Source organism: Bacteroidota bacterium (assembly GCA_018698135.1).
Taxonomy (GTDB): Bacteria; Bacteroidota; Bacteroidia; order CAILMK01; family JAAYUY01; genus JABINZ01.
Genome location: JABINZ010000274.1, coordinates 1 through 57,671, shown reverse-complemented (window position 1 = coordinate 57,671; position 57,671 = coordinate 1). Strand labels below are relative to the sequence as shown.

Here is a 57,671-nt window from a genome sequence, read left to right as displayed (position 1 = left end):
ATGCTCCTTTAATTTCAGGAATGCTAAGTTGTTCCTTGTATATTCCATCGAAAACCCTGTATTTAACAGCACCACAAACTCCCCTTTCAATTAATTCGTTTATTGCAGAAGAAAAATCAGGATAATCGGCTAAACTATCACCAATAGTGAATTCACCTGATAATGCTGTCCTTATGCCATGAACACAAAAAGTATCATTAGAAGGATTGTCATCAACATGTCCATTTGGGGAGGATGTCCATATTTTTAGAGTATAATAATTTCCATCAGAAAATGCAAAATTTCCAATAGTAACAGTTGTTTCAGCATACTTATTAAGAGACAAAGATGAAAAGGAAGCCGTTGTTTGAGAAACATCATTCACTTCCCAATTAATTGATAAACTATTCAGTGTAGAATCTCCGAAATTTTTAATTTTCACAACAATTGGATTTGATCCTGGTGCAAGAGCAGTTGGTTTAACTAGTTCGACAATCGTTACATCATATTGTGCTGGAAAAAATTCATCAGCACCAATATCAGGAGTAGAGGATCTGATTTCCCCATCAATATCTTTGTTAACTGCTGCTAATGCAATCCCCTTATTATTCAGGCCCACAGTATTAATATGTAAATCAGTGTTAGACAAAAAATGAGGATCAAGTGATACAGAGTGTAAATCTCTTCCACTATTATTCTGCCAATGAGTAAGATTAGTAAATGAAGTATTCCAATAAACCAGATTAGAGCCATTGGAGTATAAGTTGTTATAATCAGAAAACAATGAATCAGCAAAATTTGAATAATCCCTGATATACATACTATATCCACCGGCATAATTGGCAAATATGTTATTTTTTACATAGATTCCTAGATATGTAGAATTTCTTAAATATATGGCATAACTACTATATGTCGAATTTGATCGTATGCTTACTGAATTATTAGCAATTATGCAATTTGAAGAATACGTAAAATTTAATCCATATAAAGTAGCTGAACCATAACCTTGAATACTAATAAAATTATTGGCTATTAAAGTACTTTGATTACCTGAATGATAGATTCCTGTGCAAGATGAGGTTGAACTGAGATTGATTTTGTTTTGACATACTTTTCCTTCGTTTAATGTACTATAAAGGTAAATCCCAATAATATGTGAGGATTGATTTAAACTGGTAATCGTATTGTTCTCTAAAAGAAAAGAATCCTGATACCTCAAATTAATGCCGACATAATAAAAATCTTTAATAGTATTTCCAATTACGTTATTACCCGTTTCATGGTAACCATAAAATGTCAAACCATAATATCCTCCAACTATCAAGTTGTTTGTAATTGTATTGTAACAATCGATAGAACTAGAATAGGCATAAATTCCGGCTGAATAGGAAGAATTTCCATTCTCTGCATTAATTTTACAATTACTGATGATATTGTAATTAGCATTATTTGTAAGTTCTATAACTCTACCAAAAAATTTTCCGCTTGCAATAACTGTGAGTTGACGGAAAGTTAAGTAGTCACCACCGTTTAATTGAATAACATAATTAGTATTGGAATTTGAATTATTGAACTTAATATGTACGGAACTGCTATCTCCATTTGCCGATTGAAAAACTATTCGACTTGTAGCAGAAGCACCCGTAATTGAAGGAATGGATATCTGTTCATTATAACTGCCTGAATCAATATTAAAAGTAACTTGTCCACTTATTCCATAATTCTTTAAAGCAGATACTGCATTATTTAAGGAGGTGTAATTTTTGCCAGAAATGCCATTAGGATTTCCTGAAAAGTTTGACAAAGAAGGTTTAATCGTATAACTTCCATTCAATTGTGCTAAACCAAGCAGGCTACTAAATAAGAGAAAACAGAACAAGAAGGCACCTTTTATACGCATAATTCCTATTTGTATTATTCTAATTCAAGGGTTTAGTATACTTAACATGAGAATAGTAACCATGTATTTTGATATTTTATGAATGACGTATGCTGGCACTATAAAGTTGTTTCTACTTGATGAAAAATCAACATATCATTGCATATTTAATAATTTAATTTGAATATCAATTGTACCTATGATGTGAAAATTGCCACAGATTCCATTGATTTGTTTTCAGGAGAAAAATGAAGTTTATGCAAATCAGTGGCCTTAATATGAATGGTATTACAGTAAATATGTTTGTGGTATAATAAAGAATATCCGTATAATTTGATATCAAAATGTCCATTCAGGAGTTAAATTCTATAATTTGGCCCCATTGGCATTAATAATATGATTAGTGAAATATTAAAAAAATGAATGTTAGAGGGATCTATTTTTTTATAAAGAAGAAAGTTCCATTTTCATCTTCAAGACCGGCAATTTTACCAAACTTTGGGTTTTGGCCATTTGCTTCTTCGTAGGCTTTATTTACTTTAATCACTATATCATCAATTGAAATACAGTAGTCGGGATTATACAAGAGAGCGTTAGCAAATGTTTGTGTGAACTTTGAATTATCAACAGCAGGTTCGTTTCCAGCAGATGTAAGCACCTGGGCAGACTTATGTCGAGTATCAGTCCAATCGCTGCAATCGCGCTGCTGTGGACTTGCTCGTAATGCCATATAAAATGAAGGACCTGCTTCACAGGCATCGGTCACAACCAATATGTGTTTTAAATATTTAGAGTAAGGCTGTATGGCAGCTTTTAAACTATTGATTGGAAAATAGGTGAATTCATCTGCAAAACTTGCATTTACAGGCAACCAATAACCTGTTTCGTTGGTATATTTTCCATGTCCGGCATACCAAAGCACAATGGAGTTTACATTATTATCAATAACCAAATCCCTTAACTCAATGCTGAAAAACCTTTGCATTTCAGATTTTGTCAGGTTTTGCTTGTAAATGAAATTCGAAATATTATAATCTTTCAGTGATTCCTTTACCAAGTTGATATCTTTTGCAGGGGATGTTAGGTCTTGTAATTGATTGTAATCGGAGTTTTCAATAAATACAACCCAAGTTTTTCCCATGGGATTTTCAGCATCTGATTTGGCTAATTCCCTATTGAAATGATAATTAATACTTGTTTCATTATCGTAAATATCGATGACTGAAATGGTAATTTCATTTTTCCCACTGATATTTAAATAAGCAGAGAAAGTTGGATTTTGTTCTGTGCTGAGGAAACTGGCATAGGTATTATCAATCATAATTGATTTGATAACACTTTGATCTGTTACTTTACCCTCTACGAACAGTATTGGATTTGTTGATTGCAATACGATTTCGCCATTATCAGACGCAAAAGGACTATACAAGTGTATAACGGGTGGATCTGTTTCTGTTCGTTTGATTGTATAAGTAATACTTTGATAATTATTATAAATATCCTCTGCTTCAAAAACAACCTTTTCTAAGTTCGCTATTGTTAATGAATAAGTAAAAGAAAGTGTAATTGAATCGATGGGATACTCGCTATTATTGATCTTAAAATATTTCAACGCACTTTGATCTCTTACTATTCCTTTCAGGGATATTTTGTCAATATTCAGGGGTATTTCAAAAAGGTAATCCCTTTTTGTCACGGGCCATGTTAAATCGATTATAGGTTTATTTTGTTCTCGATTTAGCTCAAAAACATGCGTTTTAGCATAATAAATATCAACTCTGTTCTCTTCTTTATTGTGGTCAATCCTACTCAAATAATCCTCAAAATCCTGGACAGCTTTTTCTTTGTTATCAATTATTTCGTAGGCCTTGGCACGTTTGAAAACTGCATCAAAACGCAATGGTGCCAGTATGAGTACCTGAGAATAGTCGCTAACTGCATTATATGATTTATTGTTTTCCATATAATAATCACCTCTCAACAGATATATGTCTGCATTTTCAGGATTAATATTTATTAGGATGTAGGTTAAATCATTAATTGCTTTGACATAATTTTTTCGGTGATAATAAATTTCACTTCTCAATTTATAAACATCAAAACTTTTAGGACTCAATGTTGCTGCTGTATTAATGGCAGTTAATGCTTCTGTTGATTTTTCTAATTTGAAAAATAATTTGGCCAAAGTAAAATGGGCTTCCTTCATTTTATTATCCAATTTCACTGCCTTGGATAAATTGGTGTAGGCTGTTTCTAAATCGTTTAAATGAAATGCTACATTTCCCAAATTGTAATGGCTTATGGCTGTTTTCTTTATTTTTATCGCTTTTTCAGCTTCAAATAAGGCTGCATCGTAATTTTCAAGAGCCATTAAAGCCCTTACTTTATAATCATAGCCGTCTAAATGCTTTTTATCAATTTCGGTACAAAGGTTCAAGTAATCGACTGCTTTAAAATAGCTGCCTAAATTATAATACATTTTTCCAGCATTGAAGGCAAATTCAGGATTCTTCTTCTCATAACTGGCAGCACTTGCATAGTCGTTAGCAGATTTTTCTATTTCACCTAATTCAAAATATGCTTTTGCTCGGAAGACGTAGGCATCTTTGTATTCCTGATCCATTCGAAGTGCTTGAGTAAACTTGGTTACTGCAAGCATATATTTTCTTTCTTCCAGATATTTTTCACCCTCTTTGAAATATTTCTTTGGACTTTGTCCAAATCCGGAAATGGATAAGGCCAAAAATAGAAAAATAACGCTAATATTTCGGGTGCTTAGGAACATTAATAAATTATAAAAATGTAATTCTAATTAACAGATAATCATTTTATTTACCTGCAAATTTGCAAACAATAATTATTATATCAATTGTTTTTTTTATTATTTATGCAAAATTGCTGCCTGTTTTAAAGTTCCTTTTCTGACTCTTAAGTTTTTACTGTCTAATTGTTGGTTAATCATTGAAATGAGCTCGCTGTATAAATCTTTTTTGATCAGTTCTATTCTGAACCGACTTACCGTTGAGCTGGATGGGACCTCATCATCTAAACTTAGTCCGATAAAATGGGTAAAACTAATGGAGTCATTAACATAGAAGTCTATTTTATTATGAAATATATTAAACCATTCTTCGAGTAAACACATTTTAAAGAGGAGTAATCCGGGGTAAGCAGGGCGGCCATCAACGCGATCACCTCTCGTGTATTTTTCATTGATCTTCTCGTCAATCAATTTCCAATTGACACTTTTGTTGATTTTGTCTAGGAATTGATTTTTAATTTTTCGCTTGGCAACCGCTACATCAGCGAGGTTTATGCTGCTTTTACGCTTGATCATAATAGACTTTTAATTATAAGCAATATACATATAAATATGGTTAAAATCAAAATAAGATATTAATGATGGCTGATAGTGTATCTATTTATTAATGCTGAATTTATTGATTTACATGACTAATAAGTGATAATCCTGATATACTAGTTGTATCTTGTTATCAGCCGTATGAATGCCTAAATTTATAAATGAATTCAGCTCCGAATTATGCGTAAAAAGATATTTTTCATAGCACTCATACTATTGTCATTTCAATTTGAATTGTATGCCCAAAATAGAAAGGATGTAGAAATCACAGTAAGTGATAGTGAAACATTGGAAAGCTTAGCAAATGTTCATGTTAAAACTATTGGTTTTAATTCTTTCACAATTACTTCGCAGAATGGGAAAGTCAGTTTTGCTTTGAATTCATTGCCATTGCAATTAGAATTCACTCATGTTGCATACAAGAAAAAAACTGTTTGGGTTGAAGAAGCTATGAATATGGATGTTTTCATGGAAAAAGAAAGCTTAAAACTTCCTGAATTTACTTTTTCAGCTATACGTCAAGTGGTGAATGATGGGAACATTTACATACTGGACTTTGAATTCTATCGGAAAAATCTAGCTGTTTTAGGTTATTATGAACGCTATAATCGTTCATCTATTTTTATGATCGATGTTTTTGGCGATACTCTTTCAGAAACAAAATTAGCTGGTAAAGCAAGTTATTTGCAAAAAGATTGTGATCGGGAGATCCAATTGGTACAGGACGATCAGGTTTTTTCAATGGAGTATGTCAACAATGAGTTTAAATTTAAGTATCTGTATACAAATAACAATGAGGGAATCCGTTTAGCTTGTTTGTGTAATTATAACAAGGGATTTTTATCCGGCTTTTACGTCACTAACCAACTTTATACCTATGTCAGCATAGATGCAGATTCGACCCTCAATTATTTTCGCATACTTGATAATAGAGATTATCTGAATCAGGCAGCTAACTGGGGAGTCAGCGTTCAGAATGATAAAGAATATGATTTCAATTATTTGAATAATCTGGCTGGCCGCAATTTGTCCTATAAAAAGCACATGACAGTTATTGAAGAAGCCGGTATGTATAAAGATGAAGATGATTTTTATGCTGGATTGAACATGAATCCGAATGTAGATAATCGTTATTTATTGAACCTGCATTATTATAATCACGTGATTAATAAAGCTGTTTATGTGCCTATTTTTAAACTAAATGGATATTTGTATCTTTTTAATCATGTAGATGGACAAATAGAAAAATACACCTCCAATCTGGAATTAGTATCACAAGTTAAAATTGATTACTTCGAACACAGGAATTGGAAACGAGAAATACTTCTGGATGAAATAACACACAAGGTATATGGGCTGTTTGAAAAATCAGGAAGTAGTTATTTAAAAGAAATTGACCTTAAAACAGGTAAGCTTATATCAGAAAAGAAACTCCCATTTTCCTTTGTATCCAATATACAGCTGCATGATGGCTCAGCCTATTTTCTGTATAAGGAAAATGATTACTTGAGTTCTGAACGAAAAGTGGTGAAACTGTACAGTATAAATCTTTAGGAATTGATTTGTATCTATCCTATATGTAAATTAATTCTTGAGATAAAGCACCAAATAACAAAGCATAAATGACAAACAAACTCCAAATAGCAATAAACAACTATTTAAACTTGAGTCCAATCTTCAAAGTGTGTAATACTTGGAATAGAAAATCAGGTTTTGCTACAATGCTCTAAATGCTGATTTTCAGAGACTTCTCCCTTCAGGGTAGGGCGGAAAGGTGCTGAGAACTATTTCGTGCACTTTTCAGAGTGGATTCAAACTTTGATAAAATTTTTAATCATTGTGGTTTTAAACATTGTAACTTATTTGAAATTTGAAGATTGTTATTTGTGATTTTATATACTATTGGGATTTCTGGAAATTAGCGAAAGAAACTAATTTGTCGATATAATATCCTGATTCATCGATAATATTTGCATCATCCCCTCAATTAGCTGAATATTGAATTAGTTTTCAATTAAGCTATCAATAAATTGTAGTTTTGAGACAGCAGAAAAATGATTCAGGAAAAGCAAAATAATCTCATTCGTGTATTTGCATTTATAGCCATTTGCATCATTCTTTTTACAATTCCTCTAATGGATGCAGAGGGCAAGCGAATGATGTGGGATCATCGCACCTTCAATGCATGGATCAGAACAGCTATTTTCATTATCCTGTTTCTTGTAAATTCCTATGTGTTTGTTCCCAAACTCTTTTTCCGAAAAGAAAGAGTGCTGTATATCATTGTCGTTATTGTAAGTGTTTCTCTACTTGCATTAGCCTGGGAATTATTCATGCCTCTTTTTGAAGGAGTAAAAGCAAGGCCTCAAGGTTTACCACCTCATCCACAACCTGGATTTGGGCCTCCAGATCATAACTTCAGACCTCCTCCACAAGATCATCCTCCGAAACGCTCTATAATGTTGATCAATAATGTATTGATTTCTTTTTTAGTTGTTGGACTCTCAACTGCTTTGCGTGTAACCCAGAAATGGCTTGCTGATGAAAAAAGCCTGAGAGAAATGGAAAAGGAAAACTTGCGATCAGAATTAGCGTTTTTGAAAAACCAAATAAGTCCTCATTTCTTTTTAAATACACTGAATAATATTCATGCCCTGATTGATATTGATAAAAAGGATTCGCAGAAAGCAATTATAGAACTATCTGGTATGATGCGCTATTTGCTATATGAATCAGAAAAAGGGGAGAGCAGCCTGAAAAAAGAAATAGCATTTATTCAAAACTTTATCGATTTAATGAAACTTCGTATTGATGAGAAAGTTGGATTAAGCATTGAATTACCCGATGAATTACCCGATGTGAGTATTCCTCCATTGCTTTTCATCTCCTTTATTGAAAATGCTTTCAAACATGGAGTCAGTTATAGTCATCCTTCTTTTATTAAAATATCACTTACTCAGTCTGATGAATTCATTGAGTTTTTATGCATCAATAGCAATCATAATCAAAAAGGACAGATTGAAGAGGATTCGGGTATTGGATTAAGCAATGTGAAGAAAAGATTGGAATTACTATATGAAAACAAGCATGATCTAACGATCACTGATTCAAAAGATACCTATTCTATTTATCTTAAAATCCCCGTATCATGATTATTCGATGCATTGCAATGGACGATGAACCTTTAGCCTTAAAACAGCTAAGCACTTTTATTGAGAAAACACCATTTCTTGAACTTACGGCTTCTTGCAACAGTGCATTTAATGCCATGGAAGTTCTCAATGATCATCAGGTTGATTTAATATTTGCTGATATTCAAATGCCTGATTTAAACGGATTAGAGTTCTCTATAACTCTAGATAAAAGCATTAAAGTCATCTTTACCACAGCTTATGCCGAATATGCACTCGAAGGCTTTAAAGTAGACGCTTTAGATTATTTACTTAAGCCTTATGGTTATGAAGAATTTCTGAAATCAGCTAATAAGGCCAAAGCTTTTTTTGATTTAAAAGAGAAAGCGGAAACCACTATAGAACAAAAAGATGATTTCCTTTTTGTAAAATCTGAATATAAATTGGTTAAAATCAAATTGTCTGACATCCGCTATATTGAAGGATTGAAAGACTATGTGAAAATATATGTACAAGAGGTCAAACCAATTCTCTCTCTACTCACTATGAAATCCCTTGAAGAAAAACTTCCCACAGAACAATTTATGCGTGTGCATCGTTCCTTTATTGTAAATCTCAATAGTATTACAACCATTGAAAGAGGTAACATTATTTTTGGAGATTTACGAATATCAGTTTCGGTTAAGTATAAAGAAGGTTTTGATGAGTTTATAAAATCCAGATTTATTTAATTGCAATTCGTCTTCAAAATCCATCAATTCATCTATTATATTTTAATCCAATTTGAAATGCACGTAGTTTTGAATAACATTACTTCATCTATATAAATTGAATGCCATGAAAAATATCTTGAAAAGAGTCTCAATTATTTTTTCTTTTATCCTAGTACTGATTATACAACTGAATACTGTCTTTGCTCAAATCACTTTTTCTATTGTAGATACTGATCAGAAACTGTATTACGATTCGATGTCAATAATTACGGCTCCAACTGCTGGTCAGGCTTTCTATGGCCAAGATGCTCATTATACAAGATATGCAACTGATTATACAGACAATGGAGATGGAACAGTTACAGATAATGTGACAGGTTTAATGTGGCAAAAAAGCCCTGATTTAGATTGGGATGGGGTCATTGATTATGATGATAAATTATCATATGATGAGGCTATGGCTGCAGCCGATACATTTGGTTTGGCAGGTTATTCCGATTGGAGACTGCCATCCATAAAAGAAATGTATTCACTTATTGTGTTTAGTGGTAAAGACCCCAGTGGATATTCAGGAACATCAACTGCTGGCTTGGTTCCTTATATCGATACTAATTATTTTGATTTTGGCTATGGTGATTTAAGCGCAAACGAACGCCTTATTGATGCGCAAATGGCTTCATCGAATATTTATGTCGGTACTACTATGATGGGAGCAGAAACCATGTTTGGGGTAAACTTTGCCGATGGTCGTATTAAAGGCTATCCTACTGGACCAATGCCTGGGCAGTCTGTTGACAAACAGTTTTACATTATGTATGTCCGTGGAAATACTGACTATGGTAAAAATAATTTTAAAGACAATGGAGACAAAACTATAACTGATAATGCAACTGGTTTAATGTGGACACAAGATGATGACGGAAGTGGAATGACATGGGAAGCTGCATTAAGCTATGCTGAAAATGCAACAATAGCAAGTCATTCAGATTGGAGACTTCCAAATGTTAAAGAACTTCAAAGTATTGTTGACTACACAAGATCGCCTTCTACAAGCAGTTCCTCTGCAATTGATCCTCTATTTAGTTGCACAAAAATTAAGGATGAAGGTGGAAATGATAATTATGCGCAGTATTGGAGTGGAACAACACATGCTACAATGCAAACCCAAAAATCAGGTGGATTTGCATCATATGTTTGTTTTGGAGAAGGACTTGGTTTTATGGAACAACCACCAAACTCTGGTAATTATACCTTAATGGATGTTCATGGTGCTGGTTGTCAAAGAAGCGACCCGAAAGTAGGTGATCCTGCTGATTATCCAAATGGTCATGGTCCACAAGGAGATGTAATCAGAATTTATAATTATGTACGTCTTGTCCGAGATGCAGGAACATCTTCAATCAATACAAACGAAAATGACAAAGGCTTAAAGCTTTATCCAAATCCAGCAAAAGACAAGCTTAATATTAATTTTTATGAAAGTGAAGGTGAAAAGTTTTCTGTTTCTGTTATTAATGCATTTGGTGAAGTAGTTTATCGTTCATCCGATATAAAAACTATAAATATTGAAGGATATGATGCAGGTATTTATATAGTTAGATTAGAAAGTGATAGTAGAATTTTTGCTGAGCGATTTATAAAAGAGTAATGAACAATTAACTCAAAACAACATTTTTTATGAAGTATTTTTCACTGTTTGCTGTCATACTACTATTTAGCTATATTGTTAAAGGTCAGACAGTTGGACTTATTCAACATGAGAATAATTCATTAGATGATGGTTATGTGCTTTTTGCTCCAAATACAAGTACAACCACTTATTTGATTGACAAATGTGGTAAAAAAGTAAAAAGCTGGCAAAGTGCATATAAACCTGGTCAGTCAGTTTACCTCTTATCCGATGGGACATTACTGAGAACAGGGAATACAAATAATACAACTTTTAAAGTTGGGGGATCAGGTGGAATTGTTGAGAAAATTGATTGGGATGGAAATGTAGTATGGAGCTATATCGTTTCTGATGCTACGAAATGTCAGCATCACGATGTAAAAGCAATGCCCAATGGAAATGTATTAATAATTGCCTGGGAATCAAAAACCAAGACAGAAGCAATTGCAGCAGGTTTAAATCCATCTTTAGCTCCGACAACTGTTTGGAGTGAATATATAATTGAAGTGCAACCCAAAGGAATAAATGGAGGAACAATCGTTTGGGAGTGGCATTTATGGGATCATTTAGTTCAGGATTATGACAACAATAAACCTAATTTTGGAGCAATTGCGTCAAATCATCAACTAATTAATATTAATTATAAGAGCACTACTACAAACGAAGATTGGATACATTTGAATTCGATTGATTACAATCCTGTATTAGATCAGATTGTATTGAGTTCGCATAATTTCAATGAAATCTGGATAATTGATCATAGTACATCAACCGCAGAAGCGGCATCCCATACTGGAGGAAATTCAGGAGCTGGTGGTGATTTATTGTACCGATGGGGAAATCCAGCAGCTTATGACAAAGGTACTAGTGCAACTCAAAAATTATATGGACAGCATAATGCGTATTGGATTCCGACTGGCTATCCTTTCGAAGACCAAATTATGATTTTTAATAATGGAGTAAGAAGACCAGATGGAAATTATTCTACTGTAGAAATAATAAATCCTCCAGTAAATGGCTATACATATGATATTTCACTACCTTTTTTGCCAAGTTCTACTTCATGGAATTACAATTACGGAGATCCAAATGGTTTATACTCTCAAAACATTTCAGGAGCACAACAATTACCAAATGGGAATGTTCTAATATGTATTGGTGGGTCTGGTAGTTTTATTGAGACTACAACGTCTGGAATGCAAGTATGGGAATACATTAATCCGGTAAAAAATACTGGAGTAATTAGTCAAGGAACAACCCCATCAATGAATAGTGTTTTTAGATGCACATATTATCCAAGTTCATATACTGGTTTTGCTAGCCATACCTTAATACCTGGAAAAACAATAGAAAATTCAAATACTATTTCTGACTCATGTCATTTAGTTCTTGGTATCGAAAGTAACTCAGACAGTAATAAGCTTAAAATTTATCCTAATCCAGCAAAAGAAAAAATCAATATTAGTTTTATTGACATAGAAAGTAAAAATGTTTCAGTTCAAATCTTTAATACAATTGGTGAGATTGTTTATGTAACAGATGAAGAAGTAAAAGGAGTTTTAGTGATTGATATACAAAGCTTTGAAACAGGTATGTATGTTGTTAAAGTGGATTCTGAAAGAGGTAGCTTTTCTGAGCGGTTTATAAAAAAGTGATTTAATGATTTGGTTAATTTAAACCTCACTGGTTTCGATGAAGAGAAGCTTGTGAGGTTTTTTCTTTTTTAACCTATTTCATTTTTTACAGCTAATTGAACATCAATTAATGAATATTGAATTTTACTAGTGAAGTAGGAAATAGTACAACGTTTTTGTAAATTACACTACATCCTTTGTTTTACATTATTGATAATTAGTGTTTTAGAAAACAATTAACACTCTACAGCTATTATTAATGAATGTTTGAAGTATTTTAGCGTCTCGAAATTGAATTTACTGGTTGTTATTTTGAATCCAAAGTGTTGATTTAAGTCAAAGAAGAAATGTCAAAATTATTTAAGACAGCAGGAAAGGTTATTCATCATGTAGATGAGTTTATAAATGCAATTGAAGAGGGCGTCATGCTTTTTAATGAAGCAATAAATAATTATCTGGATGATGATAAAGATCGCTTTAAGGAAAATTTGAAACGACTTGATAAAATTGAAGCAAGAGCAGATTCAATTCAACGAAAAATTGAAAACTATTTTTTTATACACTCACTTATCCCACAGCATTCTGCAGATGTAATATTGCTTATTGACAAATTAGATGATATAATTGATACAGCTAAAACAGATGTAGGTGAATTTGAGGTTGAAGTTCCTGAAATACCAGCTGCTTTGGTGAAAGATTATTCCCGCTTAACCGAAATCTCAACAGCAGCTGCCAATGCAGCTATTTCTGCAGCAAGGTTATTTTTTACTGAGCCCATGCGAATTAAAGATTATATTCACAAAATTTACCTTTATGAACGTGAAGCAGACAAATTTGCAAATGATATTAAACTCAAACTATTTCAGGAATTGGATGAATTAGAACTTGCCCAGAAGATCCACTTGCGATATTTTGCATTACACATTGAGCAGGTCTCAGACTGTGCTGAAGAAGTAGCAGATATTCTTTCACAGCTTTCTATCAAAGTTATGATGTAATGGTATTACTCTTTCTTTCCAGTGGGTTGTTTTTAGGTTGGTCATTAGGTGCTAACGATGCCGCTAACGTATTTGGTTCAGCGGTTGGTTCACGTATGGTCAGATTTAAAAAAGCAGCCATTATTGCTGGAATTTTTGTAATACTTGGTGCTGTTTTTCAGGGAGCAGGTGCTTCTCATACACTTGGGAAATTAGGAGCTGTAGATGCTATAGCAGGCTCATTTACAGTGGCTTTAGCAGCAGCTTTGACAGTCTTTTGGATGACTCGCCTTAAAGTACCAGTTTCCACTTCTCAAGCAATTGTTGGAGCTATTATTGGCTGGAATTTGTATACTGGGAATGTAACAGATACAACATCATTAATTAAAATTATTTCAACCTGGATAAGTGGCCCAATAATGGGTGCCGTTTTCGCAATTATACTATACTTAATTCTAAATTTTGTCTTAAAAAAAGTAAATCTTCATTTATTAAAAAGAGATGCCTATTTACGTACAGGTTTATTAGCAGTAGGTGCTTTTGGATCATTTAGTTTAGGAGCAAATAATATTGCAAACGTAATGGGTGTTTTTGTTCCAGCAATTCCTTTAGAAACTTTGGATTTTGGTATAATCTCATTTTCTGGTGCTCAACAGCTGTTTTTTATTGGAGGTTTGGCAATTGCTATTGGAATTTTTACTTATTCACGTAAGGTCATGGAAACTGTTGGTAGCAATTTAATGCCACTTTCAGGAGAAACAGCTATGATTGTTGTTTTAGCTCATTCATTGGTATTATTCGTTTTCTCTTCACAAGGTTTGTCAAATGCATTTCAAAGTATTGGGCTCCCAGCAATTCCCTTGGTACCAGTATCAAGTTCACAAGCTATTGTAGGTGCCATTATTGGTATAGGATTAATTAAAGGTGGGCGTAATATTAAGCTTCGTGTTTTGGGAGGAATTACAGCAGGCTGGGTTACAACTCCAATAATTGCTGGTGTCGTATCATTATTCTTATTGTTTTTTGTTAATAATGTATTTATGTTGCCTGTGCAAACAAAGACAGAAGTTGTTGTTAACCAGCAAATAGAAGAACCTAAAGTGATTGAAAATATTATAACAATTGATAGTGTTGGTTCTGAAGTAAAAGGATCGACTGATTCTATTAAAATTGTCCAAACAAAAGGCGATAAGGATGAATCTGCTGAGAATGCAAATAAGGAAATTTCTAGGAACTTACTAATAGAAATTGGTATAGCTATATTGATTATTATAGGTTTCCTTATCTATCACAGGTATCGGAAAATAAAGTATAAATCGCTACAAAAACAGTTAACAAAAAAAGAAAAGAAGGTCAATTCGTTAAAAGAAAAATTAAGGATACAGGAACGAAATAATGATCTTGAGAAAAATTTAAGTAAAAACAAAATACAGAGCAAAGAGTTTACAGATATGGCACTTAGTATTATTCAGAAAAATGATTTTTTGAAAAATATTAAAATGCAAATTATGCACTTCAAAGTGCGCCTTCAGGAAGGGAATAACATCGGTGAAAAGGAGTACAATCAATTAATGCTCCAGATTAATCAAAACCTTAATGTTGATAAAGAACGTGATACATTTTACCAATATGCGGAGAAACTTAATTCAGAGTTCAAAAAAAGGCTATTGCATAACTATCCTAACCTAACTACTAATGAGATAAGATTGTGTACACTCATTCGAATTAACTTAACTACAAAGGAAATAGCATCCCTTTTAAATATTTCACCTAAAAGCGTTGAAATGAGTAGGTATAGATTAAGGAAAAAACTAAAAGTAAATAAAGATGAAAATCTTTCAATTATTATTGGAAAAGTATAAATGATATAAACAAAAATTAAAAGTATGAGAGGAACTTACAGATTTATGATTTTTCTGTTATTGATGGCAATAACAGGGACCACAATCGCTCAGGAATCAATCACAGGTAAAATTGTTGATTCAGAAACTGGAAAAGCAATTGAAGGTGCGAGCATCCGATTTCAGGGCTCAAAAATGGAAGTTTTGTCAAAAAATGATGGAACTTTTTCTATTCAAAATACTGGATCAACTAAAATTCTAATTTTTAATCATGCTGACTACGATGAATTTCGTGTAAACACAGATGATTATAAAGGGCAAATTGATGTTATTTTAACGACTAATGTTAGATTCAATCAATATGGCCAAAAAGTATCAAGACAAGAATTGATTGTAGAGTCACGCGGAGGGTTTATTGCGTTTGAATCCAAAGATAAAAATTACAAACTTTGGTTAGACAATCGAGTATACTTAGATGGTGCGACATATTTTGATAACTATGATCACAATCTAACTCCAGATGAAAACAAATTAGCTGGCCAAATAGATGTACCATCTCAATTATTAAAGTTAAGAAGAATGAGGTTTGCCGTTAAAGCCAATGTTGGTGATAACTGGTACGCTGAAATCGATTTTGATTTTGATGGAAATATGGTTGACATCAAAGATGTTTATTTACGGAAATATTTTGGAGAAGCTGGTAAACCATGGGCACAATTACGAATTGGTCAGTTTCGTATGCCACAAGGTATGCAACAAACCACAACTTCACGTTATTTAAAAATAATTGAAAGGGCGAGTGTTGCAGAATTCAACCCTAATCGTAGGATTGGTATAGGCTGGGCATCTTGGAATACAAGTTATATGTTTTCAGCTGCAGTTCATACCGAAGAAACAAGAAATCAACACGATCAGTTAGAAGGTGATGCAAATTATTTCAAAGGTAGTTTCGATGAAGATATTCCTTCGAATGAAGGTATTATGCAAGGAGCTCAGCCGATGAAAGGCTTTTCATCTAGAGCCGCTTATTACATAATAAATGATCCTGGAAAACTTATTTCATTAAGCGGTGGGTATTCAATTCGCACTCCTGGCCTATATAAGCATCCAGATAGCCGAATTAAATACGATCCAAAAGATGAAACCAAAGTTTCAGAATTAGAATTTACTGTAGCAAAAGTTGGTGGTGTTAAAACGGCTACCAATATTAATTTTGACGCTGCAATTTCATTTGGTCCTTGGAGAATGACGGGTGAGTATCACTTTAATAGATTGGCTATGAAAGCCGGTTCAGATCCAATTAATTTCAGTGGATTTTATGTGCAATCAGCCTATTTACTAACAGGTGAAAATCATCCTTGGAATTATCGTGAAGGGGAATTTACTCAGGTTAAAGCTGAAAATAAAGGAGGCGCTTGGGAAGTAGCAGCGCGTTATTCTTATATTAATTTAAACGATTTTGACCATGGCATTCGTGGAGGACAAAAAGGTCAGTTTTCTTTGGGTCTCAATTATTATGCTTCCCGCAATGTTAAATTCATGCTTAACTATTCTTATGTTGACCATGATAGGTATTCAAATGGAGCTGGCGATTATGCCGATTACATTTTGGAATCAGGTACGGGATTTGATTACAGCATGCTTATTTGGAGATGTGAAATCGACTTCTAAAAAATTTAATTATTAAAGATTATTTAACAAATATTTTATTAAAACTTAAACCATTTAGTATGAAAAATTTATTATTATTAACAATTGTAGCTATAACAACGCTGTTGTCAAGCTGTGTAAAGGATGATCCATATGAACCTCCTACTCCCGAAGATTCGGATATTGTCTTAAATGAGATTTTTTCAAAGCATCCGGATCCTACCGTTGAAGGTGATTGGGTAGAGCTTTATAACAAGGGTACAGTTGAAGCAGATATCTCAGGATATTTAATCAATGACGCAGCTGATCCAAAAGGTGGTTTTGTTATTCCTCAGGGAACTAAAATTGCTGCTAAAGGATATTATACTGTGACTCAACCAGAATTAACTGTATCTATTAGTTCTGGTGGCGAGGATGTTTCTTTTGGAAAACCTGATGGGACTTTACTTGATTTAGTAACTTGCCCACCTTCTCAAGCGGACGGTACATCTTTCAGTAGAATACCTGATGGAGGAGATGTATGGTTAAATGGAACTGAAGCTACACCAGGTGCTGCAAACAAGGGTGATGCAAGTATTCCTAGCGTAACAACAACATTTAATGCTGCTCCGGCTGCTGGCAATACTATAGAAGTAACTGTGAAATATGCTACTACTGAAACAGTTACAGATGTTTCTGTGTTTTATGCAAAAGGAAATACTCCAGTTTATAATGTGAGTAACAAATTAACAGGTGTAATTGGTACTGACGAAGCTGTTGTTACCATGACAGATTTAAATGTTGAAAACGAAAAAGTTTCATTCTTCGTTGCTGTTACTCTTGATAATGCAAATGTGTATTATTATGATAAAGATAATAAAGTTTCGGATTTAACAACGTTAGAAGCTGATGCTGCACTTTGGTATTCATATACTCCAATTTCAGGTGGTGTTTCTGCTCCAACTTTGGACTTAGTATATAGCGAAACACCAACTGCAGGATACGAAACAGTTGAGCTAGCTTATACAAGTACAGTCACTGTTGATGAAGCGCGTATCTATTTTGCAGCAGGTAGTACACCCGCATATGTAAAAGCAAATAAAGTAAAAGGAGAGGATGACGCTTCGTTTACTCAAACAGGAGTAACCATTAGCATGGCAAATCTTGATGTTGAAGATGCTGGTGGTTCCGTAGTAGGAAACTCAAGTGATGTTGGTGTTAAAATCTCATTCTATATTCGATTAACATTATCAAACGGAACAGCGTTTTATTATGACAAAGATGGAAATGTTATTGTTGATGATGAAGCAAATGGTGGAGATCCTACCAATGCAGATAATTTTAAAGCTGATCCAACTTTGTGGAATACATACACTAATAAAGCCCCAGTTACACTTTCAAAATTCGAATTTCCAGCAACACCAGATGCTACTAACGATATTAATGTTGTTCTTGAGTATGTTTCTTCTGAAACAATTGTTGAAGCTAGAATTTATTTTGCTGGTACTGAAGCCAAATATGTAAAAGCAAATAAAGTAAAAGGTGAAGATGATGCTTCATTTACCCAAACAGGTGTAACCATAAATATGAAAGGCCATGATGTTGAAAAAACTGATGGTACTTTGGATGGAACTACCAGTACCTCAGGTGCTACCATTAAATTTTATGCCAGAATAGCAACAGCTACATCAGAATATTATTTTGGTATGAATGGTGACCTATTAGCAGTTGATGATTCTCCTGCAGATGGTGCTTTTGATAGCTCTGATGATTTCAAAGACGATTCAAGTAAATGGCAAAGTTATATAGTGCAATAATAAAATATAATATGAAGCTCGTATTAAACGGGCTTCATATTTATTAACATGCTATGTAACTTAAAGAATAGTTAAGTGAAAAATAGATTTCTTTTGTTTTCAATACTAGGGCTCTTATTCATGTTTTCATGCCGTCCTGAATCTTTTGATATTGATATGTCAATTATTAAAGACTCGTATGAAATTCAAATAGAAGAACCATCTGGACTTGCATATTCTAAAGATAAGCTATCGTTATACACGGTTAGCGATCAAGGTAAAATATATCAAATATCATTAACTGGAGATGTGTTGAGGGAGTTGCCATTTAAAGGTGATGATTTTGAAGGTATTACAGTTGACTCTGAAACTTCAGAAATTTGTATTTGTGAAGAGAGGGAAGGTAATTTAATAAAGTTAGATAGTATAGGTGTTTTTCAATCAACATATGATATTCTTCAAACGCCCGGTAATTCAGGTTTGGAAGGTCTTACATACAATCATTCTGACGAAGTATATTACATGCTGAAAGAGAAAATGCAGGGAACTCTGATTAAGTATGATGTGAAAAGTAATTCAGTTACTCAACTAGTTTTAGGATTTGCTCACGATTATTCTGGTTTATTCTACCATCATATAAGTAATACTATCTGGATTGTTAGTGATGAGTCAAGAACTCTAACACAATGCACAACAGAAGGAATTGCATTGAAAATATATGATTTACCTATTTCAGGTGTTGAAGGCATTGTAGTAAATGATGATGAAACAGAGGCTTATGTTGTTTCAGACCCTAATAATAAGCTTTATAAAATTGATTTAACGATGTAAAAGAGCATTGTTTTTATGAGTTTATTGAATAAAAGCTAGAAAGATAATATCAAGAGTTTTAAAATACATAAATAAAGGCGAAGGCAAATATGACTACTGAAAATCAAATAAAACCACGTTTCGAATTTAGAGCATTCGGACATCATTTAGAGGAATTGATCAATAAGATGAATCAGCTTTCGAAAGTGGAGCGAATTCGTGATATATATGAAGTGTATCTGATGTCTGCCGGAAATATAAAGAATAATGTCAAAATTCGGAATAAAATGATGGATATTAAGGTCCTGCTTTCTGAAAAGAAGTCTTTAGAATTATGGGAACCTTATTTGGTTGGAGAATTTCCGATGAAAGCCAGTATTATAAGATCTGAGGTTTTCCCCGCTTTTGGTGTAGAGTCCCCTCCATTTGAACGTGATGTATATACACTTGTACAATTCCTAGATGAATTAATTAGCCCTGATCCTGATATTATCGCAGTTTACACTCAGAAAAAACGATATGCTTATACAATTAATAACTGTATTTGTGAGGTTGCAGAAGTAATAATAAATGGGGCACTTATTAAAACAATTGCAGTCGAATCAGAAGATTTAAAAGATATTTTAGATACAAAAACCTTAATTGGTTTCAACGAACAAGAAGAAAATGTTAATTATCCATTGGCTATTAAAAGGGTGATCGGTTTGTTTCCTCGTCCTATGGATCACTTGCATCTAACAAAAAATTAAAAGAAGTTCACTATTTTGACTTTAAGTAGTTAGTAATAATTGAATTGTTAACATCCAGTCAAGCAAAAAGGATTAAAATGACAAAAAAAGAAATGAAAATTGGCGAACAGTCAAAACCAAGATTTGAATTTAGATCATTTGGACAGTCTTTTGACGAAGCTTACAAACTAATGGTACGCTTATCAGTACCAGTACCAAAAAAAGTGTGGGAGCGAAGTTCAAACGAAATATATATATTATCACGTACTAACAATATTAATAACACCAAAATACGTGATGGTAAGATGGATATTAAAACCTATGTACAAACTGTTGATGGTTTGGAACAGTGGAATCCATTAATGAAAGGTGAGTTTCCTATGAAAAAAAATGTGCTTGAAGAAGAGGTCTTTCCAGCGTTTATGGTTGAAATGCCTGTTTTAGAAAAGGATGAATATACTTTAGACGAATTCCTTGCAATGATTATTGAAAACAAAGATCTTCAAGCAGTACGTGTTTACAAACATAGGTTTGGATATATGGTGAATGATACAATTTGTGAGTATGCAAATGTACTTATCAATGGTGCAAAAGTAGTATCAATTAATTCTGAGTCAACTGAAGTGGATGATATCAAAAAAACAATTGCAGATCTTGGACTTGAAGGTGTTGAAAATATCAACTACTTGCAAGCAATTAAACGAGTTATAGGGATGATTGATGATCCTTTAGCAAACGAATAATTAGTAATAGTTATAAATTAAGTGATATGGCACAAGAAATAGAACGTAAGTTTCATGTTAAAGGAGAATTTAAAGCCCTAGCAGTTAAGCAGGTTCGTATAACTCAAGGTTATTTATCATCAATTCCAGAGCGAACAGTTCGTGTAAGGATTAAAGGTGAAAATGGATTTATTACTGTTAAAGGAATTGGGAGCAAGTCAGGTGCATCACGCTATGAATGGGAAAAGGTAATTCCAGTCGAAGAAGCTCAACAATTGCTCGAAATATGTGAGCCTGGTGTAATAGATAAAACTCGGTTTTTAGTGAAGGCAGGAAAACACACTTTTGAAGTAGATGAGTTTTATGGAGAAAATGAAGGTTTAACAATAGCTGAAGTAGAACTAAACTCAGAGGACGAAACATTTGAAAAGCCTGTATGGTTAGGAGAGGAAGTAACAGGAGATGTAAAATATTACAATTCTATGTTGATGAAAAATCCATATTCTAAATGGTAAGCAGCACTAGTATTTGTTACTAGAGAAGTTGGTTTTTTGTATTCAATGCAAAATTTTATTCAATGCAAAGCAAGAAAGGACAGATAGATAATAATGAGCAATTAAATGGGAATGGATTTGATCCATTGGACATGAGGAATTATCACTTGAATAAGTTGCCTCAGCGAGAGCGGTCAAAGTTTGAAAAGATTTTGTTGATTGCTGGTGCTCCACTAGCCATTATTGTGTTTGTTTTTTTAAACTATTTTGCAGATTTATCATTCTTGCATAATATTGATCCATCAACATTAAGTGATAAAGCAAGAACCGTATATGATGCCATTGGATCAGAAGCATTTACCTCGACAAATATTTCAATGCTGGCCATCTTTTTAGCTGCCATCATTTTATGGATAACAGAAGCTATACCAAATTACTTAACATCCTTGATACTTATTATTGCATTAGTTTTAACCAATGTGCTTTCAGAAGTTGATGCCTATCATCAATTAGGACATAAAGTAATGTGGTTAAATATCTTATCGTTTGTATTGGCAAGTATGCTGGTAAAGACGGGTGTTGCCAAACGATTTGCCTTATGGTTTATCATTAAGTTTGGCAAAAATGCATCTTCAATTTTTGTCAGTTTTATTGTGATCAACTTAATTCTTTCTGCTTTTATTTCTGCAACAACTGCAAAGGCAGCTATTTTATTACCGATCTTTATGGTTATTGCTGCAGTATATGGTGCTACTGGTGGTAAGGACAAAAATAATTTTGGCAGAAACTTGGTTCTACAGAATTTGTTGCAAATTAATATGGGTGCAGGAGCTTTTGTTACTGGATCTGGAGCCAATCTCTTAGCAGCTGCACTAATTGGTGGAGCTATTGGATCTGATATTTTTTTTACAGATTGGATGATAGTTGCATTCCCAATTTCCTTAGCCCTTATGATTATTGGTTTATTTGTCGGAACTAAGTTTATTTTCCCAATAAAGAAGGAGGAACGAGTTCCTCAAATCAAGGGAGGAATGGAGAAGCTGAAAGATGAGCTTTCAAAAATGGGGAAAGTGAGTTTTGAAGAAGTTAGGTCCGTTGCAATTTTTGTTGCTGTGCTTGCATTATGGACAACCGATAAATATCATGGAATTAGCCCAACTGCTGTAGCATTTCTTGGAGCAGTTGTATCATTATTACCGAAAATTGGTGTTGTAAAATGGAATGAAGTTGATATTCCTTGGCATTTGTTATTGTTCTCAGCAGGAGCATATACACTAGGAGCTGGATTTAAGGTAACAGACCTCCCTTCAATAAGTGTTAATGCAGTTTTTGATGGTCTGGGTTTTAATAATAGTACACCATTTGGCGTTTTATATTTAATACTTACATTTACAATGCTCTTTAGTGCTCTAATCTTCCAGTCGAAAACAATGCGTACATTGATTTTTGTGCCGATTGCAATTGGTGTTGCACAAAAATTTGGTTATCCGGTATTGAGCCTTGCTTTTCCTGTAGCTTTGCTTATTGAACATGTTTACGTTCTTCCTTTTAACAGTAAGCCAGCTTTATTACTATATAGCACTGATCAATATAGTTGGTCTGATACATTCAAATATGGTATTACTATGATGGGAATAACATGGATTCTTTTTATGATATTAGGAGAAACATGGTTGAGGTTTTTAGGATATACCCCTAATGGGATATTTGGATTCTTTTAATATTTGTTCAATACTCTTCACTATTGATACTTTAATATAATCATAAATTTAAATATGTGTATTTTTAATTAATATAAATATTTAATTATTATTGAATGAATCAAAATAAAAATGATACATTTACATAGTGAGTAATAATAATGGATTTTTCTTACATAAGCGATATTTGCTAATTCTAATAATTGTCATAGCTTCTGTTGTTGGACTTTTTATTATTTACAAAAAGGTTGAAAGGGATCAATTAATACAAAAAAATAAAGATCAATTCCTGCTCCATGCAAACCTACATGGTGGTGATTTGATTTTCCGCAAAGGAAGAAGTCTTGCAAGTCAGGCAGTATTAGTGACGGATAGAAGTACTGAATACTCTCATGTGGGTATTGTTGTAAACACAAACAATCAATTTAATGTTATACATGCTGTTCCAGGTGAGTCTGAATCTGGTATCGATTATTTGATAAATGAATCAATAAATTCATTTGTTGCAGGGAACAAGGCTTCAAAAATAGGTGTTTATAGATGTACTGAAACAAGCTTCTTTGAACTACAGAAAATAGCCAATAAAGCAGTTTGTTTATATAAAGACAAGGTTGAATTTGACAATGAATATGATTTGTCTTCTGATAGAAAAATGTATTGTACTGAATTGATTTGGAAACTATATAAACTGATTGATATTGATTTAATCGATAATCAGTTCGATTTGCTGCAAATTCCAGTAGTTGGAGGCGATTTTATACTGCCTGGTAGCTTTATAAAAAGCACACATTTAACAAAAATATATGAATTCTAATTTTTTAATAATCTATAAAAACTAAACAATGTTAAGATCATTAGTATCAATGCTTATTGTAGTGTCTTTTTTCGCATTAGTATCATGCGGTGGTGGAGGAGCAGAACCTTCAGACACAGTAAAATCATTTGTTGAAAAAGTTGAAAAAGCTGATTATGAAGCTGCATTTGACTATTTGTATTTAGGTGGTCAGGAAATGGATGAAGATTCAAAGACAAAATTGTCCGGTTTATTAGCCATGGGGAAAGCTGAAATGGATAAAAAGGAAGGAATTAAGTCAATGGAAGTTATAAGTGAGGAAATTGCAGAAGATGGAGAAACTGCAAAAGTCGAAATGAAATTTATCTATGGTAATGGAGATGAAAATACAGAGAAATATCGGCTTCAGAAAGACGGAGATGATTGGAAGCTTAAAATGAATTAATTTACATTTATTCTAACGCTGAAACTTCGTTTGAATTCAACGTGGTTTTGGCGTTTTTTAATTAATTTCTCTTCAATTACTGCCATAATTTCTAGTTCTTAACATTTGCATACTAATTGTTAATTGATAGGCTCAATTAAGACTTTATTATGCCTCATCATAGTTCAACAGACTACAGCCATCTAAACAAGAAAAAATTCAGTAAACAAGGATTCAATGATGTATGGAAACTTTTCAGTTACATCAAACCCTATAAGTTTGAATATGCACTTGGATTGCTGCTTTTATTAATCAGTAGTTTGGCTAATCTGGTGGCTCCAAAATTATTAGGGAATATTGTTAATATTGGAAATGAAGGAGGGTTAACATCTGAGCTTAATCGAATTATACTTATTCTAGCCATAGTTCTGGTCGTTCAAGCTATTTTTTCCTACATAAGAGTAGTTCTTTTTACAAGAGTTACAGAAAAAAGTGTTGCTGATATTCGAAAGAATACATACAATCATATATTAAAACTTCCATTGAGCTTTTTTGATAAAAATAGAGTAGGAGAACTGAATAGCCGTATTTCAGCCGATATTTCGTTAGTTCATGAAGCATTTACATCATCGCTTGCTGATTTACTCAGACAACTAATTATAGTATTAGGAGCAGTAACAATATTATTGTTTGATTCTCCAAAACTGACATTATTCATGTTAGCTATTGTTCCTGTTACAATGATTCTGGTTTATTTCTTTGGTAAATTTATCAGGAATTTATCTCGGAAAGCGCAAAAAGGAGTAGCTGAATCTAACGTAATTGTTGAAGAAACTTTACAAGGAATAAGAAGTGTAAAATCCTATACAAATGAAATGTTTGAAATAGCACGTTATGCTAAAAAAATCAAAGAGGTTGTTAAGTTTGGAATTACAAATGGAAAGTATAGAGGAGATTTTCATTCTTTTCTAGGGGTGGCCATGATGGGAGCTATCATAGCTGTAATTTGGAAGGGATCAATAATGGTAAGCGCAGGTGAAATTAATGTAGGCGATTTGGTAGGATTTCTTTTTTATACTTTTCTGATTGCTGGTAATATTGGAGGAATGGCAGCTGTTATTACACGGATTCAACGATTTGTTGGAGCTACTGAAGATCTTTTTGAAATTCTAGAAAATGATACAGAAGAAATAAGTGATGATATTCATATTGATTCAGCATATGAATTAAAAGGTGAAATTAAGATTGAAAATCTGTCATTTTCATATCCTTCTCGAAAAGAAGATACTGTAATAAACGATCTTAATTTGGATATTAAAGCTAATCAGCTAATTGCTTTAGTAGGACCAAGTGGTGCTGGAAAATCTACAATTGCTGCTTTATTACTTCGTCTTTATAACCCTGATGAAGGAAATCTTTTTTATGATCGGTTAAAATTCAGCGAAATTCCATTATCTCAATTGCGGGCACAAATAGCTTTGGTTCCTCAGGATATATTTTTATTTGGTGGCAGCATTAAGGAAAATATTGGATACGGTAAGCCAAATGCAACTGATGAAGAAATTGTTGAAGCTGCTAAAAAAGCTAATTGCTGGGAGTTTGTTGAAAAATTCCCAGAGAAACTGGATACTATAGTAGGAGAGAGAGGAACCCAATTATCAGGGGGACAACGTCAAAGAGTAGCTATTGCCAGAGCTATATTAAAAGATCCTAAAATATTAATTTTAGATGAAGCTACATCCTCATTGGATTCTGAATCAGAAAGGCTGGTACAAAATGCTTTAGAAGTTTTAATGCAAGGACGAACTTCTATAGTTATTGCTCATCGTTTATCCACAGTTAGGGCTGCTGATCAGATTATTGTATTGGATCAAGGTCATCTTGCTGAAAAAGGAACTCATGACGAACTCATGCAGGTTGAAAGTGGAATCTATCGCAATTTAAGTGAACTGCAGTTCGCAGAATTCACTTCTTCTACCAAATAATCAATATTTAATAATTTTTACCACTTCAGTTTTTTCATTACTGTTCAGGTTAATGAAGTATATGCCGTTCGCCAGTACTCTCATGTCGATCAACTTTTGATTCTCATTATTAAAGATTTCTTTCCTCAACAGTTTGCCATTTAAATCAGTTAGACTTATTGTAACATCCTTCAATATTTTATTCGATTCTATGTAAATAAAATCTTTAGTAGGATTCGGATAAATCAATAAATCGAAATTGTTTTGTGGATCATTAATAGAAACATTATGAATGAAAGTAATCGTGACTGAATCATATCCGTCACAGTCATCTATCAAAGCCTTCACCCAGAATATTGTAGGATTATCCAATCCTATTTCTGTAGTATCAATTACAATGCTGCTTGTTGTTTTGCTATTAGACCATAAATAGGAATCAAAGCCATTTCCAGCATTTAATTTAATAGATTGATTGTGATAAAGTGTAGTATCATTACCCAGATTGATTTTTGGAGATTGTTTCACCATGATTGAATTTTCAATAGTATCAGGACAGTTATCAGCCGTAATTGAAATCAATTTTACTTTAAAGTTTCCAAAAGCATCATAAGAGTGTACAGGACTGCTATCTATTGATGTTTCTCCATCACCAAAAGTCCATTGATAATCCATATCTCCTGCAAAAGTTGAAGTATTTTCAAAAACAAAGGAATTGCCTTGCTGGCATTGAATACTATCCATTATTGAAAACATGGCTACAGGCATCGGATGAACTTCTATTATTTGAGTAACAGTATCCTTGCATCCATTGGATGATGTTACAATATGTGTAATCAAAAATGATTTTGTGCTTTTATAGGAATGACTAGTATTTTGCAATAGATTGAATTTCCCATCACCAAAATTCCAGAAATAATTAGTAATTGAACCGCTTGTAGCTTTAGAATCATCAGTAAAGTTGAAGACATTATTTCTGAAACAAAGTGCAGTATCACTAATAATCATACCTGCCTCTGGTTGAGGAATAACATCTGCTTTTCGTGAAGAAGTATCGATGCAACCAAAACTGGTAACCACTTTAAGCCGAATTGTATAATTTCCTGAAGCAAGGTATTTATGTTTTGGGTTGTATAAATCACTGCTGTCTCCATCTCCAAACTGCCAATAAGTATTGGTTATTGATCCAGAACTGACAGATGAATGGTTATCCATATAAAATAAATTACTGCGAAGACATTGTGGATTCATTCCTTGTGTAAAAAATGAAAATGGACGAGGATGTATAATAATCCTTCTTTCCTTGCTTGCTTTGCAGCCATAATTGGAGCTTGCAGTTAGCTTTACTTTTAAAGTTCCTTCAGTTGTATAAGCATGAGCAGGAGAGTGCAGAGTTGATTTATCAAAATCGCCAAAGTCCCATGAATTACTGAATGAACCTGATGAAATGGTTGTATTATTCGTAAAGTCAAACAAATTTGCATTCACACATTGAGCACTGTCGTTAATACTAAAAGAAACAACAGGATGTGGACGTACATAGGCTAATCTACTCAAACTGTCTTTACATCCATAATTAGAAGTGGTTATTAATTTGACAGTATAGATGCCAACACCTAAATACTTTTTTGTAGGTGATTTGCTCGTACTGAATGTATTGTCTCCAAAATCCCAGCTATTGGTGTAAGTGCCGGAAATAATGGATGAATAATTACTATACATAAAGGAATTTGCATTTAAACATTGATCACTATCGTTGATAATAAAATAGGTTCCTACATTTGGTCTCACGTATACTTTTTTGCTGATACTGTCTTTGCAGCCATAATTTGACTCTGTAACTAGTTTCACATCATAAATTCCTGTAGAAGCATAGGTTTTCGTGAAGGATGTGTTTGTTGAAGTAGTTTGATCTCCAAAATTCCAGAGGTTATTAAATGTTCCTGATGAAATGCTGGAATTATTTGTAAAAACAAAGCTGTGACTATTCATGCATTGAGAACTATCATTTATGGAGAAATCAGTTATTGGATTTGTCCTAACAATTATGCTTTTGTTTTGACTATCTGTGCATCCAAAATCTGAAGTGGTTACTAATTGAATAGTATAGTTTCCTAAGTTAGTGTAAGATTTTGTTGGAGATGTATTTGTTGAGGAACTGTTGTCTCCAAAACTCCACAAACTAGTAAAGCTTCCACTGCTTATGCTTGAACTATTATTGAAAACAAATAAATTATTCCCCAAACATTGTGCTGAATCTGTGGTGATTTGGAATGAAGTAACCGGATGCACATATACATCAACAGTTTTTATTAAACTATCGATGCAACCTGTGTTGCTTGTTGTAACAAGTTTTACCTGATAGTTGCCTTCAGAATTGTATGTATGTGATGGAGAGCTAGTTGTCGAAGATGAATTATCTCCGAAATCCCATAAATTAGTGAGGGTTCCATACCCAAATGTTGAGTTATTTGTAAAACTAAAACTATTTCCCTGATAGCACATAGCTGTATCACTCATGCTAAAAGCAGTAGTTTGGTTTGGTTTTAGAATTACATTTTTACTGATACTATCTGTACAGCCATAAGCTGAACTGACAATTAGTGTAACAGGAAAAGTATTGATACTTTGGTAGGAATGCGTAGGTGAAATGGATGTAGAATAATTGGCATCACCAAAACTCCAATTACTTGTGTAGCTTCCTGATACAATGCTTGTTGTATTGCTAAATTCAAATGAATTTCCTTTGAAGCACTGGTTATTATCATTAATAGTAAAGTTTGCTACAGGAGTTGGATATATGGTAAAACTAAGTGTGGCTGTGTCATTTTGATGATAACTGTCTGGATAAACTCCATTGATATAAGATGGAAATACCTTGATGGTATAGGTAGTTCCCATGCTGAATGTATGAGTTCCCAGAACGATTTCGCTGCTGTTACCGGTGGCCAGACTTCCTGTCCAGATGTAAGATGATTGATCAACGCCATTTATCGTCCACTGAACGGTATCGCTTGTGAGGGTGGTAACACCATAGTTATTGAGTTTTACCTTGACCGTCTGGGTCAAATCACAATAAGGGGCTGCCGGACTAATGATAGAGGATACACCTGCATCGTATTGGAAATTTGTAAAAATGATCCTTTTGCCAGTAGGATTTTGTTCAGTGGTAGGATATAATATCCCTCCAATATTAATTCCATTTGCGGAAATTTTAGCGTCAACAGTGTCGAAAATAGTTGCAGAGCCAGGTATATCATATGTTATCCAAATATAGCTAGTACCAGTAGGCATACTGTAATTAAGTGATGTAAAGCTTGCTATTCCTCCAGTCAGACTTGTTGCTGAACCTATCATATTTGCTTTTGAAAAAACAGCGGAAGTTGTAAAGTAGAGCTTAACATCGGATACATCTGAATTGTCGGTGTTGTTAGCCGCAACTTCTAATTGGTTTAAAGGAAGTGTTCCACCTGTTCCAATAACATTCAGGTCAACTCTGAGAATAGGGTTATCCGTTGAATATCTGTACACATAATCTACAGTTGGCTGGCTAAAACTGATAGAATTTAATTTTTTAAGCGGTGCAATTATTCTGATATCACCTGCTGGTGAAGAAATTATAGGTGTATTTGTTACCGTATTTCCAGCAGAATCCCACTTAATTTCGATGCATTGTGCATCCAGATATTCGCCAACTGTCGCATTGAATTTTATATCAAGAGTCAACCAAAAATACACGCTTCCGGTATCCAAAATCTGGCTACCTGAAATTGTAAATGTTGATGAAGGTGTGCTGGCTGTGCTGTCAAAAAGATTGCTTGTGTTGAAAGTATCAATATTAGCAGTATAGTAAACCTTGGCTGTTCCATTAATGTTGGCGTAGTTGAAAATGCCAGCAGTATCAAATTTAAACTGGGTGATTTTTGCAGCTGCCAAACCACCAGTGGTATTTACTTTGATGCCAATGATCATTTTGTTTAATGTCCCTGCCGGTGTAGCTGAAGTGTCAGGTTGAATACAGCTTGTACTTTCCAACATGATAGGCAATTGATCCTGTATTTTAGCCACAAATCCATCTTCTTGCCCTGATTGACTGGTTGAATGTGTTCCACTCGTGGCAATTGCATTGGTTGAAAATGTTAAGCCGCTGATGTAAATATTCCCAATGGTATCAACCGTATTGGAATAAATCATATCCTGCAGGCTTCCGCCAAAATAGCTACACCAAATGGGTGATCCAGAAGTAGTGAATTTAACAATCAAACCATCTTGGCTACCACCTCCATAGGTTGTTTGATAACTTCCTGTGGTAGCTAAACCTGAAATGGATGAAATTGAATCTAAATAGCCAGTTACAATTAAGTCGCCATTTGAATTTTGTGATAATTTACTAAAAACCTCAGTACCACCACCACCAAAATATGTTCCCCATTGTCTGGTACCTGATTGGTCGAATTTGACTAAGAATGCATCATAACTACCGCCCGCATGAGATGCTTGATACGATCCGCTGGTACTGATGGCACTGGAAGATGCTGATATGCCTGAAGCGTAAACATAGCCGGAATCGTCAGCGATTACTCCTCTGCAATAATCATTGCTTGAGCCACCATAGTAAGTAGCCCACATGACCTGTGTTCCTGTACTGTTAATCTTTGCAATAAATCCATCTTTGGATCCTACCGATCCACCAAATGAAGTCTGGTGAGCTCCTGTTGATGCAATGCCAACAGATGATTCACAACTTCCAGCTATATAAACATAATTACTGTCATCCACAAAAACGGCATCAGCTTGGTCGTGACTGGCTTGATTACTACCTCTATTACCACCAAAATAAGTTCCCCAAACCAATGAACCTGAAGGACTGAATTTGGCAACAAAGGCATCATTATAGGCATTTCCTGTACCGCTAGCTGAATTTTGAGTTTGGTATGCCCCTGTGGTGGTAATGGACTGACAACTACCAACACAATTGGCACTTCCTGCGATATAAACATGACCGCTTTTATCCAAAGCCAGTGTATTCAAACCTGTATGATCGTTTCCTCCTGAGGCAAAATATGTTCCCCATTGTCGGCTTCCTGCTGAATTAAATTTAGCCAGAAATGGATTATGATAGGATGAACTGGCTCTGCTTGCTTGGAATGCACCTGTTGTTGCAATTCCTGAAGTGGATTCTGCACAGCCGGCTACATAGGAGTCTCCATCTTTGTTGGTTACTATTGCATTTCCCTGATCATTATCGCTACCTCCATAATAGGTTCCCCAAACTCTGGATCCATTAGCATCAAGTTTTGCTACATAGGCATCGCCTCCCCAGTTATAGTGAACTGCTCCTCCCGCATAAGAACTTAAATGACTTCCTGATGTGGCAATATTTGTTGTAGAAGTAGTTTCTCCGGTTATATAGACATTTCCTGCAGAATCTGTTGCAACCCCATTTACTTTATCTCGCCCACTGCTACCATAATAGCTGGCCCAAACAACATCTGGAACAGGATCAATGACCAAAGTATTTTGTGTATTATAGGAACCATCAAATCCAAAGATGTTATTTTTTAGCTCCTTGTATTCAATATTAATAAAACGACCGGTCTCAAATTCATAGCTATAGGGGATGCTTTCATGGAGTATTCCGTGTGTGGTTTGAATATTAACTTTCCCATCCTTTAATATGTTGTTTTCACTACCAATGTATTTCCAGCGAATTACAGATAGGTCAGCTCCCGGATGCAGAATAAATTTATATTCAACAGGTGTTTTTGTTCCTGCTTGGGCAATAAACACAAGATCTATCCCTGGGTACAAATTGATATAGCTTACTTTTTCAAAATGCTTTACCAAAGTAGCACCGCTTTCAGCTAATGATGTTGTATAATAATTGAGGTAATCGCCAGCTGGATTTTCACAAATTATCTGTGGAGATGTGTTTGCTCCAATAAATTCGATATCAATACGCTGAGAAACTGCATAACGTTCAATAATGTCGTCTTCCTGCAAATCGTCAAAAAGAGAAGTAGAAGCATGTTCTTTTTGCTTGATAACATAACAATCATAACTAAAGCTATTTGCTTTTAACTGAACATTTAATCCCGGAAGATTAAGCAAATATTTTACATCCGGATTTTGTTTATTATTTTGATCAATAATTTGACCTTTGTTTTCAATGAAGCCGAGTGAAGGAGCTTCCTGTCTAAAACTTGTAGGTTTTATGGATTGCCCCAAGCTGCAGTTTACACTAATTATACAAAACATAATAATTAGGGCTACATAATTTGAAAACTTAGAATTTTTGAAAGAATAATGGAGTATCATAGTTTTGAGTTTAATTTTGACGAAATAATATTGTAGGGAAAAACAATATGGAGAAGACGTATGTCTTTGTATTTCAGCAGTTAGCAGTTTCGCTATTCGTGTAACCAAAGTTAAGTATTTTTGATAAGAAAATATGACTTTGTGCAATTTTTTTTCTTTTGGATTAAATCTGTTTAACAGATAGTAGTATTGGGTATCAGTGATCTTTTAAAGACTACTAATTGTTACCCTAAAATATAGTTTTATGAAAAATTTGGTTTTTGTGAGAAGAGTGATACAGCTTACTCAAATAAAATTAAAGCAGTATTAGTGTTATTTATTATCAGTTTAGCGACCTCATCGGGATTCGAACCCAAATCTTCAGAACCGGAATCTGAAATTCTATCCATTGAACTATGAGGCCAATAAAATTAAATACAAAGTTAAACGAATATTCAAATTTCAATTCTCCTGAATAATAATAATCGCACAATAAGACCAAAATTTAATATCAATGTCTAAAATTCGCTTCCAATTATTATTTTTATCTATGAAGAATACTCTTTACAAAACGCTTAGTATAAACTCAAAATTTATCTATTTTTGTTTTATACAAATTAAGTTTTTAGTTGTTACTAATGTTTAAATCCACTATACATTCGATTTTATTTGCAGGAATTATCCTTATTGGTTTTTCTGCTTGTGAAGATAATATCAAGGGAGAATTAATCCCGAACAAAGCTCCAGAAACCTACACCACTGTTGATACAATCATGCGCTTTGGTGAAAATAGGTTTATCACACAAATAGCCATTAATTGGTGGGGAGACGATCCTGATGGATATGTCAGCTCTTTTGAGTTTTCCTTGGATAAAATTATGTGGAAAGCTACACAACGGCAGGATTCCGTTTTTTTGGTGAATATCCCACAAGGTCAGGATACTTTTGATTTTGCTTTTTATGTTCGATCAGTTGATAACGAAGGGATGGTTGATCCATCACCGGCCTATATTGTTTTTCCTGTTAAAAATTCACCTCCCAGTGTGAAATTTGAGTATGCTGTTGGAAATCCCAAACGTAAGCCTGATAATTCATTCCCCATATTAAAATATACCTGGAAAGGAAGCGATCCTGATGGCGATGAGAACATTGCTTTTTATGAACTATTCTTAAATGATACATCCTCAAATCCAGTTGTTATAGATGCTGTTTTTAATTCAGTGATTTTAAAAGCTAAAAGCAGCAATGCAATTACTGATTGTGAAGTGCTTCAGGGTAATAACCTGACATTGCATACCAATACTTTGGAGGGAATGCTATTAAATGATACCAATGAATTAATCATACGAGCTGTAGATATTGTTGGCGAAAAATCGGCTTTTACCTATTCCTATAAAATATATGTCCGGAAACCAAAGTCAGACGTGTTGCTGGTCAATGCGTATTCGTCCAGTATTGTTACACGCGAGAACTTTTATGTAAATAATCTACAATCCATTGGCATAACTGATTTTGATGTTACACGTTTACAGGAAATTAATAGTGAACATTATACCGAACTGGCACCAGATAATATCACCCAATCCATGATTTTTAATCTTTTTGAGACCATTATTTGGTTTGGGAAGGATATTGATTTTTCCATGTCGCTGGCACAACGGACTACAAGCGAATTTTTTGCAAAAGGAGGGAAGATGTTTATGTCGGTTGAAATTGCCTCATCTATTTCAGAACAGGCTGGTTATCTCGATTTTTCACCCATGGATTCCTTAGTTGGTTTGCCTCCCGGTGTTATCGCTTTTCGCTTACCCAAAGGATCGGATGTTAATAAGTTGCATACGGGATGGCCTGATTTAAAGACCGATCCAAATAAATTTATAGCCAGTGCTCGTCCTTTCTATGAAGATTTCTCATCAACTCCACTGTATGATGCAGTTATTACGAAATCAACTTCATCGGGCTCCACCATTTGGACGGGAAAATCGACAGTTATGGCAAAAAGAGCTAATACATTGGGCAAAACAACTTTCATTATTTCATCTCTTGAATTACACAATTTAGATGGGAATGGAAATATTAGCGAGCTCTTTACAAAACTTTTCATTGACGAATTTGAACTCTAAAAGCGAGCCCTTGTCTGTAAAAAACATCGCCATATTTGCTTCTGGTAGTGGCTCTAATGCTGAGAATATTGCTAATTATTTTGCCAAAAATGAGCAGATTGCCCTTAAATGTATTTTTACGAATAATCCTCTTGCAGGAGTTATAGAACGGGCCAAAAGATTGGATATACCTTATCATGTATTTGATAAAACAAGCCTGCAACAGCGCACTGATATTATCGACAAATTACAAACAGATAAAATAGATTTAATTGTGCTGGCTGGTTTTTTATGGAAAATTCCAGATACTATTATTCAGCTTTATCCACATAAAATTATCAATATTCATCCGGCTTTATTGCCTAAGTATGGAGGAAAAGGGATGTATGGTGATAAAGTTCATGCCAGTGTAAAGCAAAACAGAGACAAAATCACAGGCATTAGCATTCATTATGTGAATTCCTATTATGATGAAGGACAAATTATTTTCCAAAAATCCTGCACTATTGATCCAGAAACAGAATCCGTAGATGAAATAGCTCAGAAAGTTCATGCCTTAGAATATGAATATTTTCCTATAGTGATTGAAAAATTGCTATTATCAAATAAATCCTAATAATTCTTCAAAATTTTTCAACTTTGCTGCAAACATTAAACTATGTCAATTAAATTAACAAAGCCTTTAGCATTATTCGATCTCGAAACAACGGGATTAAACGTTAGTACCGACCGAATTATCGAAATATCCATTTTGAAACTCATGCCTGATGGTAAAAGAGAAATCCTAACACAACGGATTAATCCTGAAATACCAATTTCTAAGGAAAGCTTAGAGATTCATGGAATTTCAAATGAAGATTTAAAGGATGAACCTGTTTTTGCAAAAGTGGCCAAAAGTCTTGTTAATTTTATAGGAAATGCAGATTTGTCTGGATATAATGTAGTGAAATTTGATTTGCCCATGTTTGTTGAAGAACTACTTCGTGCCAATGTCGATTTTTCTTTGGATGGAAGAAAGGTGGTGGATGTACAGCATATTTTTCATCGAAAAGAAAGGAGAGATTTAGCAGCAGCTTTTAAGTTTTATTGCAATAAAGAAATTATTAATCAACATTCGGCTGAAGCAGATATTGCTGCTACAGAAGAGGTTCTTCAAGCTCAGGTATTGCGTTATGACGATATTGGGGACGATATGGAAAGTCTATATGAGTTTACGGGCAAACAATTAGAAAACATGGTTGATTTAGCAGGACGAGTTGTTTTAAACGCTGAAGGAGATGCTGTATTCAATTTTGGTAAACATAAATCCAAAAAGGTTTTTGACATTTTCGAAAAAGATCCCGCCTATTATGGTTGGATGATCAAAAATGATTTCCCGCAACATACCAAGCAAAAACTCACTGAACTGATGTTTAAGTGGAAGCAAATGAAATAGTTGAGCCAGCATCTTGCTTAAGACTGCTTTTGATTTTTCGTTTATTGTACAGATACGGTGAGGATAGGAGATAAACCATCATGAATAGAATAATCGAAATATGCAGTGCCCAAAATCCACTGGTTAAAGAATTAGTCAGTTATCAGAAAGCTTCAAATCGAGAACAATCAGCATCATTTCTTATCGAAGGAATTCGTGAAGTTGAGAAAGCAATCAAGGCGGGCTATGAGATTAGTAAAGTAATATTTAATCAAAGCTACCTAATCGATCTAGACTTATTCAAAAATCTGAGTGACCAATGCGATTTGATTCAAATGGATAAAAAGGTTTTCTCAAAATTTGCTTATCGAGACCGAGTTGATAATATAGTAGCTGTTGCATCCTTGAAATCTCATCATTTGGTGGATTTGAAACTTCCTGAAAAACCACTCATTATTGTTTTAGAAAGTGTTGAAAAACCAGGGAATATAGGTGCTGTATTGCGCACTTGCGATGCAGCAGGCGTGGATGCTGTGTTTATTTGTGATGCTAAAACTGATCTTTATAATCCCAATGTAGTGCGTTCCAGTTTGGGATGTTTGTTTACCAATCAAATCGTTGTTTGTTCTTCATCGGATGCTGTAACATATTTTAAAGAGAACAACATACAGGTCTATGTATCTCATTTAGAATCTGCAGAAAACTTTTTTGGTTTGGATTATAAACAGCCAACTGCTTTGGTTTTAGGAGCTGAATCTAGCGGAGTAAGTGATTACTGGCTGCATGCTGCTGATCAGCGAATCAAAATTCCGATGCGCGGTGAAGCTGATTCAATGAATGTGTCGAATGCAGCAGCTGTCATGATTTATGAAGCTTTTCGTCAGAGAAGTATTCAATAAGCAGCTGACGGTCTATACTTATTCCTGAATTAATGAATTAGGATAAGCCACTCCAAACTTCTTCATTTCGCTAACACTTTTAACTTCAAGCTTTTATTCGTTTTCTCACCTTTACCTAACTTTGTTATTCTATTATGAAGGAAATACAAAAAATATCCATCATTGGTTCTGGTTGCGTAGCTCATTTTTTTGGAAATGAAATGAAACGCAAGGGATTTGACATTCTTGAAATAATATCAAGAACGGAAGAAAAGGCTAAACCTCTGGCAGAAATGCTGGGAGCAAAGTTGAATGTGAATCAATTTGATAAAATAGATCCAACAGCTGATTTGTATATTTTATCAGTTAAAGATGATGCAATTATGGAATTAAGAAAAAGAATTCCACTTTCAGATCAATTGATCGTTCATACATCTGGTTCTGTTTCATCAGAGGTATTCAAGAAAACTTCCTCCAGATTTGGCATTTTCTATCCATTGCAAACAATCAGTAAAGATCAAAAAATTCAAATTGATGAAGTACCCATATTTGTCAGTGGAAATAATGATGAAAGCGAGCAAATATTGTTAAATTTTGCGCAAAAACTAAGTAATAAAACGGCAATATTATCGGATGAAAAGAGACTGATTGTGCATATGGCTGCTGTTTTTGCCTCCAACTTCCCTAATTATTTATTAAAAATTTCCAGTGAAATATTGGAAAGAGAAAATCTGGATTTTCAAATACTAAAACCACTGGTTGACGAGACAATGAAAAAAGCCTTTGACCTGAGTCCTGCCAAAGCACAAACAGGGCCTGCTAAAAGGGGAGATTGTGGTATTACTGATAAACACAAAAGTTTATTAAAAGATAAAAGTCAAAAGAAATTATACGCGTTGATTAGTGATATGATAAGGGAGGATTATAAGAGAATTACTTAAAGTGACTAAAGTTGAAAGTGCCTAAAGTTTGATTATGTATTAAATTCAAGCTTCAATTTGGTTTATATAATCATTCGTTCTGTTTTAGTAAATTTGATCTATTAAAAATGCCAAGTACTCGAAACACTTTAGGCACTTGATGAACTCTAGGCACTTATAAACTAGTTTAAATGAACATTCAAACCATCATGGCTTATTTACGATTGTTCAGGTATAAAAACCTGCTCATCACCATAATGGTTCAATTAATGGTTTATTTCTGTTTGGTCGAAGGATTTCTTCATATTCCACCCAGAAGTTTGTTGTTGTTAATTGGGGGAACGATTTTAATTGCCTCAGCAGGTTATATCATCAATGATATTTATGATTTAAAGGCAGATATTATCAACCGACCTGATACAGTCTTGCTCGGGCAACGGATAAAAATCAGAACAGCCATGTATATCTATGTTGGCTTTAACCTGTTGGCTTTGTATTTTGGATTTCTTCTTTATTGGAAATTTCACATGGGTGTCAAGTTTTTTTTGATGTTTTCAGCAGTTAGCTTCATACTATTTCTGTATGCTGTTAAAATAAAACGGACGCCCTTATTCGGGAATTTTGTTGTGGCCTTGCTTCTTGCTTTTGTATTAATCATTGTCTGGATTTACAAGCAGGGATCTCATCCTGAACTTTTACTCCTGTATGCTTCGTTTGCATTTTTAACCGGCATAATTCGGGAATTGTTGAAAGATATTGAAGATATGGACGGAGACAAAAAAGCAGGATTCAAAACCTTTCCCCTCAAATTTGGCGTACAAAAGAGTAAGAATCTGGTGCAAAACCTTACCATTGTCCAAATTATTGCCCTGATCATATTTTCTGTGTTAGTTTACGGCTTAACTGCTTATTGGGCATTAATGGTGTATTTCTTTATTTTGGTCCTTATTCCATTATCGCTCACACTCTATCTTATTCCAAAAGCAGAAACTAAAAATGATTTTGAGCAACTTACACGCTTCATTAAGTTTATTGTTGTTACAGGAACAGTTTCCATGTTTGCTTTATTATTCTGATTTTATAATATTCTAAATCCTAACCTATTTTTGCTACATTTAACTTTAGTCACTTTAAACTTTCAACTTTTTACTTCTTATGATCCTCGTATCCCAATCACCACGCAGACAGGAAATATTGACCAAAGCAGGCTATACTTTTGAAGTCCTTCCAGCTCATATTGACGAAAATTATCCTGATAATATGTCCATTGAAGAAATTCCAGTTTTTTTGGCTGAGCAAAAAGCCATGTCGCTTAGTGCAGCTTATGAAAATGAAATATTATTGGCAGCAGATACCATTGTTGTATTAGATGAGCAAGTAATTAATAAACCAGCGGATGCAAAGGAAGCATTTGAAATGCTCTCCTTACTTTCTGGAAAAACGCATCAGGTAATATCCGGTGTTTGTATTGCCAAGGGAGAAGACGTAATTACGTTTAGCGATATAAGTTTAGTGACTTTTCGTGAGTTGACCGAAGACGAAATTCTTTATTATATTGAACATCATAAGCCATACGACAAGGCTGGAGCATATGGCGTACAGGATTTTATTGGGATGGTTGGAATTGAAAGGATAGAAGGATCGTTTTATAATGTCATGGGTTTGCCAATTCATAAAGTATATAAAGCCTTGAATATGCTGCAAGTGAAGGATAAAGAGTAAAAGTCAGGTTGTGATTGTTACAGAACGTTTCGACCCATCAAAACTAGCTCAAAACACGTTTTAATATTTCGCAAAGCAACTTAAATAAAAAATTCATACTTTTGACCATTATTAATTTCTGATAATACTTTTATCAATTCTGTCTATTGTGATACAAATATTCCGAAATATCAAAGACCGCGACTCTTTTCTGTCTAATTGAAATCCATCTTACATATTTGTATTAACTAAATCAATTAAATGATGAAATTACCATTTGCAGAACCCTATAAAATTAAAATGGTTGAAACCATTAAAAGGACAACCAGAGAAGAAAGAGTAGAATTTATAAAAGAAGCCAAATACAATTTGTTCAATCTGAAAAGCGAAAATGTATTTATTGACCTGTTGACTGATTCGGGAACCGGTGCCATGTCTGATAAACAATGGTCAGAAATGATGCTGGGAGATGAAAGCTATGCAGGTTCCACTTCTTATTACAAACTAAAAAATGCCATTACAGATATAACCGGATTTGAGTATTTTCTACCAGTGCACCAAGGTAGGGCAGCCGAGAATGTATTGTTTTCAGCATTAATCAAAGAGGGAGACCTTATTCCCGGAAACACACATTTCGATACAACTAAAGGACATATCGAGTTTCGTAAGGCCAAAGCAATTGATTGCACCATCGATGAAGCATTCGATACCCAGGTTCTCCATCCCTTCAAGGGAAATATTGACCTGAAAAAATTGGAAGATGTTTTTTTAAATAACCCGATTGAGAAAATACCCTTTATAGTTGTAACCATTACCTGTAATTCATCAGGAGGACAACCTGTTTCCATGCAAAATATCCGCGAAGTAGCGGCCTTGTGTTCGAAGCATGGTGTGAAAATGGTTGCTGATAGTGCGCGCTTTGCCGAAAATGCATATTTCATTAAAAAAAGAGAAGAAGGATATGCAAACAAGGATATTCGGGAGATAGTGAAGGAAACATTTTCCTACATGGATGCTATGACCATGAGCTCAAAAAAGGATGCTATTGTGAACATGGGTGGTTTCATTGGCATGAAAGACCTGGAGTTATTCCGACAAGCTAGTGTATTCAATATTATTTATGAAGGATTTATATCCTATGGTGGTATGTCAGGTCGCGATATGAATGCCTTGGCTCAAGGTTTATACGAAGGAACAGAATGTGATTATTTAGAAGCCCGGATTGATCAGGTTGCTTATTTGGGACAAAAATTGAAGGATTTTGGAATTCCTGTTCAGGAGCCTTTTGGAGGCCATGCTATTTTTGTAGATGCAAAAAGATTCTTTCCTCATATTAAACAAGAAGAATTTATTGCACAGCTTTTAGGTATTGAATTATATATCGAAAGTGGTGTTAGGGGAGTTGAAATTGGCACTTTACTGGCAGATCGAGATCCTGTAAGCAGGGAAAATCGCTACCCTAAATTAGAGTTATTACGCTTGGCAATCCCTAGGCGTGTCTATACTTTCAATCATATGAACTATATTGCAGTTGCGTTGAAGAACGTTTGGGACAGAAGAAATGACATTAAATCCGGATTCAGGATTAATTACGAAGCTCCTATTATGCGTCACTTCACGGTTGAACTTGAAAAAATTTAGCAATACATGAAAAAAGCCATTTCAATTTATATATTTGTTCTACTCTCATTTTTAGCATTTTCACAAAAGACCTTTCATGATTTTAAGGTAATATCCATTAATGGAGATACTGTTGATTTGTCCATTTTTAAAGGGCAAAAGATCATGGTTGTAAATACAGCTTCTTTGTGCGGATATACGTATCAATATGAAGAGCTGCAACAATTGTTTCAAGATTATAAGAAGCATAATTTTACCATCATCGGATTTCCTTCCAACGATTTTGGAAATCAGGAGCCAGGTTCAGATGGCGATATTCTCAAATTTTGTGAAGATAATTATGGGGTCACTTTTCCAATGATGGCCAAAATTCATGTCAGTGGGGCTCAAATTCATCCCCTTTATCAATGGCTTACCAAACAAACTGAGAATGGTGTAAAAGATGCGCCTGTTGAGTGGAATTTTCAAAAATTTCTAATTGATGAAGATGGAAGCTGGCACGATGTACGTTTATCAGCAACTTCTCCTTTGGCACCCATTATTACTACTTGGATTGCTCAAGGAACATCACTCACCGAAGAAGAATGCAGGGTGTCAAATTTGACAGTTTATCCTGCACCTGCTACCGATCATTTCAATGTGGTTGTTACGGTTGAGGAATTGTCCAATGTGGTGGTAAAAATAATGAACATGAATGGACAATTAGTTGAAGAACTTTATAACAGCCCTGTAGAAAACGATTTAAGGATTAGTTATAATACAGATCGAATGCTTGCCGGATTATACGTGGTGATTGCTGAAATTAATCAGGAAAAGAAAAGCATGCAAATCAGGATTGATAAGTAGATATCACTGAATTCATAGAATTATTACGAAGGGAATTGATTTTTATTGATTCCCTTTTTTAATTGAATTTCCGCTATTAAACCAATGATGTAAAAATTGCCATAGTTTTGTTTTTAGGAGACTAGTGAAATTTCTGGAATCGGTGGACAAATATGAATGCTATTACAATAGAAATGACTGTGGTATAATTGAGGATATACATTTTTTTTATAAATAACTACAGAATAAGCTGTAAAACATTTTTTACTATTAAATCCAAGCTTTTGTTATGTCGAATGCTAGTTAATAATTAACTCACTCAATTTCCGCTTTGGCACATGATGAACCTGATTTGCGTCACGATAGTAAATAATACTATCATCTTCAACATCTTCTACGATAACTTCTTCTTTGGGTTTTCCCAGCGCAATACAATACATTATTTCAAAATGCTCAGCCAGTTGAAATTCTTTTGATAATTCTCTTTTATTGATGGCAGCTAATATACAGCCTCCAAATCCAGCTTCTACAGCTCCTAATAATATGCTTTGTGCGGAAATATATTCATCGTGCCATGGATTGGAACTAATGGTTTTATCCAGCAATACTGTAATATAGGCAGATGGTCTTTCTCCTTTTTCTGGTCCCGGCCAATCTTTTAGATAACCAGCCCAAGCCGTATTGGGAAATATCTGGTCACAAGCTTCAGTAGTATAACTTAAATGATACTTAAAGTGTTGTAAGTTTTTAGCAGAAGGGGATAGGCGGGCTAAATCAACCCATTCCTCGAGTTGTGAACGTTCAATTTGGATATCTTCAAAGAACCTGCGGTAACTGCGGTTTTTAGTAATTAGGGCTTTTAAATTCATAAAATTTGTGTTGTTTTAAACTCAAATTTATTGAATAAAAGTTTATGTTAAACCTTATTGCTAGTGTGCTTCATCCAGTTTCAGTCGTAGTGCGACTTGAAGTCGGCCTACGACTCCCATCTTGACAAGTTATAATAGCAGTTCTTTGCTTACTTCTTGATGAATTTAACATGGCTATAGTAATGCTCGCCTTTAATCTGCAATATGTACATTCCTTCAGGCAATTGAGAAACATTAATAGAATTCGTTTGAGATGTATTAGAAGATCCCACATGATCAATAAGTAGTTGCTTACCTTCTATATTAAGAACTAATATGACCAGCTCGTTACTTGATGTAAAACCATCAAATTTAATATGAAGTAGATCGGAAACCGGGTTTGGATAAACCAAAACAGTATGATTCTCTTCTTCAATTGATCCACAAATCACAAAAGTGACCAGAATAGTATCATAACTCTCACAACCATTTTCAGACACCTGTACCCAAAATGTTTGCAAACCTATACCCACTTTATTGGTATCCACCAAAATAGCTGCATCCGTAGAATCATTGGACCATAAATAGGAATCAAATCCAAATCCGGGTGCCAAAACAAGATGCTGTTCTGCACACAAAGTTGTGTCCTTACCCAAATCAATTACAGGATTTTCTTTTACATTGACACTTTTTGAGAAGGTATCGTAACAAGCATAATTCGATTTTCCAATCAGTTGAATGCTAAACGATCCATTGGATTTAAAACCATAGTTAAAGATCGAATCCACAGTATTTGTATAGTTATCACTGAACAACCACTTGTATGTTAAACTACCTGATTTGATTTTTGAGCTATTGTAGAAATCAAAACTATTGTCGTTTAAACAATTCGAATTAATAGCGATAGAAAAATCGACTTCAGGTTTTGGATTAATGTACACATTCCTGCTCAGTGAATCCATACAACCTTTATCAGATATAGCTTTGAGTGTAACTCTATAAACAGAATCCTTCGTATACTTATGTTTTGGATTCTCCGCACTGGAGGTGTCTCCATCACCAAAATCCCAGTGATAAATCAAGCTATCCAATAAAACAAAAGACTTATTCGTACAAACTATTCGGTTGTTATAAATACACTGTGAAGTATCATTTAAAATAAAATCAGCTTCAGGGTTAAGTGCACTAATCACTTGTATTGTATCAATATCAATATGTCCACATCCATCATCAACTGTCAGGCTGTAGATGCCATTTGAAATAATACTAAATATTTCGGAACTACTAATTACGGCAGAAGAAGGTAATTTTCTCCATTCGTAGCTATAGCTTGGTCCATGATTTCCATTTAGTTCCAATGTTTGCTGATAACAAACGAAGGTATCGACAGGAAGAATAACGTTTGGTTTTTCTTTTACAAATACTGTAGCTGCTTTTCGTTCAGTTTGACAAAAAGCACCACTTGAATAATATATTTGACCATTGAAGACCGCGCTCACGGCAAATGTGGCATCAAAAAGGTAATCTAAAGCTATGCCTGGCCAAATAGCGAGCTCATCATCTAAATAAGTACTATTGCCACTACTGAAGTTTAAGAAACTAACAGGAATAGTGGTAATATAAATAGCATACATTTCTCCTTTTGGAATGGTAAAACCACCTATTGGTACTCGGGTTGCTTTTTCAAATCCTTGTGCATTAACAGTAGTTGAGTCCAATAATATCCAGCTGGCTGAATCGTTTTGAAAGCCAACGTATGATCCCTTTTTATAATACACCCAAACTGGGTAGTCGTTTTTATACAGGGTATGAATATCGAAACTATCTATGGTAAGATCTGTTGAAATTGCTGATACATCAAACATGCAACCATTGGTCAGATTACCTAATCCTGAATTATAGGTAGTTTTCAGACTATCGGGTATGGCTTTGCTTCGTGCTTCTACAAAATAGGTGGTTGTATTTTTAAGCTTTGGTGTTTTAAAAGTTTGACCAATATGCTGTAATGCTCCTGATGCTATTGAATCAAACCAAAAATAACTGTAAGCATTGCTTGCAGTTGCTTCTAAGAGTGCCGAATCATTGAAACATGAGAGCGTATCGTGAGTTTGAATATTTTGAGGAAAAGAAACAATATTTAAATCACGAATAGTAAAACTATCATTTTCGTGCTTTTCATCTGTTTGTCCATTTGGGAAGAGAGTAAAAAAGGTTATGGTATAGTTGGAGTCGGCATTAAAGGAATAATTGCCCAATGTTAGGGTATCTGATTTTAAATAGCCTAAGGCACCGTAATAAGTAGCTGTGTCGGCAACTTGATTGTTGATGGACCAAACAATATCAATACTGTCGAGGCGAATTACACCATAGTTTATCAACTCAACCTGAAGACTCTTCATGCCATCGCAGGCCGTTTCTGAAAATGTAGGACAATCTACAACACCTGCATCACTACTTAACAATACAAACTCATCAGCACCAATATCAAGGAAATAGGGATTTCTTAAATCACCATCAATATCGTACAATACTTTTTGTAAACGTGTACCAGCAGAATCCAATTCAATAGCTTTTGAATGTAAATCGGTTTTTGATGTGAAATAGGGATTAGCCGAAACAGAATTGGAATCATATTTTGTTGAAAGTTGCCAGGCCGAAAGATCTAATCGGTTGCCATTAAACCAAGCAAAATTATTCGATGTTGTATAGATATTATTGTAATCACTTTTTAGATATGTTACACCGAAGTAGGAGAGAGCATATCCAGGACCAGTATTAACCAGATTATTATTATAAACCCAGGAATTAGTTACATTGCTATTGATAAACAATCCAGATGCGGAATAATGATCTGTGGTTATGTGAATACTGTTATTATAAATATTCGTAAAGCTACTATTGTCGAGCCCAATACCTTTGACATTACTAAAGCTTCCTCCGATGTGGATGAAATTATTTGAAATGAGTCCTCTTTCATTTATATTGCCATTTGTATAAACGATGTTGATACCATATCGGCCTTGCTTTACATTTATTTTATTTTTGGAAATAACAAAATTGTTAAAAGAGTTTTGAATTTGAATAGCCGCATAATTCGAATAGCTTGTAGATGTTTCAATATGGTTTCCAATTATGTGAAGTCCTTTTTGATAAAGACCTTGAATGGCAATAACAAATTGGTTTTTAAATTGGTTATTGGTGATATAATTAGATGATCCGAAATCATTTAAGGATAAACCAGAAATCCAAATACCATAAGATCCATCAATAAAATGATTGGAATCAAATAGCATTAATGAATCAGTACTGAAATTATCTGCAGCATAAATAAGAGCAAATTCAGAGGAAGCAGAAACTGAACTAAGTCCGATGATGTTGTTTTTGCTGAATGTAACCCCATGTGTTGCACCCACGAGGTCAATTACCCGTCCATAAGTTGCTCCATCGTTGATAATGCTCACATTTTCGAAACCAACCCAGGGGCTACCAATTTTGAGGGTGTAATTTGCATACCACTGAGCAGCCGTAAATTGAATGATTACGCTATCAGTTGTCGATTTTTCACCTATAAAACGAACTCTGCTATTTGATGAAATACCTTTAATATCGTTAATGCTAATTTGGCCAATATAAATACCTGCTTCAATATAAAAATCAATAGGTCCACAAACACCTAATTCATGTAAATCACTAACAGCATTTGAAATGCTTGTGTAATCTCCAGTTGGACCTATGGTATAATTGCCAGTCAGGGCGGTTTGAAATGTCCTGACAACCATGTTGTTGAATGAATTTGTATCCGTTTTTAGATTTACTCTATTGGCAATAATTATGATATCTGTGGGTTTATTCGATGGAAAAATATAGGAGGCCAACATTATGTTTGTCGCCTGACCCGGAGCCAAAACCACTGTTTTGACAATGGGATTGCTATTTTTTTTCAATCCGTTGACAAACCAATCAAACTCTATTGAATTAATAGTATCCAGTCCAAAGTTCTTTACACGAACAGAAATCATAGAAGAAGCATTTGGACAAGGTGCAATGGGATCAACTATTTGGGTTAATCCAATATCATTCAAGAAAACATTAAATTCATCAGCACCAATGTCAGGATATAACGAATCCCTTACATCACCATCAATGTCGTATATCACTTCAGCTAAGCTGAGTCCATTGGAATCAAGGTTGCGCTGACTAACATGCAGATTGGATGGGGAAAAGAATCCCGGATTGGCAATGATTGAGTTTGAATCCTGGTTGGTGTATAACCACCATATAGCCATGGTGTTGGTAGAATATCCATTCCAATAACCAAAGGGGCAATTTGGGGTATAAAAACAGTTATAGTCGCTGCTGACGGTATCTGTTGTAAAGGTTATAATTCCAAAGCCAAGCCCCCTGTTAACAATGATATTGTTGCGCATTTTAATATGCGAAGTTCTCCCATTAACATCTTGTATGTTGATAGCTCGTCCTGCACTTCCAATAGTTGTTGATGTAATATTTATATTGTTGTTATAAATATTTATGTAGTTGGACGTTTCAACAAACACACCTATGGCAGCAGTATTTCCACCAGCATGCAGAAAGTTATTAGCAATCAGTGCTTCGGTTCCTGCTTGTGCCTGAATAGCATCCAGCAACAAACAAAAACCCTCTGATGAAAAAGATATCTGATTTCTAATTACTTTAACATAATCAGTTGAATTTTCAACCTCAATTCCAGTAAAAGTGCTGGCTGATGAATTGCTACCGATATAATTATTTTCAATCAGTAATTCTGCCTGGTTTGAACAATAGATCGCACGAGCATATTGGCCCCAAAATGAATTATTAATAACCTGATTATAACTTTCCGGATTACCGCTGCCCGACCAATACAAACCAACAGAACCTTTAGAAAAGGAATTTGAATCAAATATGTTCAAGGTATCGCGACCTCCTGATGAATAAACCAAGGCGTAATTATCAGAAGTAGAATTAACATTTTGACCTGTAAATCCATTTTTAATAAAAGCATTATGATTGGCATCTCCATCAATTTCTATTAAACGCCCAAAGTTTAAACTTGGATTGGTGAATAATATGCCCTGAATGATAAAATGATCTGCTGAATCAAGTTTGAGGACGTAATTTTTATTGGCTGTGGCAGAGTCATAGGTCCATGTTGCATTACTATTTAGATCAGATTGGATGGTTATTGTATTACTTGATGATGCCCCATTAATTTCAGGGATTCGAATTTGTTCTGAATAAACGCTATTTACCAAATTAAAAACCACCGGACCATTGATTCCCTGTACGATCAGCGAATCGACAGCTTGCTGGATACTACTGAAATTTGATGCTCCTGAACCTATGCTATAGGTTCCACTCAGCTGTGCAAAGGAGGGAAGAGTACTAATAAAAAATAGAACGATGTAAATGAATTTCCTCAAAACTAAAAATTTAATCCTTCAAATTGAACTTATTCTAATTAAGCTTCAAATCAAAGTACATTTTACTAAACTCAATTTAGTGAAATCGTTGGAAATAAAGGCTCTTTAGTAAAAATATTACTACATCACCACAACTTTTTGCATGCTTTTAATTGATGATGATTTTATAGTTAGCAGGTATAAACCTCTAGCTTGATTCTGGATGTTAATTTTAATATTATTTTGACCTGTTGATACTGTTTTTTTGTAATAAACCAACTGGCCATTGCTATTAACTAATTCTATTTCAAACTCTTGGGAAACAGGTATATAAAGAGATGTATTGATTTCAAAAGTTGCCGGATTTGGATAGATAGTCATTTTTCCCCAACTATTAAATGTTTCCTGAACCGAGCTGTAATCACCCAAATGAATACCAGTTGAATCCACCTCATAATCCTGATGACTGAATGTAGTAGCTGAATCAGTTATAACTACTTGCCTTACTGAGTCTTGTGACAAGCCGGGAATGTCAATAATCAAGGAAAAAGTACCTGTATCAATTTCATCGAATTCGAATAATCCAAACTGATTGGTTTTAGCGATTTTAACTACACCACCGGGTACTTTTTTAAGGGTAACATCCACATCCTTAATTGGTCCTGCTCCAGCTCGAGTTCCATCAGCAGATACTAGTTTACCTGCTATTTTACCATTTCCAACTGCAATAGGATGAAAATCGATCAGGTTGATTGTATTGTTGTCGTACAAGCTATCACAAAATGCAACATAAATAATTTTTGATTTCATCCAGCTTTCAACATCTCCTAAATAGGTATTTACATAGTTTACTTCACCACCAGCGTAAAGCATGTATTCACCTTGCTTTAAGTCTGAGAAATCAAAATTTCCACTGGCATTTGTCCCTACAGAATCAATTAGCTCAAGCGTTTTTGTCTTCTTTTTATTCAGCTTAAACAGCTTAACAAAGGCTGCAGTTGCCGGATTTCCTCCTGCGAATACTTGTCCACTAATTTGACCAGATTCAGTCAATTTAGATACTCCATACTCGGATGAAAACCAGATTTCCTCCTTAGATGATATTTTAAAATGATTGATGCTATCATTGATTAATCCATCGCTTTGTTTGTAATATCGATAATTCATACCATTAAATTTTACAAGGCCATTCCAGGAACTAATCCACATATTGTTGTTTTTGTCGAAAGCAATATCTGTTAAATAAACACTTTTTTGAAAAGGAGATGGAAATGTAATCCATTTTGTACCATCATATTTTCCAATCAGATAGGCAGAATTTGACATCGAATACATCAATGCCCAAATATTTCCTTGAGCATCCAAAGCAATATCCGACACCTCACCGATTGATGCTTCTTTTGGAATTGTAATAAAATTAGTGTCATTATAAATGGATAATGGACCATTAATACTAGAGAAAACAACAAATCCATCCCTGAACTCGATGTCGTGAATCCAGTTATCGCATAATCCTTGGCTAGTGTTGTAATTAATGAAGGTGTCGCCATCCCAATAACTAACACCCTTCGACCAGTTTGATAGCCAGAAGTTGCCTTTAGGATCTTGTTTTATTAAATTGATATCATTGCTAATAAGGCTTGAATTGGTGTCGTTATAAATATTCTTTTTTGAAGCGCCAATATCATAATGATAAAAGCCAAAACTGTAATGAGCTGCATAAATATCCCCAATTTCATCAATACAAACTGCATAGTTATAAGGCAAGTTGAAATCGCTGAACCCATCCCAAACGGTATCTTTTGTATGATAAATACGTCCTTCAGTAGCAATAACAACCCATCCTTTTGAATTGATGCCCATTTTTCCACTTGCTTTCCCTTGAAAGTAAGTGTCTTTAGAGAAATTTTGCCACTGACAATTTTGTGAATAGCCGTTAAAATAAATTAATGAAATGAGTAGAAATGCAATTAATAGAAATAAGTTCTTTTTCATGATAAAATTCTTCAGAATGAGCGACATGAAAAAACACTGTTTAGAGTGTTTCTTATTTTCAAAATTACTACAAAAAAATAAATACACACCCATATTGCGTTAAAACGCAATTGAGTGTGTATTAAAACTTAAAAAACTAAGCTATATAGATAGGTGAAAATAGGATGGTGGGCAGCTTTATTTATTTTGATTTAGCCCTACGTCCACCTTTTTTTACAGCTGGTGCAGTATTTTTTATGAGTTCCAAACTGGATTCTAGTGTAAGTGTTTTAGGATCAATTTCCTTGGCAATTTTATAGCTTTGCTTTTTGTAGGAAATATAAGGACCCCAGCGACCATTTAATACTTTAATGATTTCACCTTCGTGCTCATATTCGTTAATCAGTTTATTCTTATCAACTTCTCTTTTGATTTTGATCACTTCAATGGCTTCTTCCAGATTTATTTCGTACGGATCTAATTCTTTTGGAATTGAATAAAAAGCTTTTTTGTGTCCCACGAATGGACCAAAACGACCAATATTGGCAAAAATCATGTCTTCTTCGAATAAGCCTAAGTCGCGTGGTAGCTTAAGTAAATCAAGAGCTTCTTCCAGAGTGATGTTTTCTAAAAGTTGTCCTCTTTTTAATCGGGCATATTTGGGTTTTGTTTCTTCATCCTTACTGGAGCCCAATTGAATAAAGGGGCCATAACGACCCAGTTTTGCACTTACCTCTAATCCCGTTTTAGGATCAAGTCCGAGTTGGCGTTCACCACTTGAATTATAGAGAACTTTTTCTGCTTTACTGACGGTTGGTTCAAAATCTTTGTAGAAAAGATCAATCATTTTTTGCCAATCTAATTTTCCGATGGCAATCTCATCAAATTCATTCTCAATTGCTGCTGTAAAGTTAAAATCAACAATTGCTTCAAAATTAGTGACCAGAAAATCATTGACTATCATGCCAATACTTGATGGTGTTAGCTTATTCTTATCGGCTCCAACAATTTCAGTTTTACTTTCTTCCTGAACAATAAGCTGATTATCTAGAGATAAAACAGTATACGCTCTTTCCTTACCATCTTTATAATCTTTATTAACATATTCTCTTTTTTGAATAGTAGAAATAGTTGGTGCATAAGTAGAAGGTCTACCAATACCTAATTCTTCCATTTTTTTAACTAAAGAGGCTTCGGTGTAACGGAATGGTGCACGGGTGAATTTCTCTGTAGCTGTTAGTTGTGCTAAGTTCAAAGTTTGACCTTCCGTTAATGGAGGAAGAATTTCATAGGTTCCATTTCCGTTTTCATCATCAGTTGATTCAATATATAGTTTCAAAAAACCATCAAATTTGATTACTTCACCAGTAGCCGTAAATTGTTTACTATTTTGGCTGATGCTGATTTTAACAATGGTTTTATCGATTTGAGCTTCGGCCATTTGAGAGGCAACTGTTCTTTTCCAAATTAAATCATATAATTTGCTTTCCTGAGCTGCAACACTTATTTCTCTATTTTTAATATACGTAGGTCGTATGGCTTCATGCGCTTCCTGAGCACTTTTGCTTTTGGTTTGATAATTTCGGGTCTGTGAATAATTTGCTCCAAAAATTTCTGTAATCTCCTGTTTAGCTGTTCCCAGTGCTAAATTAGATAAACGAACCGAGTCAGTTCTCATATACGTAATATGCCCGGCTTCGTATAGTTTTTGAGCCACTTGCATTGTTTGAGAAACAGAATATCCAAGCTTTCGGGATGCTTCTTGTTGCAATGTAGAAGTCGTAAAAGGAGGAGATGGGTTTTTCTTTGCTGATTTTTGCTCAACTTTAGCAACACTGAAGTCAGATTTTGCGCAATCTTCTAAAAAACTACGTGCATCTTCCATATTCGCTAATCTTTCAGATAATTCTGATTTAATTTTCCTTACTTGATTTTTATCATCTGTTATTGTGAACTCAGCAACAACTTTGTAGTAGTTAGTTGATTTAAAATTGATGATTTCGCGCTCTCTTTCTACGATTAAGCGCACAGCAACAGATTGAACTCGACCAGCTGATAAAGCGGGTTTAACTTTCTTCCACAGAACAGGAGATACTTTAAAACCAACCAAACGGTCTAATATTCTACGTGCTTGTTGCGCATTTACTAAATCCTGATCTATTTTTCGAGGCTTGGATACAGCATCCAGTATGGCATCTTTGGTAATCTCATGAAAAACAATACGTTTCGTATTTTTGTCTGTCAAACCAAGAATTTCAGATAAATGCCAGGAAATGGCTTCTCCTTCACGATCCTCATCAGTTGCTAGCCATACAAAATCGGCTTTTTTGGCATCTTCTTTCAGATCCTTGATTATTTTTTGCTTTTCTTTCAGGACCAAATATTCAGGTGCAAAATTCGATTCTACATTGATTGAAAGTTTGTTGGTAGCTAAATCACGAACGTGTCCATTACAGGATTTTACCTTGAAATCAGCTCCAAGAAATTTCTCAATGGTTTTTGCTTTTGCGGGTGACTCAACAATCACTAAATTCTTACTCATAATTTCTCCTCTGCAGTTTATTTAATTATGCTAAACTTCTTCCGTATAAATAGATTTTCAGCTTCTAATAAGATGAAATAAACACCAGATTTTCCGGTATTTATTTGTGTTAAATTCAGATGTAATGGATTTGTAGCATCCAGTGTAATCTGTTTTTGTTCAAATACGATATGACCCATAACATCTGTGATATAAATGTTTGCATCCTTAATGTTTATGGGACTCTCTAAATATAGATGATCACTTGTTGGTACAGGGTATATTTTCAATTGGGCATCGCTACTGATTTCATTATCAATGGATGTGGTACTGAAGAATTTCAAATCATCTACATACATATTATTACCACCCTGGCTAAACAAGGAAACTTTTACTAATACATTGCTTTGACCTTGGTAATTGCTTAAATCAAGTACAAAATCTCGCCACAATGACTTATTCTGTGGGGCAAAATTAGTTGGATAAAGCTGTCCGGCAGTTGGTAAATTTATCTGATTGATAATTTTACGTAAGGACCAACTTTCGCCACAATTCTTGGATACATATATCCGTAGAATATCTTTGGAATCTGCTGTTTTTTGTGCATGTGCGTATTTAAAATACATGGCTGGTGAATTCACAGCAGTTAAGTTAACAGGAGGGGTAATAAAATAGTATTCAAGATTTGCTGTATTGCTATAAAAATTATTCAGGAAAAGGGAATAGGAGCCTTCATAAGAAGAATTATTTGTTCTTTTCCATTCGACACTGTTTTGCTCTTCCTGTATAAACCAGAAATCATCAGCAAAATTGGGATCTTCAAAATTCTCACGATAAGCAATACTATTTCCCTCTTCAGGATAAATCATGACAATATTATCTTTAAGCAGACTGTCTTTTCCATTTGATGTACTCACAACCAGTTTTACACTATATTTCCCGGGACTTGCATAAAGTATAACCGGATGCTGATCGGTTGATGATGTTGGTGTACCGCCATCGAAATACCATTTGTAGCTGATATCAGATGAGCCAGCAGATTGATCAATAAATTCAACACCTGAGTTTGAACAATGCGTTACATCTTGTACATCGAAGTCGGCTACAGGAATACAGGTATATACACCACTGTTATTAACTCCTGTTGCCTGAATATTGGAATTGGTAATTAGGCTTTTTCTATAATTTGATGCCAGATAATAGTCGGCAACTTCTTTTTGTCCTTTTGAAAACATTAATCGGCAACTGGTGTAATCCATATGATTTTCATTCATATCAGGTAAGTCAGGAGAATCCTGATGGCAGCTGTTTTTATTCGCATCACAACCATATGAGTCTTCATAAACGGGTGGAGTATCGCAAATTAAATCACCTGAAGTTTCACAATCACCACCACATCCACTTTGGAAAGTATGAAATAAACCAAGCCAATGACCTATTTCATGTGTAAGTGTTCTTCCACCATACATTTGGAAATCGGAGCGAATAACTATGCCATCTTTGGTTGGATTAGAAATAGCATATTTGGGAAATGTTGCATAGCCAAGTATAGTACCTGCTTGGCCAAAATTATAAATGCTTTTAACAACCCAAACATTCAAGTATTTTTGATTATCCCACTGAATCAAACTTTTTACATTATCTCTTGCATCTGTTGTTTTGTCAGAATAAATCCTGTTCACTCCATTGGTACATCTTCCTGAAGGATCAATATTTGCCAATCGAAACTCAATATTCATATTAGCATATACAGGCTTGAAAATTTCACGAACGCTTGCGCTATCTGCATTTCTACCCTGAAAATCATCATTTAATTTTGTCAACAAACTAATAATCTGATCATCACCAATATTTTCAGTTCCTCCTTGGTGAATGATATGAAAGACAACAGGTATGATACGTAAGTCTCCTCTTCGTTGTGCCTTAAAAGGAGTTACATCCCGCTCATTTAAATGCTGAATAAACTCTTCATACTCGGCAGGATTGTTTTGATAATATGCATCGTGATAAAAGTCAGTACCACATTTATGATCGTTATGAGATTGAGAAAAAAGTTGAATAGGAAGGAGAATCGATGATAGTAATAGGATGTTTAGTATATTTTTTAACATTATAATTTTTTAAATGAGGCGTTTTGCACACTTTTATATTTAAATATTTGCATGTGTATTGAACAAAAGTTATTCCAAAAGTGCATACCATTAATTACAGCTTACTTTAAAGCGCTGCAAAAATAGAAGGAAAAAACAAGCTGACAAATTAATTTCTACCCAAGCTACAGATCGATTGGTAATTTCTCTTTTTCAGATTTGGCAATGATAACAGCTCCACAAGTATCACTCCATACGTTAGTGGACGTACGGAACATGTCAAGAATTCTATCGACTGCTAATATTAAACCTACCCCTTCGAGCGGCAAACCAATGGCTGATAGAATTACTGTTATCATAACCAGGCCTGCCATAGGTATGGCAGCTGCTCCAATGGAAGCCAATAAAGCGGTTATGACAATGATTATTTGCTGTACGATAGTTAAATCCATTCCATATGCCTGTGCAATAAAAATAGCAGCAACACATTCGTAAAGAGCCGTTCCATCCATGTTTATGGTGGCACCAAGTGGTAAGGTAAAACTGGATACTTTTTGAGATACTCCTGACTTGTTCTCAACTGCACTTATTGTTAAAGGTAAAGTTGCACCTGAGGATGAAGTTGAAAATGCAGTGAGGAGAGGAGATGACATATTGTTAAAATGTTTGAAAGGCCTGACTTTTCCAATAAATCGGGTGAGCAGAGGCAAAGTAGCAAACATGTGGATAGCCAAACCTAATATAACAACAAACATATATACGCCCATTCGTTGTGCCAGTCCCCATAAATCGGCTTGTTCTGATACCACTTTTGCAACGATACCAAATATGCCCAATGGGGTGAATTTGATAACGAAAAGGGTGATTTTCATCATGATATCGAACAATGCATTGAAGAAATTGCTCAAAATGCGTTTATGGCTATCGGATGTTTTGCTAATGAAAAATCCAAACAGAATAGCAAAGAAAATAATGGATAGCATGTGGCTATTCGTAAAAGAAGTAAATATGTTTTCAGGAACAATTTCTATCAAGGTTTGTCCCAGTGTTTTGTCGGTTAAAATAAGGCCGTCAACCGATTCTGCTAAACTTCGGTCGATACCCACTCCGGGTTGAAAAATATTCACCAAAAGCAAACCGGTAATAATAGCCAACAGGCTTGTAAGCATATAATAGGAGATGGTTTTGAGCCCCAAGCGACCTAAATTATCAGCTGAACCAATATTGCTTACACCAGAAATTATGGAAGCTAATATGAGTGGAATAATGAGCATTTTTAATGCCCGAAGAAACAAATCGCCCATCCAACTAATGGCACGCACAGGATCGTTATTATATGCTTGCCTGATAATTACTTTTTTGTAAGGGGCAACATTTTCTTTCCCAATTTGTTCATTGAGCGTTTTTTCGAACAATGCTTTTTCTGTGAAATTCTTAAATTGAATTTTCTCCAATTCAGAAATCATTTGTTCGGGTAATTCTAAATCACGAAATTTTTCAATTGCCTTGGGTGTAATTTGATAGTTTGTTTTGAACATACTGCCAAAAATAACAGCCAGTATTAAGGCAACCAATATTTGCCAGTGGAGAGGAAATTTCTTCATTTAATAAGCATTGTGGCGTAAATAGCCAGTTCAATTATTTCTCGTGTGTGCAAATGTATAAGTATTATTTTAAAAATTAAATTTCTTCCTGAAAAATGAAAGCACAAGCATAATATTTAAGGTTAAATTCAATAAATGCTATTGATTTATAGGAGCTAAAGTTTCCAAAAAAAAAATTGCCATCGTTAAATATTTTAATTTGCATGAATCGAAAAAACAGTATTTTTGTGGCGATGCCAATGTGGCGCCTGCCCGACATTTGGTGGAAAATTGGAAATTGAGCTTTTGGTAAGCTAGTAATTTTCACAAAACAAGGTGCTTAGGCATTTATTCTTATAGTTTATGCCGATGTGGCGAAATTGGTAGACGCGCTACGTTCAGGTCGTAGTGTCTTCACGGACGTGCTGGTTCGAGTCCAGTCATCGGTACAAAATCAGCTGTTGCTTTTGAAGCAGCAGCTTTTTTTTGCATCATAGGATATTATATTCTACTCCAAGCTTATTATTCACAGATTACCTATCTATATCACCTGTAAAACAGCAAATTTAAGTTAGGATCATGCAGTTCACTGTGCTATAAAATATCTGTATAAAAATAAATAATATTTATTAAATTTGATAGCTATCAGTTCTCTTCAATTTCTAAAGAAAAATTTGAAGAGTGAATAAGATATTAATGCGGATAATGCAGTTATTTATAAACTGGATTTACTCTTAAAGGTTTATTTTATGCTATAGGGTGGATGATAGTTAAAAGTTGTGCCTCATAGAATGAAGAAACTAACATACATATTACTGTTTTTGGGAATTATTATTAATACAAATGCGCAGAATAATAATTTGACTAAAATTCATATATCTGATAGTGATGGAGAGCCGATAGCATTTGCAATTGTAATACCTGACAATGATACAATTCCAACTTATGCTTCAAATATTGTTGGAGAATGTTTTTTTATAGCTAAAGAAGGGCTAAGGACAATGGATGTAAATATGCTTGGATACAATGATACTTCGATTGCTTATACATCCAGTGTTAAAGAGTATCATATTAAAATGTCAACAAGAAATTACTGGGAGTGTAAATCAAACTCTGTCTGGTTATAATTTCCTTTAATTTCAAATTTATAATAATATTCATAATGCTGTTGTAATGTTGGTAACTTTTAGCTTTAGCGTTTAAAAAGTTATCAATATTTCAATGGCTTTGGTTT

Annotated in this window: 37 protein-coding genes and 2 tRNA genes (1 of these 39 running past the window's edge); 28 read left to right on the top strand and 11 right to left on the bottom strand. The window is 34.3% G+C overall.

Annotation, left to right across the window (positions count from 1 at the left end; translation table 11 throughout):
- From HOG71_16985 to HOG71_16975, 3 genes are all read right to left on the bottom strand, one after another.
- Positions 1-1,882: the 5' end (the start) of a T9SS type A sorting domain-containing protein gene (locus HOG71_16985; GenBank protein MBT5992543.1), read on the bottom strand. Its footprint begins 5,054 nt before the window's first position; only the first 1,882 of its 6,936 coding nucleotides appear in the window; its start codon is at positions 1,880-1,882; its stop codon lies beyond the left edge, outside the window.
- Between the two features lie 415 nt (positions 1,883-2,297).
- Positions 2,298-4,646 (bottom strand): tetratricopeptide repeat protein, encoded by a 2,349-nt coding sequence (locus HOG71_16980; protein MBT5992542.1) that lies wholly within the window; start codon positions 4,644-4,646, stop codon positions 2,298-2,300.
- Positions 4,647-4,742: 96 nt separating this feature from the next.
- Positions 4,743-5,198 (bottom strand): transposase, encoded by a 456-nt coding sequence (locus HOG71_16975; GenBank protein ID MBT5992541.1) that lies wholly within the window; start codon positions 5,196-5,198, stop codon positions 4,743-4,745.
- 204 nt (positions 5,199-5,402) lie between these two features.
- Here HOG71_16975 and HOG71_16970 point away from each other — a divergent pair, with 204 nt between their 5' ends.
- The 17 genes from HOG71_16970 (at position 5,403) to HOG71_16890 (ending at position 26,268) form a co-directional block, all read left to right on the top strand.
- Entirely contained in the window at positions 5,403-6,776 is a 1,374-nt protein-coding gene (locus HOG71_16970; GenBank protein ID MBT5992540.1) for a hypothetical protein, read from the top strand.
- Between the two features lie 500 nt (positions 6,777-7,276).
- The gene (locus tag HOG71_16965; GenBank protein MBT5992539.1) at positions 7,277-8,374 is read left to right on the top strand and encodes a histidine kinase; all 1,098 of its coding nucleotides are present in this window, start codon (positions 7,277-7,279) and stop codon (positions 8,372-8,374) included.
- Positions 8,371-9,084, top strand: a complete 714-nt coding sequence (locus HOG71_16960) for a response regulator transcription factor (protein ID MBT5992538.1) — start codon at positions 8,371-8,373, stop codon at positions 9,082-9,084. The genes HOG71_16965 and HOG71_16960 overlap by 4 nt, the downstream gene beginning before the upstream one ends.
- Positions 9,085-9,190: 106 nt before the next feature.
- On the top strand, positions 9,191-10,714 hold the full coding sequence (locus HOG71_16955; protein ID MBT5992537.1) for a DUF1566 domain-containing protein: 1,524 nt from the start codon (positions 9,191-9,193) through the stop codon (positions 10,712-10,714).
- 29 nt (positions 10,715-10,743) lie between these two features.
- Positions 10,744-12,390 carry a T9SS type A sorting domain-containing protein gene (locus HOG71_16950; GenBank protein ID MBT5992536.1) on the top strand — a complete coding sequence of 549 codons (1,647 nt, stop codon included), beginning with the start codon at positions 10,744-10,746 and terminating at the stop codon, positions 12,388-12,390.
- A 326-nt stretch (positions 12,391-12,716) separates the two neighbouring features.
- Positions 12,717-13,367 carry a DUF47 family protein gene (locus HOG71_16945; protein ID MBT5992535.1) on the top strand — a complete coding sequence of 217 codons (651 nt, stop codon included), beginning with the start codon at positions 12,717-12,719 and terminating at the stop codon, positions 13,365-13,367.
- Positions 13,367-15,208 (top strand): inorganic phosphate transporter, encoded by a 1,842-nt coding sequence (locus HOG71_16940; GenBank protein ID MBT5992534.1) that lies wholly within the window; start codon positions 13,367-13,369, stop codon positions 15,206-15,208. The genes HOG71_16945 and HOG71_16940 overlap by 1 nt, the downstream gene beginning before the upstream one ends.
- A gap of 24 nt (positions 15,209-15,232) precedes the next feature.
- Complete coding sequence (locus tag HOG71_16935; protein MBT5992533.1) at positions 15,233-16,858, top strand: hypothetical protein; 1,626 nt, start codon at positions 15,233-15,235, stop codon at positions 16,856-16,858.
- A 59-nt stretch (positions 16,859-16,917) separates the two neighbouring features.
- Positions 16,918-18,633 carry a hypothetical protein gene (locus tag HOG71_16930; GenBank protein MBT5992532.1) on the top strand — a complete coding sequence of 572 codons (1,716 nt, stop codon included), beginning with the start codon at positions 16,918-16,920 and terminating at the stop codon, positions 18,631-18,633.
- 75 nt (positions 18,634-18,708) lie between these two features.
- Positions 18,709-19,443, top strand: a complete 735-nt coding sequence (locus tag HOG71_16925; protein ID MBT5992531.1) for a hypothetical protein — start codon at positions 18,709-18,711, stop codon at positions 19,441-19,443.
- 89 nt (positions 19,444-19,532) lie between these two features.
- Positions 19,533-20,171: a hypothetical protein gene (locus HOG71_16920; GenBank protein ID MBT5992530.1), complete on the top strand. Its 639-nt coding sequence runs from the start codon at positions 19,533-19,535 to the stop codon at positions 20,169-20,171.
- Positions 20,172-20,248: 77 nt separating this feature from the next.
- Complete coding sequence (locus HOG71_16915; protein ID MBT5992529.1) at positions 20,249-20,893, top strand: hypothetical protein; 645 nt, start codon at positions 20,249-20,251, stop codon at positions 20,891-20,893.
- A gap of 26 nt (positions 20,894-20,919) precedes the next feature.
- A complete protein-coding gene (locus HOG71_16910; GenBank protein MBT5992528.1) occupies positions 20,920-21,387 on the top strand; it encodes a CYTH domain-containing protein in 468 nt (155 codons plus the stop codon).
- Between the two features lie 131 nt (positions 21,388-21,518).
- Positions 21,519-23,087 (top strand): DASS family sodium-coupled anion symporter, encoded by a 1,569-nt coding sequence (locus HOG71_16905; GenBank protein ID MBT5992527.1) that lies wholly within the window; start codon positions 21,519-21,521, stop codon positions 23,085-23,087.
- Between the two features lie 127 nt (positions 23,088-23,214).
- A complete protein-coding gene (locus HOG71_16900) occupies positions 23,215-23,880 on the top strand; it encodes a hypothetical protein (protein ID MBT5992526.1) in 666 nt (221 codons plus the stop codon).
- Between the two features lie 28 nt (positions 23,881-23,908).
- On the top strand, positions 23,909-24,304 hold the full coding sequence (locus HOG71_16895) for a DUF4878 domain-containing protein (GenBank protein MBT5992525.1): 396 nt from the start codon (positions 23,909-23,911) through the stop codon (positions 24,302-24,304).
- Positions 24,305-24,453: 149 nt separating this feature from the next.
- A complete protein-coding gene (locus HOG71_16890) occupies positions 24,454-26,268 on the top strand; it encodes an ATP-binding cassette domain-containing protein (GenBank protein ID MBT5992524.1) in 1,815 nt (604 codons plus the stop codon).
- Here HOG71_16890 and HOG71_16885 read toward each other — a convergent pair whose 3' ends face one another.
- Both HOG71_16885 and HOG71_16880 read right to left on the bottom strand, forming a co-directional pair.
- Entirely contained in the window at positions 26,269-32,562 is a 6,294-nt protein-coding gene (locus HOG71_16885) for a PKD domain-containing protein (GenBank protein MBT5992523.1), read from the bottom strand.
- 331 nt (positions 32,563-32,893) lie between these two features.
- Positions 32,894-32,965: transfer RNA gene (locus HOG71_16880), tRNA-Arg, on the bottom strand.
- Positions 32,966-33,179: 214 nt separating this feature from the next.
- Between HOG71_16880 and HOG71_16875 the strand changes: the two genes are divergently transcribed.
- The 9 genes from HOG71_16875 to HOG71_16835 all read left to right on the top strand — a co-directional run bounded on the left by HOG71_16875 (position 33,180) and on the right by HOG71_16835 (position 42,022).
- Entirely contained in the window at positions 33,180-34,664 is a 1,485-nt protein-coding gene (locus HOG71_16875) for a hypothetical protein (protein ID MBT5992522.1), read from the top strand.
- A complete protein-coding gene (locus HOG71_16870; protein ID MBT5992521.1) occupies positions 34,609-35,259 on the top strand; it encodes a phosphoribosylglycinamide formyltransferase in 651 nt (216 codons plus the stop codon). The genes HOG71_16875 and HOG71_16870 overlap by 56 nt, the downstream gene beginning before the upstream one ends.
- A 42-nt stretch (positions 35,260-35,301) precedes the next feature.
- Positions 35,302-36,078: a 3'-5' exonuclease gene (locus HOG71_16865; protein MBT5992520.1), complete on the top strand. Its 777-nt coding sequence runs from the start codon at positions 35,302-35,304 to the stop codon at positions 36,076-36,078.
- 89 nt (positions 36,079-36,167) lie between these two features.
- Positions 36,168-36,956, top strand: a complete 789-nt coding sequence (locus tag HOG71_16860) for an RNA methyltransferase (GenBank protein MBT5992519.1) — start codon at positions 36,168-36,170, stop codon at positions 36,954-36,956.
- A gap of 134 nt (positions 36,957-37,090) precedes the next feature.
- Positions 37,091-37,876, top strand: a complete 786-nt coding sequence (locus tag HOG71_16855) for a DUF2520 domain-containing protein (GenBank protein ID MBT5992518.1) — start codon at positions 37,091-37,093, stop codon at positions 37,874-37,876.
- Positions 37,877-38,046: 170 nt separating this feature from the next.
- A complete protein-coding gene (locus HOG71_16850; GenBank protein ID MBT5992517.1) occupies positions 38,047-38,931 on the top strand; it encodes a geranylgeranylglycerol-phosphate geranylgeranyltransferase in 885 nt (294 codons plus the stop codon).
- Positions 38,932-39,010: 79 nt separating this feature from the next.
- On the top strand, positions 39,011-39,577 hold the full coding sequence (gene maf / locus HOG71_16845) for a septum formation protein Maf (GenBank protein ID MBT5992516.1): 567 nt from the start codon (positions 39,011-39,013) through the stop codon (positions 39,575-39,577).
- A gap of 243 nt (positions 39,578-39,820) precedes the next feature.
- On the top strand, positions 39,821-41,197 hold the full coding sequence (locus HOG71_16840) for a tryptophanase (protein ID MBT5992515.1): 1,377 nt from the start codon (positions 39,821-39,823) through the stop codon (positions 41,195-41,197).
- 6 nt (positions 41,198-41,203) lie between these two features.
- Positions 41,204-42,022, top strand: a complete 819-nt coding sequence (locus HOG71_16835; protein MBT5992514.1) for a T9SS type A sorting domain-containing protein — start codon at positions 41,204-41,206, stop codon at positions 42,020-42,022.
- 278 nt (positions 42,023-42,300) lie between these two features.
- On the opposite strand, the gene HOG71_16830 is transcribed toward HOG71_16835, so the two are convergent.
- The 6 genes from HOG71_16830 to HOG71_16805 all read right to left on the bottom strand — a co-directional run bounded on the left by HOG71_16830 (position 42,301) and on the right by HOG71_16805 (position 56,458).
- Positions 42,301-42,870 carry a nitroreductase family protein gene (locus HOG71_16830; GenBank protein MBT5992513.1) on the bottom strand — a complete coding sequence of 190 codons (570 nt, stop codon included), beginning with the start codon at positions 42,868-42,870 and terminating at the stop codon, positions 42,301-42,303.
- Positions 42,871-43,019: 149 nt separating this feature from the next.
- On the bottom strand, positions 43,020-48,290 hold the full coding sequence (locus tag HOG71_16825) for a T9SS type A sorting domain-containing protein (protein ID MBT5992512.1): 5,271 nt from the start codon (positions 48,288-48,290) through the stop codon (positions 43,020-43,022).
- 120 nt (positions 48,291-48,410) lie between these two features.
- Entirely contained in the window at positions 48,411-50,264 is a 1,854-nt protein-coding gene (locus tag HOG71_16820; GenBank protein MBT5992511.1) for a T9SS type A sorting domain-containing protein, read from the bottom strand.
- A gap of 181 nt (positions 50,265-50,445) precedes the next feature.
- Positions 50,446-52,785, bottom strand: coding sequence for a type I DNA topoisomerase (gene topA, locus HOG71_16815; GenBank protein MBT5992510.1), 2,340 nt, complete (start codon positions 52,783-52,785; stop codon positions 50,446-50,448).
- A 17-nt stretch (positions 52,786-52,802) separates the two neighbouring features.
- Positions 52,803-54,875, bottom strand: a complete 2,073-nt coding sequence (locus HOG71_16810; protein MBT5992509.1) for a PKD domain-containing protein — start codon at positions 54,873-54,875, stop codon at positions 52,803-52,805.
- 164 nt (positions 54,876-55,039) lie between these two features.
- A complete protein-coding gene (locus tag HOG71_16805; GenBank protein MBT5992508.1) occupies positions 55,040-56,458 on the bottom strand; it encodes a dicarboxylate/amino acid:cation symporter in 1,419 nt (472 codons plus the stop codon).
- Between the two features lie 344 nt (positions 56,459-56,802).
- On the opposite strand from HOG71_16805, the gene HOG71_16800 reads away from it, so the two are divergent.
- Both HOG71_16800 and HOG71_16795 read left to right on the top strand, forming a co-directional pair.
- Positions 56,803-56,886, top strand: a tRNA-Leu gene (locus HOG71_16800).
- A 342-nt stretch (positions 56,887-57,228) separates the two neighbouring features.
- Positions 57,229-57,564 carry a hypothetical protein gene (locus HOG71_16795; GenBank protein MBT5992507.1) on the top strand — a complete coding sequence of 112 codons (336 nt, stop codon included), beginning with the start codon at positions 57,229-57,231 and terminating at the stop codon, positions 57,562-57,564.
- The last annotated feature ends 107 nt before the right edge of the window (positions 57,565-57,671 follow it).

Excerpts from the sequence above, each read along its gene's own strand:
- HOG71_16980 (MBT5992542.1), bottom strand. The coding sequence starts at position 4,646 with ATGTTCCTAAGCACCCGAAATATTAGCGTTATTTTTCTATTTTTGGCC.
- HOG71_16975 (MBT5992541.1), bottom strand. The coding sequence starts at position 5,198 with ATGATCAAGCGTAAAAGCAGCATAAACCTCGCTGATGTAGCGGTTGCC.
- HOG71_16970 (MBT5992540.1), top strand. The coding sequence starts at position 5,403 with ATGCGTAAAAAGATATTTTTCATAGCACTCATACTATTGTCATTTCAA.
- HOG71_16965 (MBT5992539.1), top strand. The coding sequence starts at position 7,277 with ATGATTCAGGAAAAGCAAAATAATCTCATTCGTGTATTTGCATTTATA.
- HOG71_16960 (MBT5992538.1), top strand. The coding sequence starts at position 8,371 with ATGATTATTCGATGCATTGCAATGGACGATGAACCTTTAGCCTTAAAA.
- HOG71_16955 (MBT5992537.1), top strand. The coding sequence starts at position 9,191 with ATGAAAAATATCTTGAAAAGAGTCTCAATTATTTTTTCTTTTATCCTA.
- HOG71_16950 (MBT5992536.1), top strand. The coding sequence starts at position 10,744 with ATGAAGTATTTTTCACTGTTTGCTGTCATACTACTATTTAGCTATATT.
- HOG71_16945 (MBT5992535.1), top strand. The coding sequence starts at position 12,717 with ATGTCAAAATTATTTAAGACAGCAGGAAAGGTTATTCATCATGTAGAT.
- HOG71_16940 (MBT5992534.1), top strand. The coding sequence starts at position 13,367 with ATGGTATTACTCTTTCTTTCCAGTGGGTTGTTTTTAGGTTGGTCATTA.
- HOG71_16935 (MBT5992533.1), top strand. The coding sequence starts at position 15,233 with ATGAGAGGAACTTACAGATTTATGATTTTTCTGTTATTGATGGCAATA.
- HOG71_16930 (MBT5992532.1), top strand. The coding sequence starts at position 16,918 with ATGAAAAATTTATTATTATTAACAATTGTAGCTATAACAACGCTGTTG.
- HOG71_16920 (MBT5992530.1), top strand. The coding sequence starts at position 19,533 with ATGACTACTGAAAATCAAATAAAACCACGTTTCGAATTTAGAGCATTC.
- HOG71_16915 (MBT5992529.1), top strand. The coding sequence starts at position 20,249 with ATGACAAAAAAAGAAATGAAAATTGGCGAACAGTCAAAACCAAGATTT.
- HOG71_16910 (MBT5992528.1), top strand. The coding sequence starts at position 20,920 with ATGGCACAAGAAATAGAACGTAAGTTTCATGTTAAAGGAGAATTTAAA.
- HOG71_16905 (MBT5992527.1), top strand. The coding sequence starts at position 21,519 with ATGAGGAATTATCACTTGAATAAGTTGCCTCAGCGAGAGCGGTCAAAG.
- HOG71_16895 (MBT5992525.1), top strand. The coding sequence starts at position 23,909 with ATGTTAAGATCATTAGTATCAATGCTTATTGTAGTGTCTTTTTTCGCA.
- HOG71_16890 (MBT5992524.1), top strand. The coding sequence starts at position 24,454 with ATGCCTCATCATAGTTCAACAGACTACAGCCATCTAAACAAGAAAAAA.
- HOG71_16885 (MBT5992523.1), bottom strand. The coding sequence starts at position 32,562 with ATGATACTCCATTATTCTTTCAAAAATTCTAAGTTTTCAAATTATGTA.
- HOG71_16875 (MBT5992522.1), top strand. The coding sequence starts at position 33,180 with ATGTTTAAATCCACTATACATTCGATTTTATTTGCAGGAATTATCCTT.
- HOG71_16870 (MBT5992521.1), top strand. The coding sequence starts at position 34,609 with ATGGAAATATTAGCGAGCTCTTTACAAAACTTTTCATTGACGAATTTG.
- HOG71_16865 (MBT5992520.1), top strand. The coding sequence starts at position 35,302 with ATGTCAATTAAATTAACAAAGCCTTTAGCATTATTCGATCTCGAAACA.
- HOG71_16855 (MBT5992518.1), top strand. The coding sequence starts at position 37,091 with ATGAAGGAAATACAAAAAATATCCATCATTGGTTCTGGTTGCGTAGCT.
- HOG71_16850 (MBT5992517.1), top strand. The coding sequence starts at position 38,047 with ATGAACATTCAAACCATCATGGCTTATTTACGATTGTTCAGGTATAAA.
- maf (MBT5992516.1), top strand. The coding sequence starts at position 39,011 with ATGATCCTCGTATCCCAATCACCACGCAGACAGGAAATATTGACCAAA.
- HOG71_16840 (MBT5992515.1), top strand. The coding sequence starts at position 39,821 with ATGAAATTACCATTTGCAGAACCCTATAAAATTAAAATGGTTGAAACC.
- HOG71_16835 (MBT5992514.1), top strand. The coding sequence starts at position 41,204 with ATGAAAAAAGCCATTTCAATTTATATATTTGTTCTACTCTCATTTTTA.
- HOG71_16830 (MBT5992513.1), bottom strand. The coding sequence starts at position 42,870 with ATGAATTTAAAAGCCCTAATTACTAAAAACCGCAGTTACCGCAGGTTC.
- HOG71_16820 (MBT5992511.1), bottom strand. The coding sequence starts at position 50,264 with ATGAAAAAGAACTTATTTCTATTAATTGCATTTCTACTCATTTCATTA.
- topA (MBT5992510.1), bottom strand. The coding sequence starts at position 52,785 with ATGAGTAAGAATTTAGTGATTGTTGAGTCACCCGCAAAAGCAAAAACC.
- HOG71_16810 (MBT5992509.1), bottom strand. The coding sequence starts at position 54,875 with ATGTTAAAAAATATACTAAACATCCTATTACTATCATCGATTCTCCTT.
- HOG71_16805 (MBT5992508.1), bottom strand. The coding sequence starts at position 56,458 with ATGAAGAAATTTCCTCTCCACTGGCAAATATTGGTTGCCTTAATACTG.
- HOG71_16795 (MBT5992507.1), top strand. The coding sequence starts at position 57,229 with ATGAAGAAACTAACATACATATTACTGTTTTTGGGAATTATTATTAAT.